Genomic DNA, 55,001 nt, shown 5'->3' with positions numbered 1-55,001 from the left:
TTTATGGTGGGCCCCGGGGGCTCGCCCGCGCAGAACAACCAGATCTTCTTCATGCCGGTCCGCTTGTGTTTGCTCGGTTACCCGCAGGGCGGGCGCCCCCCTTCGAAGGGGGGCGCCCGCCGTCGTCGTGTCAGGACTCGGACTTGGGCTGGGCGTCGACGCCCGCCTCCTTGCGCTGGTCGGCCGTGATCGGCGTCGGCGCGCCGGTCAGCGGGTCGAAGCCGGAGGCGGTCTTCGGGAACGCGATCACGTCGCGGATCGAGTCGCCGCCGGACAGCAGCATGCAGATCCGGTCCCAGCCGTAGGCGATGCCGCCGTGCGGGGGCGGGCCGTACTTGAACGCCTCCAGCAGGAAGCCGAACTTGCTCTCGGCCTCCTCCTTGGAGATGCCGAGCACGTCGAAGACCCGCTGCTGCATCTCGGCCCGGTGGATACGGATCGAGCCGCCGCCGATCTCCATGCCGTTGCAGACCATGTCGTAGGCGTAGGCCAGGGCCTCGCCCGGGTGGTCCTGGAAGTTGTCGGCCCACTCCGGCTTGGGGCCGGTGAACGGGTGGTGCACGGCCGTCCAGCCGCCCTCGCCGTCCTCCTCGAACATGGGGGCGTCGACCACCCACAGGAACGACCACTGCGACTCGTCGATCAGGCCGCAGCGACGGCCGATCTCCAGGCGGGCCGCGCCCAGCAGGTCGCGGGAGGCCGAGCGGGCGCCGGCGGCGAAGAAGATCGCGTCACCGGGGGCGGCGCCGACCTTGGCGGCCAGGCCGGACAGCTCCTGCTCCGACAGGTTCTTGGCGACCGGGCCGCCGAGCGTGCCGTCCTCCTGGACCAGCACGTAGGCCAGGCCCTTGGCGCCGCGGCTGCGCGCCCACTCCTGCCAGCCGTCGAGCTCCTTGCGGGTCTGCGAGGCGCCGCCCGGCATGACCACCGCGCCGACGTAGTCGGCCTGGAAGACGCGGAAGGAGGTGGCCGAGAAGTAGTCGGTCATCTCCACGAGCTCCTGGCCGAAGCGCAGGTCGGGCTTGTCGGAGCCGTAGCGGGCCATGGCGTCGGCGTAGGTCATGCGCGGCAGCGGCATGGGGATCTCGTAGCCGAGGATCTCCCGCCACAGGCGGCCGACCAGCTTCTCGCCGACCTCGATGACGTCCTCCTGGTCGACGAAGGACATCTCGACGTCGATCTGGGTGAACTCGGGCTGGCGGTCGGCCCGCAGGTCTTCGTCGCGGTAGCACTTGGCGAGCTGGTAGTAGCGCTCCAGGCCGGCGACCTGCAGCAGCTGCTTGAACAGCTGGGGCGACTGCGGCAGGGCGTACCAGTTGCCGGGCTGCAGGCGGACCGGCACCAGGAAGTCGCGCGCGCCCTCGGGGGTCGAGCGGGTCAGCGTCGGGGTCTCGACGTAGACGAAGCCGAGCTCGTGCATCACCTCGTTGGCCAGGTAGGTGGCCTTGGAGCGGGTGCGCATGGCGGCGGCGACCTGCTGGCGGCGGATGTCGAGGTAGCGGTACTTGAGCCGGGCCTCCTCCGACACGCCGACGTTGCCCTCGATGGGGAACGGCAGCGGCGCGGACTCGCTCAGCACCTCGACCCGCTCGGCCACGACCTCGATCGCGCCGGTGGGCAGCTCGGGGTTCTCGTTGCCCTCCGGGCGCACCCTGACCTGGCCGACCACCTGCACGCAGTACTCGGCGCGCAGGTCGTGGGCGTGGTCCTCCTCGCGGAAGACCACCTGCGCCGAGCCGGAGGCGTCGCGCAGGTCGATGAAGACCACGCCGCCGTGGTCACGGCGGCGGGCCACCCATCCTGCGAGCGTCACCTGCTGCCCGGCGTGCTCCTTCCGGAGCGACCCGGCCGTATGCGTGCGGATCACTGCACTTTCCCTTTCAAAACGTCGGCGACCTGGGCCAGCGGCACCTGGGTCTGTTCAGCGGTGGTCAGGTCCTTCAGTTGCACGGCCTCGGCCGCGAGGTCTCGCTCGCCCAGGATCAGCGCGAAGCGGGCGCCGGATCTGTCGGCGCCCTTCATCGCTCCCTTGAGCCCCTTGCCGCCGAAGGCCATGTCGGCGCTGACGCCCGCCTCGCGCAGCTCGGAGACGAGCAGGAACATGCGGCGGCGCGCGTCGTCGCCCAGCGGGACACCGTACACCTGGACGCGGCCCGGCGCGGCCTCGCCGAGCAGACCCTCGGACTCCATGGCCAGGTAGGTGCGGTCGGCGCCGAGCGCCCAGCCGACACTGGGCAACGGCGGGCCGCCCAGCATCTCGCTGAGCCCGTCGTAGCGGCCGCCGCCGCCGACGGCCGACTGGGAGCCGAGCCCGCCGTGCACGAACTCGAACGTGGTGCGCGTGTAGTAGTCGAGCCCGCGCACCAGGCGCGGGTCGTCCTCGAAGGCCACGCCCGAGGCGGTCAGCAGCGAGCGGACCTCCTCGTGGTAGGCCTTGCAGGCGGCGCACAGGTGGTCGACGACCAGCGGCGCGCCGGTGAGCTGGGCCTGCACCTCGGGCCGCTTGTCGTCGAGCACCCGCAGCGGGTTGATGTCGATGCGGGCCCTGGTCTCCTCGTCGAGGTCGAGCCCGCGCAGGAAGTCCTGGAGCGCGGCCCGGTAGGCGGGCCGGCAGTTCTTGTCGCCCAGCGAGTTGACCAGCAGCTTGACCTGCCGGAGCCCGAGCGAGGCGAAGCCGCGCGCGCCGAGCAGGATCAGCTCGGCGTCGAGCGCCGGGTCCTCGGAGCCCAGGGCCTCGGCCCCGACCTGCCAGAAGTGGCGGTAGCGGCCCTTCTGGGCACGCTCGTAGCGGAACTGGCTGCCGGAGTACCACAGCTTGACCGGGAGCTGCCCGTTGTGCAGGTTGTGCTGGAGCACGGCGCGCACGACCGACGCGGTGCCCTCGGGACGCAGCGTCAGCGACCTGCCCGCCTTGTCGGGAAAGGTGTACATCTCCTTCGACACCACGTCGGTGGACTCGCCCACGCCCCGCTTGAACAGCTCGGTGTCCTCGAAGACGGGGGTCTCGACGTAGCCGTAGCCCGCCTGCCTCAGCGGCGCGGCCAGCGCCTCGCGCACGGCCAGGATGGCCTCGGAGCTGGGCGGCAGCCAGTCGAAGGTGCCTTTGGGTGCTTGGAAGCTCATTAGATCCCTCGTGTGGGACCGGCCTGCGGCGCCGCTTCCTTCAGGTAAGGGTTGGTGGCGCGCTCGCGGCCGATCGTGGTCTGTGGTCCGTGGCCCGGCAGGACGACCGTATCGTCAGGCAGCGGCAGGCACTTGGTGGCCAGGCTGTTCAGGATGGTCGGGTAATCGCCGCCGGGAAGATCGGTGCGGCCGATGGAGCCGGCGAACAACAGGTCGCCCGAGAACATGATCTCGTCGCCGGGCAGCCGGAAGCTCACCGACCCCCTGGTATGGCCGGGGGTGTGGTCGACCACGAGATCGAGGCCCGCCAGGCTGAGCGCCGCGCCGTCGGACAGCTCGCGCACGTCGTCGGGCTCGCTCAGCCTGATGTCGCCGAACAGCGAGACGCCGCCGCCCCAGCCGGCCGAGGGGTCGCTCAGCAGGTGGCGGTCGTCGGGGTGGATCCACGCGGGGACGTCGCGCGCGCCGCAGACGGGGGCGACCGACCACACGTGGTCGAGGTGGCCGTGCGTGAGCAGCACCGCGACCGGCTTGAGCCGGTGCTCGCGCAGCAGCTCGTCGACGCCTTCGGCCGCGTCCTGGCCCGGATCGACGATCACGCACTCCTCGCCGGCCGCGGGCGCGACGACGTAACAATTGGTCTGGAGGGCCCCTGCGGGGAAGCCTGCGATGAGCATCTGCCTCAGGTGATCTCGTCGAAAAGCCAATGGGAATGTAACCGAAGGGTACCGGTGCGGGTCGCCGGGCTGCGAATCATTACCCATTGGCCGATACGATTCGCCCACCTCAGTTGATTGACTATGGGAGGCAAAGCGGTGGCCACGGGCAAGGACCGGCAGAAGCAGCTGGCACGTGAGCACTACGAGCGGCAGATGCAGCGCCGCATCGAGCGCGAGCAGAAGGCCAAGCGCACCGCGATCATCGGCTCCACGGTCGGCGTGGTGGTCGTGGTGGGCGGCATCGTGGCCGCGGTCGCGCTGCTCGGCGGCGGCGGCTCGACGACCGAGGCGTCCGCCTCGCCCTCGGCCTCGGCCCCGCAGGACACCGCGTCGGCCGCGGCCAGCACGGGGCCCAAGCCGTACAACGCGGCGACCGGCACCTGCGACTACGTCAAGGAGGCCGCCGGCGGCCAGGTCAAGGACGTCGGCATGCCGCCGGCCAAGGTCAAGACCGAGCCGGCCAAGAAGACGATGACGCTCGACACCAACCTGGGCGACATCGTGATCGAGCTCGACAACGCCAAGGCGCCGTGCACGACCAACTCGCTGGCCTTCCTGGCGAGCAAGAAGTTCTACGACGGCAGCAAGTGCCACCGGCTCGGCAGCGACAAGTTCCCCATGCTGCAGTGCGGCGACCCGACGGCCAAGGCCGACGGCAAGAGCCAGGACGGCGCGGGCGGCCCCGGCTACGTGATGGCCGAGGAGAACCTCCAGGGGGCCACGTACAAGCGCGGCACGGTGGCGATGGCGAAGACCTCGGCGCCGGGCAGCACGGGAAGCCAGTTCTTCCTCGTTTACGGCGATCTCGGACTCACCCCGGATTACACGCCGGTGGGTACGATCACCAAGGGGCTCGACATCCTGGACAAGGTGAACAAAGCGGGCGTCATCGCTGACATGGGAGATGGGACCGGAGCACCGAAGCAAACCCTCGAAATCAAAGACGTGACAATCGCCGGCAAGAGCTGACGTAATACAAACTAGGGACGAAGTAGTCCCGAAGGGTCTGATGGATAGTGCGGGAGGACACGGTGAGCACCGACCCGTGGGGCCGGGTAGACGACGACGGCACCGTCTACGTGCGTACGGCTGAGGGAGAGCGGGCCGTCGGCTCCTGGCAGGCCGGTGAACCCGAAGAGGCACTGGCCTACTTCCATCGCAAGTACGACGAGCTGTCCGGCCAGGTACAGCTCCTCGAACAGCGGGTCAAGGGCACCGACCTGGCGCCCGCGCAGGCCGAGGCGAGCATCGCCAAGCTGCGCGAGGCCGTCGCCGACGCCCACGCCGTGGGCGACCTGGCCGCGCTGACGGCCCGCCTCGACGGCCTGACCGAGCTGGTCGGGCATCGCCGCGAGGAGGTCAAGGCCGCCCGCGACCAGGCGCGCGCCGAGGCCAGGGTGGTCAAGGAGCGCATCGTCGACGAGGCCGAGCGCATCGCCGACGAGACCACCCACTGGAAGACAGGCGGCGAACGGCTGCGCCAGCTCGTCGAGGAGTGGAAGGCCGCCGACCGGATCGACCGGGTCACCGAGGCCGCGCTGTGGAAGCGCCTGTCGGCGGCCCGTACGGCCTTCGCCAAGCGCCGCAAGCAGTACTTCGCGGGCCTGGACGAGCAGCGCGAGGGCGTGCGCGCGGCCAAGGAGCGCATCGTCGCCGAGGCCGAGGCCCTGGCCGGCTCCACCGACTGGGGCACGACCGCGGCGATCTACCGCGAGCTGATGCAGCAGTGGAAGACCGCCGGGCGCGCCTCGCGCGAGGCCGAGGACGAGCTGTGGGGCCGCTTCAAGGCCGCCCAGGACCAGTTCTTCCAGGCCCGTTCGGCGGTCTTCGCCGAGCGCGACGCCTCGCTGGCGGCCAACGCCGAGGTCAAGGAGGAGCTGCTGGCCGAGGCCGAGAAGATCCTCCCCGTCACCGACGCGCGCACGGCCAGGGCCGCGCTGCGGCACGTCCTGGAGCGCTGGGAGGCCGCCGGACCGGTGCCGCGCGAGCAGCGCGACCGGCTCGAAGGCGGGCTTCGCAAGATCGACGAGGCCGTGCGCAAGGCCGAGGACGCCGAGTGGAAGCGGTCCAACCCCGAGGCGAGGGCCCGCGCCCAGAGCACGGTCGACCAGCTGCGCGCCTCCATCGAGCAGCTGGAGAAGCGGCTGGCCAAGGCGCAGGCCGCCGGCCGGGCCAAGGACGTCAAGGAGGCCGAGGAGGCGCTGGTCGCCCGCCGTTCGTGGCTGGAGGAGGCCGAGCGCACGCTGACCGAGTTCAGCTGAACCGATCTTCGGAAGGCGGCCGGGGTCCTACGCTGACGGCATGGACCCCGTCAGCGTCGCGCGCGCCCTCGTCGACGAGCTGTTCCCCGGCGCCCTGTACGCCTTCGTCGGCGGCAGCGTGCTCACCGAGCGCCGCACCAGCACCTCCGACCTCGACGTCGTGGTGGTGCTCGACGGGCTGGCCGTGCCCTACCGCGAGTCCCTGCGCTGGCACGGCTGGCCCGTCGAGCTGTACGTCCACAGCGAGACCAGCCTCGACGCCTACGTCGACCGCGACCTGGCCGAGCGCAAGCCGGGCGTGGCCCGCATGTGCGCCGACGGCGCGGTGCTGGTCGACCGCACCGGCGGCCGGGCCAGCGACCTTCAGGCGGCGCTCGGCGACCGGCTGGCCGCCGGTCCCGGCGGCCTGGCCGCCGCCCGCGCCGACCAGGCCCGGTACGCCCTGTCCGACCTGCTCGACGACCTGGCCGGCGCGACCGACCCCGGCGAGCAGCTGTTCATCCGCTGGCAGGTGGTCCAGGAGACCGCCAGGCTGGCCCTCGACGTGGGCGGCCGGTGGCGCGGCAACGGCAAGTGGCTGCTGCGCGAGCTGCGCGGGCACGACCCGGCGCTGGCCGACGAGCTGCTGGCGGCCCATTCCGACCCGGCACTGCTGACCTCGGTGGCCTCAGGCGTCCTGGAACGGGCCGGAGGGCGTCTGTGGGAGGGCTACCGGGCCGAAGGCGACCCGTTCCACCTTCCGCTGCGTCACATCGCCTCAGACGCGCTGTCGGGCGACACGGCCCAGAGCGCGGGGATGCGCAGGCTGGCCGCCGTCAGCGGGGCCACGGCCGGTTCCTCGGCCCTGTGGATGGGCCAGACGCACGTCGCGCCCGCCACCCGCTCCTCCGACCACCATCACGGCGCCTCCGAGACCGCCATCTACGTCGTCAGCGGCACGCCGCGCTTCGTCTTCCTCCAGGACGGCCGCGAGCGGCGCATCGAGGCGGCCCCCGGCGACTACGTCTACGTGCCGCCCTACACCCCGCACCGCGAGGAGAACCCCGACCCCGAACGGGAGGCCGTCGTGGTGATCGCGCGCAGCACGCAGGAGGCGATCGTGGTCAACCTGCCGGACCTGAAGGGCTGAACCGCCACCGGCCGGCCGCTCAGCTGCCGGCGCCGCTCACCCGGTAGACGTCGAAGACGCCCTGGATGCTGCGCACCGCCTTGAGCACGTGGCCCAGGTGTTTCGGGTCGCCCATCTCGAAGGTGAACTTGCTGATCGCCACCCGGTCGCGCGAGGTCGTCACGGACGCGCTGAGGATGTTGACGTGCTGGTCGGACAGGGTGCGCGTGACGTCGGACAGCAGGCGCGGCCGGTCGAGGGCCTCGACCTGGATGGCCACCAGGAACACGCTGTCGTCGCCGGGCGACCAGCTCACCTCGACCAGCCGGTCGGGCTGCTCCCTGAGCTGCTGGACGTTGGTGCAGTCGGCGCGGTGCACGGACACGCCGTGGCCGCGGGTGACGAAGCCGACGATCTCGTCGCCGGGCACCGGCGTGCAGCACTTGGACAGGCGCACCCACACGTCGGCGTCGCCCGCCACGACCACACCCGCGCCGCCGCCGCGCGGACGGCCGCGCAGCCGGGTCGGCAGGGACGTCTCGGCGATGTCCTCCTCGGCGCTCTCCACGCCGCCGATCGAGGCCACGAGCTTCTGCACGACCGCCTGCGCGGCGATGTGCCCCTCCCCCACGGCCGCATACAGCGCCGAGACGTCGGGATAGCGCAGGTCGCGGGCGAGCGCCAGCAGCGCCTCGCCGGACATCAGGCGCTGCAGCGGCAGGCCCTGCTTGCGCATGGCGCGGCCGATGGCCTCCTTGCCCGCCTCGATCGCGGTCTCGCGGCGCTCCTTGGAGAACCACTGCCGGATCTTGTTGCGGGCCCGGCCGGACTTGACGAACTTCAGCCAGTCGCGCGACGGCCCGGCGTCGGGCGACTTGGAGGTGAAGATCTCGACCGTGTCGCCGTTGCCGAGCCGCGACTCCAGCGGCACCAGCCGCCCGTTGACGCGCGCGCCGATGCAGCGATGGCCGACCTCGGTGTGGACGGCGTAGGCGAAGTCGACCGGCGTGCCGCCCTCGGGCAGGGCGATGACCTGGCCCTTCGGGGTGAACACGTAGACCTCGGAGACCGACAGGTCGAAGCGCAGCGACTCCAGGAACTCGCCCGGGTCGGAGGTCTCCTTCTGCCAGTCGAGGAGCTGGCGCAGCCAGGCCATGTCGCTGCCCGGCTTGACCTTGCCGGTGGGCCCCGGCGCGCCGACCTCCTCCTTGTACTTCCAGTGGGCGGCCACGCCGTACTCGGCCCTGTGGTGCATCGCGTGGGTGCGGATCTGCAGCTCGACCGGCTTGCCCTCGGGGCCGATCACCGTGGTGTGCAGCGACTGGTACATGTTGAACTTGGGCATCGCGATGTAGTCCTTGAACCGGCCGGGGACCGGGTTCCAGCGCGCGTGGATCGTGCCCAGCGCCGCGTAGCAGTCGCGCACGCTGTCGACCAGGACCCGGATGCCCACCAGGTCGTAGATGTCGTCGAAGGCGACGTCGCGGGCGATCATCTTCTGGTAGACGGAGTAGTAGTGCTTGGGCCGGCCCTTGACCACCGCGCGGATCTTGGCCTCGCGCAGGTCGCCGGAGACCTTCTCGATGACCTCCTGCAGGAACAGGTCGCGCCGCGGCGCGCGCTCGGAGACCATGCGCGCGATCTCGTCGTAGCGCTTGGGGTAGAGCATGGCGAACGCGAGGTCCTCCAGCTCCCACTTGATCGTGTTCATGCCGAGCCGGTGGGCCAGCGGCGCGAAGATCTCCAGCGTCTCGCGGGACTTCTGGTGGCGCTTGTGCTCGGGCAGGTAGCGCATGGTGCGCATGTTGTGGAGCCGGTCGGCGAGCTTGATGATCAGCACGCGGATGTCGCGCGACATCGCCACGACCATCTTGCGCACCGTCTCGGCCTGCGCCGCGTCGCCGAACTTGACCTTGTCGAGCTTGGTGACGCCGTCGACCAGCGAGCCGATCGTGTCGCCGAAGTCGGCGCGCAGTTCGTCGAGGCTGTAGGCGGTGTCCTCGACGGTGTCGTGCAGCAGCGCGGCGCACAACGTCTCGTCGTCGGTGCCCAGCTCGGCCAGGATCGTCGCCACGGCGAGCGGGTGGGTGATGTACGGGTCGCCCGACTTCCGCTTCTGGTCGCGGTGGTGGTAGGCGGCCATGTCGTAGGCGCGTTCGATCAGGCGCAGATCGGCCTTGGGATGGGTGGCCCGGACCGTGCGGAACAGCGGCTCCAGCACCGGATTCATGGCCCCACCCCCAAACCGCCGTCGACGCACCGCAGGAACGCCGGGCGCGTCGGCATTACCAGCGTCGGTTACGTCGGGCGCGACCACATCACGGGGCACTCAGACTCCTCACGTTCGAGTCCAGATCCCCCCAGTGTATCCAGGCTGTGAACCCGGACTCGCTCGGGCCGTCTCAGACGATCACCAGGGAGTGCAGGTCGACGGCCGGCAGACGCTCGCGTCCCTTGAGAAAAGCCAGCTCCATCAGCACCGCGAGGCCGACGACGTGCGCGCCCGCCCGCTCGACGAGCTCGATGGTCGCCCTGGCCGTGCCGCCGGTCGCCAGCACGTCGTCGACGATGAGCACCCGGTCGCCGGGCGCGAAGGCGTCGCGGTGCACCTCGATGGTGGCCGAGCCGTACTCCAGGTCGTAGGACTCCTCCAGCGTCGCGGCCGGCAGCTTGCCCTTCTTGCGCACCGGGACGAACCCGGCTGCCGCCCGGTAGGCCACCGGCGCCGCCAGGATGAATCCCCTGGCCTCGATGCCGACGATCTTGTCCACCTGGGTGAGGCCGGCCAGCTCGTCCACCACGGCCGCCATCGCGACGGGGTCGCCGAGCAGCGGGGTGATGTCCTTGAACAGCACGCCGGGCTGGGGATAGTCGGGGACGTCCCTGATCCGGTCCAGGATCAACTGGCTGAGCTCGCTCATCGTGCTTCCATCGCCTTCCTCGTGGGTGCCGCGCTCCATGATGGCCTACTCCGGGCCCTCCTCGGACCGCCGTACGTCCCGGACGGCCTCTGAGCGGCCTCACACGCCGGCCGGTGACAGGTCCTGCCCCGAGTGCCTCTCAGCCCCCTCCGGCGCCGTACGGCCCCCCTGAACGCGGCGGCGCCCCCGCCCTGACGGACGGGGGCGCCGGGACGAGCCACGGACGGGGCTCAGCCCTTCGCTACGGCTGCGCTTTTGGAACCCTTCGCCCCCTTGCCGGAGGTGGAGGCGAGCCGGCGCGCGATGGCCTGGTACTTCGGCTCCCGCTCCTTGAGCGTCACCAGCATCGGCGTGGCCACGCACAGGGACGAGTAGGTGCCGACGATCATGCCGACGAACAGGGCCAGCGACAGGTCCTTCAGCGTGCCCGCGCCGAGCAGCGTGGTGCCGATGAACAGGATGGCCGCCACCGGCAGGATCGCGACCAGCGAGGTGTTCAGCGATCGGATCAGCGTGTGGTTGAGCGCGTTGTTGGCCGCCATCGAGTACGTCATCTTGGAGGTCGTGCCCAGCTTGGCCGTGACCTCCTTGATCATGTCGAACACCACGACCGCGTCGTAGAGCGAGTAACCCAGGATGGTCAGGAAGCCCAGCAGCGTCGCCGGCGTGACCTCGAAGCCCGACCAGGCGTAGACGCCGGCGGTGATGACGAGGTCGTGGATGAGCGCGACGATCGCCGACAACGCCATCTTCGGCTCGAACGCCATCGACAGGTACAGGATGATCGCGAGCATGAAGACGCCCAGGCCGATCCAGGCCTTCTGGGAGACCTCACCGCCCCAGGAGGCGCCGATCGACTGGACGCTGACGTCCTTGACCGGGACCTTGTACTCCTTGGCGATCGTCGTCTGCATCTGGTTGAGCGTCGACTCCGTCAGGGTCTCGGTGGTGACCCGCCAGTTGTCGCGGGCCCGCTGCACGATCACCTGGTGGGCGCCCTGGGTGCGGAAGTCCTCGCGGACCTCCTCGACGGTGCCGCTGGTGGCCGGGAACGTGAAGACCGTTCCGCCCTTGAACTCGACGCCCAGGTTGAGCCCGTTGAACAGGATGCCGGCCAGGGAGACCGCCAGCAGCAGGCCGGACAGGCTGTACCAGAGCCTCCACTTGCCGACGAAGTCGACATCGATCTCGCCGCGGTAGAGGCGACGCCCCAGTCCCATCTCAGGCCTCCTGCGGAGTGGTCGTGGCGGCCGGCTCGGTGCTCATGCGCTCTGCGTCGAGGCCGGACAGCGGGTGCCCCTTGGCGAAGAACTTCAGCCTCGCCAGCAGGGCGATGAACGGCTTGGTGAACAGGAACACCACCACGATGTCGATCAGCGTGGTCAGGCCCATCGCGAAGGCGAACCCGGCCACACCGCCCACCGCCAGGAAGTACAGCACGATGGCGGCGATGAACATGACGGCGTCGGCGATCAGGATCGTGCGCCGGGCACGGACCCAGGCCACCTCGACGGCCGCGCGAAGCGTCCGCCGACCTTCCTTCATCTCATCACGTATGCGTTCGAAATACACGATGAAGGAGTCGGCGGTGATGCCGATGGAGACCACCAGGCCGATGATGTGCGGCAGCGAGAGCCGGAAGCCGGCGTTGTGGCCGAGCACAACCACCGCCGTGTACGTCAGGATCGAGGCCACGACGAGGCTCAGCACCGCGACGATGCCGAGGCCGCGGTAGTACAGCAGCGAGTAGACGACCACCAGGCCGAGGCCGATGATGCCCGCGATCAGGCCGCCTTCGAGCTGGTCGGCGCCGAGCGTCGAGGACACGGTGTCGATCGAGCTGCGCTGGAACTTCAGCGGGAGGGCGCCGTACTTGAGCTGGTCGGCCAGGTTGGTGGCGCTGACCTGGTCGAAGCCGCCGGTGATCTCGGCGCGGCCGCCGGGGATCGGGCTGATGATGTTCGGGGCCGTGATGACCACGCCGTCGAGGACGACCGCCACCTTGTTGCGCGGCTCCTGGGCGTTGTAGGCGGTGGTGGTGAGCTTGCTCCACTCGCCCGCGCCCTTGCTCTTGAAGTCGAGCTGGACGATCCACTCCACGGTGCCCTGGCGCACGCCGGCCGAGGCGGTGTCGATGTCGGTGCCGACGACCTTGGCGACGTCGAGGACGTACTTGTAGCTGCCGTCGGTCTCGCAGGCCGCGTACTGCTTGTTCGGGTCGTCCTGGACGCCCTGGCCGCGGTTCTTGGGGTCGGTGCAGTCGAGCTTGTGGAACTGCTGCAGCACCGCGGGGTCGATGCCCTGCGTGTTGATGCCGGCGTTGGGGTCCTGGCTCGGCTGCGTGGGCGGCGTGCTCGGCGACGGCGTCGGCGTGGCGTTCCTGCCCTTGGTGTTCTGCTTCTGGCCGTTCTGGGCCGTCTGGTCGCGGCCGCTCTGCGTGGCCTCGGGCGTGGCGCCCGGCGTCGGCGCGGTCAGCGCGGACGACAGCGCCTTGCCCGTCGGGGACGCGCTCGGCGTGGTCGCCGACTGCGTGCCGGACGGCTTGCCCGACGGCCTGGCGGTCGAGGACGGCTTGGCGGACGGCGAGGCGCCCGGCGTGGGCGCCTCGGTGGTCAGGTTCTGCGGGACCTGCGTGGCCTCCATGGCGAGCACCTGGCGGAAACGCAGCTCCGCCGTGGTGGCGACCAGCTTGATGGCCTCGCTCTGTCCGACGCCCGGGATGGAGATGATGATGTTGTCGCCGGACTTGGCGACCTCCGCGTCGGAGATGCCGGTGCCGTTGACCCGGTCGCGGATGATGTTGACCGCGCGGTCGAGGATCTCTTCAGGCGGAGACTGACCGGACTGGGTCACGGGTGACAACGTCACCGTCGTTCCGCCGGCGAGGTCGAGTCCCAGCTTGGGCGTGAACGCCTTCTGCAGGAACATCGTCCCGCCCAGGGCGAGGATGAGCGCCAGCAGCACCAAGAGCGTGCGCCCTGGTCGGCTGTGGCGGCTGGTCGGTCGGGCCACTGGTCGTCGATTCTCTCAGATAGGGGTTTGTCGCAGAGCTTAGTCAGGACTGCTTGCTGCTGGAGCCCTGATCGCCGTTGGGCTCGACGGTCGCGTCGGAGTCCTTGGCGTCACCGTCGGCGAGGTCGGTCGCGACCGGCTCGTCGGCCACCACCGGAGTGTCACCGGGCTGGACCACACGGCCGATGGCCGCCTTGACCCAGCGCGTCTCGATGCCGGGCGCGACCTCCAGCACGACGTCCTCGTTGTCCACCGCGACGACCGTGGCGAACAGGCCGGTCGTGGTCATGACGCGGGCGCCCGGGGTCAAGGAGTTCTGCATCTGCTGCGCTTCCTGCTGGCGCTTGCGCTGCGGACGGATCAGCAGGAAGTAGAACACCACCACCAGAAGGATCAGCGGCAGGATGCTTCCGAGTTGTCCCATGTCCATAGGGGCGACCTTCCATAGTCGTTCAAGAATTTGACACCGGCCTCGCGCCGGAAATTCCGTTGCGTAGCTCTCGGGCCGCGCCGCTCAGCCCGTCAGCCTACACAGCCAGCCAAGGCACGGAGTGTAGGCGGTTGTTATGAAACGCGGCAACGAGGCAGCGATTCGGCGCGCGGGGAAGTTCCCGATTTGAAATGGTTGCAACCGTTTCGTGATCACGGTGCAACGGCGGCCCCGAACGCGTCCGGCGGCGGTGTCATACCCAGGTGTGTCCAGGCGGAAGCGGTCGCGACCCGGCCGCGCGGGGTCCTGGCCAGCAGCCCCTGCCGGACCAGGAACGGCTCGGCCACCACCTCGACGGTCTCGGGCTCCTCCCCCACGGCCACGGCGAGCGTGGAGAGACCGACGGGGCCGCCGCCGAACTTGCGCAGCAGCACCCCGAGCACCGCCCGGTCGAGCCGGTCGAGCCCTTCGGCGTCGACTTCGTAAAGATTGAGCGCAGCCGAGGCAATGTCCCGGTCGATCACGCCGTCGGCGCGCACGTCGGCGAAGTCGCGGACGCGGCGCAGCAGCCGGTTGGCGATGCGGGGCGTGCCGCGCGACCGCCGGGCGATCTCGTGGGCGCCCTCCTCGGGCAGGACGACGCCGAGCAGCCGCGCCGACCGGTGGAGCACCTGCTCCAGCTCGCCGACCTCGTAGAAGTCCATGTGGGCGGTGAACCCGAACCGGTCGCGCAACGGCGCCGGCAGCAGCCCGGCCCGCGTGGTGGCGCCGACCAGCGTGAACGGCGCGATGTCGAGCGGGATCGCGGTCGCGCCCGGCCCCTTGCCCACGACGATGTCGACCCGGAAGTCCTCCATCGCCAGGTAGAGCATCTCCTCGGCGGGCCTGGCCATGCGGTGGATCTCGTCGATGAACAGCACCTCGCCCTCCGTCAGCGTGGACAGGATGGCGGCGAGGTCGCCGGCCCGCTCCAGGGCGGGGCCCGAGGTGATGCGGAGCGGCATGTTGAGCTCGGCCGCGATGATCATGGCCAGGGTGGTCTTGCCCAGGCCCGGCGACCCGCTCATCAGCACGTGGTCGGGCGGACGCTGCCGGCGCATGGCGCTCTCCAGCACCAGGGAGAGCTGCTCGCGCACCCGGCCCTGGCCGATGAACTCGGCCAGCCGCTTGGGCCGCAGCGCCGCCTCGATCTGCAGCTCGTCGCCGCCGGCGTCGGCGGAGACCAGCTCGCGCTCATAGTCCATGGCCACCGCTCCTTCCCGCGCGCCGGGGCGTCGTCTCGGACTTCATGATCATCGTACGCTGAGGGACCGGAGCGCGGCCTTCAGCAGCGCGGCCACCTGCGGCTGACGTCCGGCGGCGAGGTCGGCCTCGGCCTCGGGCGCGACCCCGGCCACGGCCTCGTCGGCGTCTTTGCTCGAATAGCCCAGGCCCACCAGGCCGGAATGCACCTGCTCGCGCCACAGGGCGGCGCGCCGCTCCCCGCCGATCGCCGCGTTGACGGCCTCCTCGGGGGTGCCGAGCCGGTCCTTCAGCTCCAGCACGATGCGCTGGGCGCCCTTCTGCCCGATGCCCGGCACCCGCGTGAGCGCCTTGAGGTCGGCGGCGGCCACGGCCACCCGCAGCGCGTTGGGCGTGTGGACGGCGAGCATCGCCAGCGCCAGCTTGGGGCCGACGCCGCTGGCTGTCTGGAGCATCTCGAAGACGGCCCGCTCGTCGTCGCCGGCGAAGCCGTAGAGGGTCAGCGACTCCTCGCGCACCACCAGCGAGGTGGCCAGCCTGGCCTGCTCGCCCACGCGCAGCGTGGCCAGCGTGCCTGGGGTGCAGTGGGCGAGGATCCCGACGCCCCCGACCTCGATCACGGCTCCGTCGGGCGCGATCGACGCCACCCTGCCCGCCACCGACGCGATCACGACTCGATCTCCTTCTCCACGAACCCCACGAACTCCATGAACTTCACGAAACGGTCAGGCCGCGCTCTTCGCACGGGTCAGCGCCCCTTGCCGGCGCGGGCCAGGGCCTCGGCCAGCCGGTGCTGGGCGCCGCCGCGCCAGATGTGGCAGATGGCCAGGGCCAGCGCGTCGGCGGCGTCGGCCGGCTTGGGCATCTCGGCCAGCCGCAGCAGTCGGGTGATCATCGTGCCGACCTGCTTCTTGTCGGCCGTGCCGCTGCCGGTGACGGCGGCCTTGACCTCCGAGGGCGTGTGCAGCGCGACGGGCAGCCCGCGCCGCGCCGCGCACAGCACGGCGATCCCGGCCGCCTGCGCGGTGCCCATGACCGTGCGGACGTTGTGCTGGGCGAAGACGCGCTCCACGGCCACGGCGTCGGGACGGACCTCGTCGAGCCACCGCTCGATGCCGGCCTCGATGCCGACCAGCCGGGTGCCGAGCTCCTCGCCGGCGCCCGTGCGCACCACCCCGACGGCCACCAGCGACAGCGGCGCGCCCGGCCGGCCCTCGACCGCGCCCAGGCCGCACCGGGTCAGCCCCGGATCGACGCCCATCACCCGCACCGGTTCGCCTCCCGCGCCGCCGAACATCTGTTCGGCACGAGACTCTACCCCGGCTGAGCTGGCCGCGCACCGTGAATCGCCCGCCGCGAACGGCGGGCGGGCCGGTCAGAAGTAGTCGAGCATGTACGGCTTGGCGGCGAAGGCCGTGTCGAGCAGCTCGTCGTGACGGTCGTCGCCGGACATCAGGCCGGTCCTGCGCAGCGTCGCGGTGGGCACGCCCGCGTACAGGGCGGAGAAGCCGCCCACGCTCAGCGCCGCGGCCCCGCCGTCGGCCGGGGCGGCCGGGACGGCCGTGCCTGAGCCGCCGGAGAACTCCAGCCGGAAGCAGCCGCCGCCGCGCAGCGGGTCGTCCACGGAGACCACGGCACCGCCCGTGACGGCGGCTGGGAAGCCCCTGCGCTCCACGGCCGCGGCCACGTCGAGCACCCGGAACATCCAGCGCACCTGCGTGACGTGGTCGGTGGAGCGCTCGCCGAGCAGCCACAGCACCGGGTCGTCGGGGGCGACCGGCGCGGTGACCTTCCTGGCGATGGACGACGAGCTGCCCACCATCGACCACAACGCCCTGGACGTCTCCCCCGAACCGGCGACCAGGTTCTCGACGTGCATGTCGTCGCCGTTCCAGCGGTAGACGAGGTAGCCGTCGGGGGCCAGGTAGAGGAAGTCGTCCTCGTTGGACAGCCAGACGCGCCAGGCGTTCTCGTCCCAGGCGACGGGGCCGCTGGAGCGGGCCGCCTCGTGCGCGCGGTGGAGCAGGGAGACGACCTCGGCGGCGTCGCCGGGGCCCATCCTGCGCAGCTTGACCTCGCCGGACGGCCTGATGCGGCGCAGCGACTCGGCGGGCAGCGTGATCATGTGCCGGGCTCCGGCGTGCTCGTAGCCGAGCGAGCGGTACAGGGGCGTGGTGGCCGGGTAGAGCGCCGAGACGGCGTCGCCGTGGGCGGCGGCGCGGTCGATGACGGCGCGCATGATGGCGGTGCCGACGCCGTGGCCGCGGTCCTCCGGGTTGACGGTGACCCCCGCGACGCCGGCCATGGCCTGCGGACGGCCGTACCACCACTGGGTGAAGCGGCGCAGCCGGGCCGAGGCGGCGAGCCTGCCGCCCTCGAACGCGCCCAGGTAGCGGCCCTCGCCGAGGGTGGGCGTCACGGTGTGGCGCCACCGCTCGGCCTCCGCGCCGGAGATCGGGCCGAAGGAGCGTTTACGCAGGTCGAGAACGTCGTCGAGGTCGTCGGGGGTGAGATCGCGAATTTCCACAACCACTCAACCTACGGGCTGGTACGGGCGGGTCGCGATCCGTTTACGCTGACGGCGAGCCGGTCGAGGTACCGCAGCTGGGCGGCCACGACGGCGGCCAGCGCGACCGCGACGACGAGCAGCGGGGTGCTCGCGCCGGCGTCGGGGACGCCGTGGAGGCCGCCGAGCCGGCCCATCTGCGCGACGGGCACGGTGAACAGCTCCGGGCTCTGGGCCACGAGCAGCGGCCAGAGCACGTCCTGGGCGTTGACCAGCGTGACGGCGCCGGCCAGCACGCCCGCCATGGGCAGGGACGGCAGCAGGACGCCGCCGAAGAAGTCCCTGTCGTTCCGCTCGGCCAGCCCCTTGCACAGCAGCGTCAGCACCAGCAGCGCCGGGACGCTGACCAGCAGCGGCGGGAACAGGGCGAAGAAGGTGTCCACGAGGCGCAGGTTGCGCATGTTCTGCCAGTCGGCCACGCCGAGGGGGCCGGTGCCGACGAACAGCCAGGGGGCGAACGGCAGCAGCAGCCACTCGCTGCGCGCGCCCAGGGGACGCAGGCCGCCGATGCCCAGGGCGGCCAGGTAGGCGACGCCGACCGACACCAGCGCGCCGGCCACGGCGGGGACCCAGGTGTTGACCTGTGCGCGCAACCCGCCGGAGGCCGCGCCGTCGCCGCCCGCGAGCACGCCGGCGATCCACGGCCAGGCGCAGACCACCCCGACGACCACCACCAACACCAGCGCCACGACACCGCCGACGACGCCGCCCCCGGCCCCCGCCCGCCCGGACGGCGAGTCGGGGAACGCTCCACCCCGAGCCCGCTTCGGGAGCACGGTGACGCGGAGGCGGGCGGCCACGGCGACGACCACGGCGACGATGCCGAGCACGCCGAGAAGTACGCCCGTCAGAGCCGCGACGGCCGCCCCAGGGCCGAACTGGGCCATCCTGAAGGCGTAGTCGTACTGAAGGCCCGCCAGGGTCTGTGTGGCGCGCTCAGGGCCGCCCCGGGTGAGCGCCATGCCGATCGTGAACGCCTGCGCCCCCACGGCGACGGTCGCCAGCGCCACCAGCGCCGCCACCACGGCGGTGGCGCGCCCGGCGGTGCCGCCGCGCAGCGCGGGCAGGAACGCCGTCAGCGCCAGCGCGCACACCACTCCAAAGGTGGCGGCCACGACGACGAGCCGCAGCGTCCCCGGGGCCGTGGCGGGGTCGCGCAGTCCCTCGGCCAGCGTGGCGATGCCCGGACCGTCGGGCGAGGTCCCCCGCAGCCAGGCCGCCGCCACGCCGATCGGCGAGAACGTGACGATCGCCAGCGACAGCACGGCCAGGCCCGCGCGCCGCAGCGGGGCGCCGCCCCGGTCGAGCGCCAGCGCGAGCAGCGGCCCGACGACCACGGCCACCAGCAGCGGCCCGACGGTCAGCGAGAGCGTGAAGCCCAGCGCCCGCCAGAACTCCTCGCCGCCCAGCACCTTGCCGTAGTTGTCCAGGCCCACGAACCTGCTCGGCTGCAGCACGCCGCCGCTGTGCAGGCTGAGCACGATCGTCTGGACCGTCGGCAGGACCAGCGTGATCAGGGTGCCGAGCAGGGCGGGCACGGCCAGCAGCCAGCCCAGCGCGCGGTAGGACGGGGCGGGCCGGGCGGCCGGGGGCGCGGGGACCGGGGTCGGTGGGATGGGGGAATTCACGTCGCCCGACCCTAGCCGCGTCCGGGCGCGATCGCACGCGTAACGGCCGGGCGGGCATTTGGTGTCGAACACTCCCGAGCCCGGCAAGTGCCAGGTCACAGGCGGAAACCGGCCCCGGGAAAGAGCAAGGGCCCGGGGGGCGCCCCCGGGCCCTCGGTGGCGCGGGATCAGTCGAGCGCGGCCAGGACGTCGTCGGAGACGTCGAAGTTGGCGTAGACGTTCTGGACGTCGTCGCTGTCCTCCAGCGCGTCGATCAGGCGGAACACCTTCTTGGCGCCCTCCTCGTCGAGCGGCACGCTCATCGTCGGCAGGAAGCTCGACTCGGCCGAGTCGTAGTCGATGCCGGCCTCCTGGAGCGCCTTGCGGACCGGCACGAGGTCGCCGGCCTCGGAGACGACCTCGAAGGAGTCGCCCATGTCGTTGACCTCTTCGGCGCCCGCGTCGAGCACGGCCATCAGGACGGTGTCCTCGTCGAGGCCGTTCTTGGGCACGATCACGACGCCCTTGCGGTTGAACATGTACGACACCGAGCCCGGGTCGGCCAGCGAGCCGCCGTTGCGGGTCAGCGCGACGCGGACCTCGGAGGCGGCGCGGTTGCGGTTGTCGGTGAGGCACTCGATGAGCACCGCGACGCCGCCGGGCGCGTAGCCCTCGTACATGATGGTCTGCCAGTCGGCGCCGCCGGCCTCCAGGCCGCCGCCGCGCTTGCGCGCCCGCTCGATGTTGTCGTTGGGCACGGAGTTCTTCTTGGCCTTGAAGATGGCGTCGAAGAGCGTGGGGTTGGCGTCCGGGTCAGGGCCACCGGTCCGTGCCGCCACCTCGATGTTCTTGATGAGCTTCGCGAACAGCTTGCCGCGCTTGGCGTCGAGCGCGGCCTTCTTGTGCTTCGTCGTCGCCCATTTGGAGTGGCCGGACATTACCTAGAGCTCCCTCACCATGTCTACGAAGTAACGGTGCACGCGAGTGTCCCCGGTCAGCTCGGGGTGGAACGAGGTCGCGAGCAACGGCCCTTGACGGACCGCGACGATCCTATCCCCAGGCTCGGCCGTGCCCAGCACCTGAACGTCAGCGCCGACCGATTCCACCCACGGAGCACGGATGAACACAGCGTGTACGCGTTCGCCCGCGAAGTCCAGGTCCGACTCGAACGAGTCCACCTGACGGCCGAAGGCGTTGCGCCTGACCACCATGTCGATGCCGCCGATGGTCTGCTGGCCCTCGATGCCGTCCTCGATGCGGTCGGCCAGCATGATCATGCCGGCGCACGAGCCGTAGGCGGGCAGGCCCTCCTTGATCCGCATCCGCAGCGGGTCCAGCATGTCGAAGGTGTCGGCGAGCTTCCACATGGTGGTCGACTCGCCGCCGGGGATCACCAGGCCGTCGACCGCGTCGAGCTCGGCCGGGCGGCGCACGGCGACGGCCGAGGCGCCGGCCTCCTGGAGCATGCGCGCATGCTCGCGCACGTCTCCCTGGAGAGCGAGTACACCGATCGTGGGCACAGCGATCCTTCCGTTAAGGTCCGGTTTCCGACAATTCAACACCATGATGGCCCGGCATCTTCCTACCAGAGCACTCTGGCGTAAAAGCAGGGTCAGGCGGCGGCCTGGACGGCGTCCACGCGGGCCAGGGCGCTCAGGTGGTGGCGGCGGGCGTACAGGAAGGCCATGCCGATCGCGCAGCAGACGGCGCCGACGACGTAGGGGACGGCGATGCCGATCTCCTCGCCGAGCTTGGTCGCGACGAACGGCGCCAGCGCGCCGCCCATCCAGCGCACGAAGTTGTACCCGGCCGAGGCGACGGGCCTCGGGGCGTCGGAGACCTCCATGGCCGACTCGGTGAAGACGGTGTTGTTCAGCCCGATCGGGATGCCGGACAGGACGGTGAACACGATGATCCCGGCGTGCGCCCCGGCCGTCCCTGACACGGCGATGCCGACCTGGAAGAGCGCGAGCAGGCCCAGGGCCAGGTGCAGCACGTTCACCGAGCCGATCCTGCGCTGCAGCGGCGGCGCGCCGAACACCGAGGCCAGCGCCACGCAGACGCCCCAGCCGAAGAACACCGCGCCGATGCCGTACGGCGACATGTGCAGGATGAACGGGGTGAAGGCGAGGATCGTGAAGAACGCGAAGTTGTAGAACAGGGCGGTGAAGGCGGTCGTGGACAGCCCGCCGTGGGCCAGGGCCCGGATGGGGGCGCTGAGCCTGGTCCTGACCGCGGGCTTCGGCCCCGTCCTGAGCAGGGTGGCGATCAGCACGAAACCGGCGGCCATCAGCGTGGCGGTGCCGAAGAACGGCGCCCGCCAGTTCCAGTCGCCGAGCAGCGCGCCGACCAGGGGGCCGGCCGAGATGCCGAGACCGAGCGCGGCCTCGTACAGGATGATGGCCGACTCCGCGCCGCCGCTGGCCGCGCCGACGATGACGGCCAGCGCGGTGGCCACGAACAGGGCGTTGCCGAGGCCCCAGCCGGCGCGGAAGCCGACGAGCTCGGCGACGCTGCCGGAGGTGCCGGCCAGCGCGGCGAACACCACGACCAGCGCCAGCCCGGCCAGCAGCGTGCGCTTGCCGCCGATGCGGCTGGAGACCCAGCCGGTGATCAGCATGGCCACGGCGGTGACCAGGAAGTAGCTGGTGAACAGCAGGGACACCTGGCTGGGCGTGGCGTGCAGTCCTTGGGCGATGGAGGGCAGGATGGGGTCGACGAGGCCGATGCCCATGAAGGCCACGACCGCGGCGAACGCGGTGGCCCAGACGGACATCGGCTGGCGCAGGATTCCGCCGCCGGTGTGCATGGTGTCCCCTTACTGGGTGGTTCTGTCGATGCCGAGCTTGGCCAGGACGGGCAGGGCCGCCGCGAGCACGTCGCGCTCGTCGTCGGTGAGCGCGGCCAGGTCCTGGGCGAGGCGGGCGATCCTGGCCCGGCGCACGGCGTGCAGCCGGTCGCGGCCCTCGCCGGTGAGCTCGACCGTCCTGACGCGGGCGTCGGCCGGGTCGGAGCCGCGCGCCACCAGGCCCGCATACTCCAGCCGGTTGATCTGCACGGTCATGGTCGGCAGCTGGACGGCGTGCTCCTCGGCCAGCTCGGTCATCCGGCGCGGGCCGTCCTCGAGCGAGCCGAGCACGGCGTACTGCTGGGTGGTGACGGGCTGGCCGGCGCTGGAGCGCCGCAGCAGCAGGACCAGGTGGCGCAGCACCTTGGAGACCTGCTCGGCCATCCGGGTGGGATCGTCCCTCATACTTAGCCCAACTAACTTAGCCTGGCTAATATTCCGGGCGAAGAAAAGGCGGCGTCCCAGCCCCCGGGGACGCCGCCTGCCTCAGGGCTACGGGCGTTCGGTCTCCAGCCGGACGGTGTCCTCCACCGTCACCTGCTTCCTGGCGCCGATCGCCGGGTCCAGCGGCCGCAGGTACGTCTGCCGCACCCCCGGCACCCGGTCCTCCACCACGAACGTCGCCCGCGTGTACGCCTGCGCCCCAGGCTCGCGCACCTGCGGCACGACCTTGAAGTCGGCCGTGAGCAGGTCGCGCTCGATCTTCGTCAGCACGTATCCGCGCTGGTTGTTGTAGAACTTCAGATGCGGGTTGATCGTCAGGTACGGATGCGTCGCCGGGTCGGAGTCCGCGCCGTCGCCGCCCGTGGTGATGGAGGTGGCCACGAGTTCCGAGCCCACGGTGGGCCCGGTCGGGTCGTCGTAGTCGAGCTTGAGGTCGCTGGCCCAGTGGGCGTGCACGTCGCCGGTCAGCACCACCGGGTTGCGGACCCCGGCGTCCACCCAGCCCTGGGTGATGCGCCGGCGGGAGGCGACGTAGCCGTCCCAGGCGTCCATCGAGGTGATCTTGGCGGGGCCGGCGTTGTTGTCGCGCTGGGCGAAGAACACCTGCTGGCCCAGGATGTCCCACTGGGCGCGCGAGCGGTGGAAGCCCTCGATCAGCCACTGCTCCTGCTCGGCGCCGGTGATCGAGCGCGCCGGGTCCAGCGCGGCCGGGCAGTCGCGGTAGCCGTCGCCGCAGCCCTGGTCGTCGCGGTACTGGCGGGTGTCCATCATGTGGAAGGTGGCCATCCTGCCCCACCGGATCCGCCGATAGAGCTGCATGTCGATGCCGCGCGGGATCGACGTGCGGCGCAGCGGCATGTTCTCGTAGTAGGCGCGGAAGGCCGCGGCGCGGCGGGCCGGGAAGTCCGGCTGGGGCACCTCCGGCTTCTCCGGCACCTCGTCGGCCCAGTTGTTGTCCAGCTCGTGGTCGTCCCAGACGACCAGCCAGGGCGCGGCGGCGTGCGCGGCCTGCAGGTCCGGGTCGGCCTTGTACTGGGCGTGCCGCTGGCGGTAGCCGGCCAGGGTCTCGGTCTCGGGGCCCTCGTGGTCACGGACGTTGCCGCCCGGGATGGTGTAGGTGTCCTTGGTGTACTCGTACTGGTAGTCGCCCAGGTGCAGGACCAGGTCCGGGTGCTCCTCGGCCAGCCTGCGGTAGGAGGTGAACCAGCCGTGCTCGTACTGGGCGCAGGAGACGAAGGCCATCGACAGCGCGCCGCCGTAGGACAGCGGGTGCGGGGCCGTGCGCGCCCGTCCCATGGGCGAGACGTACGGGCCGACGCGGAAGCGGTACCAGTAGTCCCGGTCCGAGCTCAGCCGGTCGACCTCGACGTGCACGCTGTGCCCCCACTCCGGCACGGCGACGGCCACCCCCGACCGGACGACGCGGCGCCCGCGCTCGTCGGCGTAGACCTGCCACTGCACCGGGAACGGGCGCTGCGGCATGCCGCCGAAGCCGTCCTCGGCCAGCGGCTGCTGGGCCAGCCTGGTCCACAGCACGAACCCCTCGTGGTCGGGGTCGCCGCAGGCCACGCCGAGCGTGAACGGGTCGGTGGACAGCCCGCGCGAGGCCAGTGCCTGCACGGTCTCTGCGGCGGGGTCCGGCTCGGCGCTCGCCGCCGTGGCGGGGATCGCCGCGGCGGCGCCCGCCGCCAGGCCGGTGACCAGGAAATGCCGTCGGTTCAGCTGGGACACGGTGCGCTCCTCGGGACGATCAAGGATGAGGGACGCCCGTAGCCTGACCGAGTCTCATGACAGGCCGGTGAACCGCGGACAACACGAAAGAGGCGACATCCTTCGCGAATGCCGCCTCTTACGAAGCTTTTCATCGTCACATGACGATCATGGACCTCCGGCGGGCCGCCGGCCTGCGGCGACGCGCCGGTTCACCAGCCGCGCTCGGCCAGCCGGTGCGGCTGCGGGATCTCGTCGACGTTGATGCCGACCATGGCCTCGCCGAGACCGCGCGAGACCTTGGCGACGACGTCGGCGTCGTCGTAGAACGTGGTGGCCTTGACGATGGCCGCGGCGCGCTTGGCCGGGTCGCCGGACTTGAAGATGCCCGAGCCGACGAACACGCCCTCGGCGCCGAGCTGCATCATCATGGCGGCGTCGGCCGGGGTGGCGATGCCGCCCGCGGTGAACAGCACGACCGGCAGCTTGCCGTTCCTGGCGACCTCGGCGACCAGCTCGTAGGGCGCCTGCAGCTCCTTGGCGGCCACGTAGAGCTCGTCCTCGGCCAGCGTGGTGAGGCGCCTGATCTCGGCGCGGATCGTGCGCATGTGGGTGACGGCGTTGGAGACGTCGCCGGTGCCGGCCTCGCCCTTGGAGCGGATCATGGCCGCGCCCTCGGTGATGCGGCGCAGGGCCTCGCCCAGGTTGGTGGCGCCACAGACGAAGGGCACGGTGAACTGCCACTTGTCGATGTGGTTGGCGTAGTCGGCGGGGGTGAGCACCTCGGACTCGTCGACGTAGTCGACGCCGAGCGACTGCAGGACCTTGGCCTCGACGAAGTGGCCGATGCGGGCCTTGGCCATGACGGGGATCGACACGGCGGCGATGATGCCGTCGATCATGTCGGGGTCGCTCATCCTGGACACGCCGCCCTGGGCGCGGATGTCGGCGGGCACACGCTCAAGGGCCATGACGGCGACGGCGCCGGCATCCTCAGCGATCTTGGCCTGCTCGGGGGTGACGACGTCCATGATGACGCCACCCTTGAGCATCTCGGCCATGCCGCGCTTGACACGGGCCGTTCCGGTGACGGGGGTGCTTTCAGGCGTGCTGGACACGGTCTTCCTCACGGGCTCTCAGGGCGGACGGTAAGTTATCAAACCCATCGTAGGTCCTGATGGACCCCTCCCCCGACATGCCACGATGTCAGGATTTGCCGCTCAACTTATACAGAACGGTCATCAAGGGGTGACGGGCTTGCGGCTGGCGAGCGCGATCCAGACCTGGCCGGGGGCGAAGTTCATCGGCTCGCCGCTCTCAGTGGTGAACGTCGTACCGGTCTCCTCCGATTCCCGTTCCCAGTTGGCCGCGTAGGCTTTGCCGTCGCGCAGCACGACGGCCTTGCCCTTGCCGGTGGTGTGCACGAGCGGGGTGTAGCTCTGGTGGAAGTCGTGGAACTGCGAGCGCTCGGTCTTGGTGTACTGCACGACGATCGTGGGCGCGCCGAGCTGGCCGCCCTCGGCCGCCATGTCCTTCTTGCCGTCCTGCCAGATCAGCCACTGCTTCTTGGCCTCCGACCAGGCGAAGGTGAAGCGCGCCGCGGGCCACCTGACGGTGTACGACTTCTTGTCCACGCCGCCCTCGGCGGGCGCGTCGCCGAAGGTGAAGCCGATGTCCTTGGCCTCGGTGGCCTTGGGGGCGCCCGACAGCAGCTTCCTGGTGTTGGCGAACAGGTTGTAGGGGGCGTAGCGGCCCGGCTGGCGGAAGTAGGCGCCGGGGTTGCGGGTGTCGCCGACGTCGTACAGCGGGGCCTTGGCGATGAACGGCAACATCTTGGTCTGCGCGCCGGAGTAGGCGAACGCCGGCTTGCCGAACTGCGGGACGATGTGCAGGTCGGAGATGCGGGCGCTGCGCACCGGGCCCACCTTGGCCGGGATCTTCGAGGAGAAGATCGCCATGAGCCGGGTCAGGCCGGCCTCGACCTGCTCGACGTAGACGACGTCCGCGCTCTTGAGCCCGAGCTGCGGCTTGCCCGCGGCGGTGTTCTCGATCTTCACCGCGAGCACCGGCTTGAGCTCCTCGTAGGGCTGCCCGGTGAACGGGTGGCCCTCGGCCTTCTCGGTGGGCTCCTCGGAGGGGGCGGCGGTGGCCGCCTGCGGCGCCTTGCCGGACGCGGGAGGCTCGTCGGACGAGCAGGCCGCGACGGGCCCGAGCACGGCCGTCCCTGCCAGAGTCACCGAGATCATCCGGGATAGCCGCACCTTGCAACAACTCCTCGCCTTTGCCCAGAAATCGGGAAGAGCTTACCGGCCTCCCCACATTTGGTCATTCAGGCGACATAGTTGCGGGCGGATTGTCATCGATCTCGAAGAATTCCGGGAACTCGGTGTGACCGGCCAATCGCAACGTCCTGGCCAGCCAGCGCCGCTGCGCCGTACGGGTGACCCCGACCGCGTTGTTGTAGAAACGGCGCGAATAGACGACCTTGGCCACCGCCGCGTCGAGCTCCTCCAGCAGGTCGCCGCCACCGGGCGCCTCGGCCAGCTTCTCCCTGAAGCGCTCCTGGTCGGCCGCGGCCCGCAGGGCCCGCGACAGGTCGCTCTCGGCGTGCTCGCGCTCCTCGGGGCCGGCGATCCTGGCCTCGTGGGCGGCGGCGGCCAGCACCAGCGAGGTCGCGGGGTCGAGCAGGCGCGAGCCGGCCAGTTCGAGCACCACGGCCCGGCGCCGCATGAGCGCGGCGTCCAGCGCCTCGCGGGCCAGTTCGAGCCGGATGTGCAGGCGGTCGAGCCGGCCCGCCCGCCAGGAGATGTAGACGGCCGTGAGCACGACGACGATGCCCACGATCAGCACGATCATGGTGGATGTCACAGCGGTTCCCTACAGGAGCTCTCGGCAGGCGGTCACAGGTCTTCCTCCACCCGGCCCGCGCCGCTGGTGGTCACCGTCTCGTAGACGCGCACCACGTCGCGGGCGACCGTGGACCAGTCGTACTTCCTGACCGCCACCAGCGCCTCGGCGGCCAGTTTGGCGCGCCGCTCGGGCGCGTCGAGCAGCGCGGCGGCCTCGCGGGCGAGCGAGGCGGCGTCGCCGTTGGCGAACAGCGCGCCGGCCTGCCCCTCGCCCAGCACCTTGCGGAAGGCCGGGATGTCGCTGGCCAGCACCGTCGCCCCCGAGGCCATGGCCTCGGCCAGCACGATGCCGAAGCTCTCGCCCCGGGTGTTGGGGGCGCAGAACACGTCGACCGAGTGGTAGGCGCGGATCTTGTCGGCCTCGCTCACCATGCCGAGCACGGTGACCCGCTCGTGGAAGGGCTTGGGCACCTTGTCGTAGACGTCCTTGGCGTCGCCGGGCCCGGCGATGAGCAGCTTCAGGTCAGGACGCTCGGCGGCCAGCGCGTTGAAGGCGTCGAGCAGGATCGGCAGGCCCTTGCGCTCTTCATCCATGCGGCCGAGGAAGCCGATCGTGGCGCCGTCGGGGCCCCGGCCGGGCAGCGGCTCGGCCTCGGTGTAGCGGGCCACGGTCACCCCGTTGGGGATCAGCACGGTGTCGCCGCCGAACTGCTCGACCAGGCTCTTGCGCGCCGCGTCGGAGACCGCGATGCGGCCGCTCAGCTTCTCCAGCGCGCTGCGCAGCAGCGGCTCGGCCACCGCGATGGCGCGCGAGCGGGTGAAGGAGGCGTGGAAGGTGGCCACGATCGGCCCCTTGGCCGCCCAGCAGGCCAGCACGCCGAGGCTCGGGATCAGCGGCTCGTGGATGTGCAGCACGTCGAAGTCGCCCGTACGCACCCAGCGCCGCACCCGCGCCGCCGACAGGAACCCGAACGACATCCGGGCCACCGACCCGTTGTAGGGCACCGGCACCGCCCGGCCGGCGCCCGTCACGTACGGGGGCAGCTCGTCGTCGTCGGCGGCGGGCGCGATGACCGAGACCTCGTGCCCCTGCGCCATCAGCGCCTGGGCCAGGTCGTCGATGTGCTGCTTGACCCCGCCGGGCATGTCCCAGGAGTAGGGGCAGACGATGCCGACCTTCATTTCGGCAGGTCCTCCAGCCAGAGCCGCTGCAACATGTGCCAGTCCTCCGGGTGCTCGGCGATGCCCTTCTCGAAGACGTCCGTCATGGCCTGGGCGACGGCCGCCACCTTCTCCTGCCGGGTGCCCTCGGCGGGCACCGGGATCTCCTCGTGGATGTGGATGCCCCAGTCGTCGCCCACGAAGTAGACGGTGGCCGGCAGCAGCGCGGCGCCGGTCTGGACGGCCAGCAGCGGCGGGCCGGCCGGCACCTTGGTGGTGGCGCCGAAGAAGCGCACCTCGATGCCGCTCTTGGTCAGGTCGCGCTCGGCGGGCAGGCACACCACGCCGCCCCTGCGCACGCGGCCGGCCAGGGTGCCGAAGTTGTGGCCGTCGCCGCCGGTGAGCGGCAGCACCTCCATGCCGAGCCCCTCGCGGAAGGCGACGTAGCGGCGGAACAGCGACTCGGGCCGCAGCCGCTCGGCGACCGTGGTGAACGGGTGGCCGACGCCGACCAGCCAGGCGCCCGCCGCGTCCCAGTTGCCCATGTGCGGCAGCGCCAGCACCACGCCCCGGCCCGTGGCCAGGGTGTCGTGGATGTGCTCGGCCCCGATGACGTGGGTGCGCCGGACGATCTCCGGCCGCGGGATCGAGGGCAGGCGGAAGACCTCGTGGAAGTAGCGGAAGTAGGAGCGCATGCCGGCCCTGCTCAGCTCGCGCAGCTCCGCGCTGCCGGCGTCCATGCCGGTGACCCTGGCCAGGTTGGACTCCAGGCGGCGCACGGACTTGCCGCGCTTGCGCCACACCCGGTCGGCCAGGAGGCGGAAGACCGCCGCCGTGGGCCGCTGGGGCAGCAGCGGGACCAGTTTCCAGCCCGCCGCGAAGCCCGCCGCCACGATGCGGTCGCCGATCGAGGTCTTCTCGCTCATCGCTCCCTCGTCTGCCGGTGGACGTGCACGACCCGCTGCACGACGGTGATGGTGGAGGCCGCCGCCAGCAGCCACATGCCGAGCGGCAGCACGTAGGGCACCCCGACCCCCGAGAAGAAGGTCGCGACCAGGGCCACGACCAGCCGCTCGGGACGCTCGGCCAGCCCCACGTCCGCCGTCAGCCCGAGGCCCTCGGCCCTGGCCTTGGCGTAGGAGACCAGGGACCCGGCGACGAGGCAGGCCAGCGTCACGCCGGCCATCAGCGTGTCGCCCGCGGCCACGAAGTACAGGATCAGGCCGGCGAAGATGGCGGCGTCGGCCACCCGGTCGAGCGTGGAGTCGAGGAAGGCGCCCCAGACGGTGCCCCCCTTGCCGCCCAGCCGGGCCACGACGCCGTCGAGCAGGTCGAACAGCACGAAGACGGTGATGAGCAGCGCCCCCCAGGCCAGCCGGCCCAGCGGGAACAGGGTCAGGGCGGAGATCACCGTGCCGAGGGTGCCGATCGCCGTGACGGCGTTCGGGCCGATCCCGCGGCCGACGAGAGCCCTGCCCAGCGGGGTGAGTATCCGGGTCATGGCCGGTCGCAGGAGTTTGAGCATCGCGGTCCGATCGTAGGCCATCACGTGAGCGGCCACTTTCTTTGCCCCGCACCCCTTGTGATATTCGCCACAGGGGTATTTGGTGAACACACCGCGTCCATGCGGTTCCTGACACCCTCCGCGCGGGCGCGGCGTTGGATGCACCGACGACGTGGGAGGCGAAGTGGCGGATAGGAACTCCGGCGGGGCCATGGGAGCCGCGGGCAGGGCACCCACGGCCGACAGGGCGGATGCGATACGCAATGTCGTGCTGGTCGGCCACTCGGGAGCGGGCAAGACCACCCTGGTCGAGCAGCTGCTCGCGGCGACGGGCACCGTCCAGCGGCCGGGCCGGGTGGAGGACGGCAACACGGTCAGCGACTTCGACGAGGTCGAGGTGCGCCAGCAGCGGTCGGTCAACCTGGCGCTGGCGCCGCTCGTGCACAACGGCATCAAGATCAACCTGCTCGACACCCCGGGTTACGCCGACTTCGTCGGCGACCTGCGCGCCGGGTTGCGCGCCGCCGACGCCGCCCTGTTCGTCGTGTCGGCCTCGGAGGGGATCGACGGGCTCACGCAGATGCTCTGGGAGGAGTGCGCCCAGGTCGCCATGCCCAGGGCGGTGGTGATCACCAAGATCGACCACCAGCGCGCCGACTTCGACGAGGTACTGGCCACCTGCCAGGACGTCTTCGGCGACGGCGTCGCGCCGCTCTACCTGCCGGTGATCACCAACGGGCACGTCAACGGCCTGATCGGGCTGCTGTCGCAGAAGTTCTACAACTACGCGACCGGCGCCCGCACCGAGAAGGAGCCGGGCGCCGAGTACGAGGCGCAGATCGAGGAGCGGCGCGGCGAGCTGATCGAGGGCATCATCCAGGAGAGCGAGGACGAGTCGCTCATGGACCGCTACCTGGAGGGCGAGCCCATCGACACCAAGGTCCTGGTGGACGACCTGGAGAAGGCGGTCGCGCGCGGCAGCTTCTTCCCGGTGTTGTGCAGCGGGCTCGGCGACGGCCACGCCGTGGGCATGACGGAGCTGCTGGAGCTGGTGACCCAGGGCTTCCCCTCGCCGCTGGAACACCCGATGCCCGAGATCACCGACCTGTCCGGCAAGCCGGTCGGCGGCATCGCGTGCGACCCCGACGGCCCGCTCGTGGCCGAGGTCGTCAAGACCACCAGCGACCCGTACGTGGGCCGCATCAGCCTCGTCCGCGTCTTCTCCGGCACGCTGCGCCCCGACATGACCGTGCACGTCTCCGGCCACGGCCTGGCCGACCGCGGGCACGAGGACCACGACGTCGACGAGCGCATCGGCACGCTGACCAGCCCGCTCGGCAAGACCCAGCGCCCGGCGGCCAAGGGCTCGGCCGGGGACATCGTGGCCGTGGCCAAGCTGTCACGGGCCGAGACCGGGGACACGTTGTCGGAGGTCGACCGTCCGCTGCTGATGACGTCCTGGCAGATGCCCGAACCGCTGCTGCCGGTGGCGATCAGGGCGAAGTCGAAGGCCGACGAGGACAAACTGGCCCAGGCGCTCGGCCGGCTGGTGGCCGAGGACCCGACGCTGCGCCTGGAGAACAACGCCGAGACCAGGCAGCTCGTGTTGTGGTGCATGGGCGAGGCGCACACCGACGTGCTGCTCGACCGCCTGGCCAACCGGCACGGCGTCGAGGTCGAGCGGATCGAGCTGCGGGTGCCGCTGCGCGAGACGTTCGGCGGCCGTTGCCAGGCGATGGGCCGCAACGTCAAGCAGACCGGCGGCCACGGCCAGTACGCGATCTGCCACCTGGAGGTCGAGCCCCTGCCCTCGGGCGGCGGGTTCGAGTTCGTGGACAAGATCGTCGGCGGGGTGGTGCCCCGGCAGTTCATCCCGTCGGTGGAGAAGGGCGTGCGGGCCCAGATGGAGCGCGGCGTGGTGGCCGGCTACCCCATGGTGGACGTGCGCGTCACGCTCTACGACGGCAAGGCCCACTCGGTCGACTCCTCCGACATGGCCTTCCAGATCGCGGGCCAGCTCGCGCTGAAGGAGGCGGCCTCGAAGGTCCCGACCCTGCTGCTGGAGCCGGTGGACGAGCTGTCGGTGCTGGTGGCCGACGACTACGTGGGCTCGGTGATGTCCGACCTGTCCTCGCGGCGCGGGCGCGTGCTCGGCACCGAGCCGGTGGGCACCGGGCGCACGCTGGTCAAGGCAGAGGTGCCCGAGCTGGAGATCACCCGCTACGCCATCGACCTGCGCTCGATGTCCCACGGCACCGGGACGTTCACGCGCACGTTCCTGCGCTACGAGCCGCTGCCGCCGAACCTGGCGAGCAAGGTGGCGGCCACCGAGTAGGGGTACGGAGCGGTCGGCGCTGAGCCGGGAGGGCGGCACGTCCCTCCCGGCCCGCACGTTTGATCACCACATCTACCATTTCGTAACAGAAGCATCACGACTGCATTTCTTTTTTCGGGTCCGATCACACGGGAGCAACTGCCAGACTGGGTTGCACTATGCGAACTGGACGCCCACTCCTAGCCGCTGCAGCCCTCGCGGTCGTGACCACCAGCGCCGCCTACGTGTTCGGCCCCGGCGCGACCGAGAGCCCCGCAGCGACCAAGAAGACGACGACCACCGCCCCCGCCACCGCCGAGGCGACGGCGGCCTGCAAGCCCGACCCCCGCTACCCCAAGCGCCAGCTGCGCGGGGTGTGGATCGCGACGGTCAAGAACATCGACTGGCCCTCGCGCGCCGGCCTCGGCCAGGCCCGCCAGAAGGCCGAGTACGTCAAGATCCTCGACAGCGCGGTCAAGCGCAATCTCAACGCCGTCTTCGTCCAGGTCCGTCCCGCCTCCGACGCGCTCTACCGCTCCTCGCTGGAGCCCTGGTCGCAGTACCTGACGGGCACCGCGGGCAAGGACCCGGGCTGGGACCCGCTCCCGTTCCTCATCGACGAGGCGCACAAGCGCAACCTGGAGTTCCACGCCTGGTTCAACCCCTACCGCGCGGCCGAGACCGCCGACCTGTCCAAGCTCCCGGCGAACCACCCGGCCAGGCAGCACCGCGACTGGACGGTCACCTACGGCGGCGGCCTCTACTACAACCCCGGTCTGCCGCAGGTGCGCGAGCACGTCACCAAGGTCATCACCGACGTCGTCAGCCGCTACGACGTCGACGGCGTGCACTTCGACGACTACTTCTACCCCTATCCGGGCGGCGGCGGCACGTTCGACGACAAGGCGGCCTTCGCCAAGTACGGCAAGGGCCGCAAGCTGGCCGACTGGCGCCGCCACAACGTGAACAAGCTGGTGGCCAAGGTCGACGCGGCCGTCCACGACACGAAGAACCACGTGAAGTTCGGCATCAGCCCGTTCGGCATCTGGCGCAACAAGTCCAACGCCCCCGAGGGTTCGGCCACGGCCGGCATGTCCGCCTACGACTCCATCTACGCCGACGCCCGTTCCTGGATCGAGGACGGCACGGTCGACTACGTCGCCCCGCAGCTCTACTGGCCGCGCGGCTTCAAGGCGGCCGACTACAAGACGCTGACGGCCTGGTGGGCGGGCGCGGTCAAGGGCACCGACGTCCAGCTCTACATCGGCCAGGCGCTCTACCAGGTGGGCACCAGGACCAACGCCGCCTGGGCCAACCCGGGCGAGCTGTCGGCGCACCTGACGGTGAACCGGCGCTACGAGCAGGTCGACGGCGACATCTACTTCAGCGCCAAGCAGCTCCTGACCAACCCGCTCGGCGCGATCGACCGGGTGGCCAAGGAGCACTACAGCCGTCCGGCGCTGCTGCCGATCATGGAGGACCGCGGCGGCGAGGCCCCCGGCAAGCCGGCCGGCGTCAAGGCGAGCGGCTCCACCGTGTCCTGGACGCCGTCCGAGGGGGCGCGGGCCTACGCGGTGTACCGGGTGCCGGAGTCGGGCAAGGACTGCCACACCACCGACGCCCGCAACCTGGCGGCCGTGGTGACGGCGGCGTCGTACTCGGCCAAGCCGGGCACGTACCTGATCACCTCGCTCGACCGGCAGCACCACGAGAGCAAGCCGGTGAAGGTCAAGGTGGGCTGAGCCGAGGCCCGTCCCGTCACCGCTCGTCCGGGTGGGAGCTCAGTGGCCGGTCTGCTCCCAGGCGCGGGCCAGGGCGGCGACCGCCTGGTCGAGCAGGGCGGGCGGCAGGGCGAAGCTGAGGCGCAGGCGGTCGCGGTGGCGGCCGTCCGGGGAGAACAGCGAGCCGGGCGCGACGGCCACGCCCTGCTCGCGGGCGACGGCGGCGAACCTGTCGGTGTCGGCGCCCGGCAGCCGGGCCCATACCGACAGTCCGCCCTGCGGGCGTGACCAGGTCCACGACGGCAGGCGCGCGGACAGCGCGGCGGTGAAGTGGTCGCGGCGGCGGGCCAGCTCGGCCAGCCAGGCCGGCACTGGGTCGCCGTCGAGCAGGTCGGAGGCCAGCCGCTGGGAGACGGCGCTGGTGGCCAGGTCGGCGTCGAGCTTGGCCTCCAGCAGCCGGGCCAGCAGCGGCTCGGGGGCGGTGAGCCAGCCCACCCGCAGGCCGCCCCACAACACCTTCGACAACGAGCCCACCGTCACCGTGCCGTGCGGATGGGCCAGGGCCAGCGGCGCGGGAGGCGTCCGGCCGTCGAACACCACGGGCGCGAGCGTCCGGTCCTCCACCAGCGGGACGTCCGCCGCCGCGGCCAGCTCGGCCACGTGCCGCAGGTCGGCCACGCGGCCGGTCGGGTTGTCCACCGGCAGCGCGTACACGGCGGCCGGGCGGTGGCGGGCCAGCGCGTCGCGCACGGCGTCCGGGTCGGCGAGGTCCACGGGCACGGCGTGGGCCCCGGCGCGCCGGAACACGCTGAGCGCCCCTCCGTAGGCCGGGTCGCCGGCCAGCACGCGGTCGCCGGGCCGCAGCAGCACCCGGGCCGCCAGGTCGATGCCCTGCTGGGCGCCCGAGGTCACCATGATCTCGCGGTGCGGCCCGGCGTCCAGGGCGGCCAGCACCGCGCGCAACCGCGAGTCGCCCATGGCGTCGTAGCCGTGGCCGCTCGGCGCGCGCATCAGGGCGGCGGCGTCCAGCGGGGGCACCGCCAGGTGGGAGGGGTCGGGGACGACCGAGGTCGACAGGTCGGCCAGCACCGCGCCGCCCTGGAGCAGGCCGCCGAACGTCGGGACGCCCAGCACGTACGTGCCGCTGCCGTGCCGGCGTTCGCACAGGCCCTCCTCGCACAGGGCGTTGAAGGCGGCGGCGACCGTCCCGCGGCTGAGGCCGACCGCCTGGGCCAGGTCGCGCTCGGAGGGCAGACGGGTGCCCGGGGCGATGGCGCCGGTCTGGGCCAGGTCGGTCAGCGCGCCCGCGAGCCGCCGGCTGGCCGTGCCCTGGTGGAGCCGGAGCCGGTCGCGGACCAGGGTGACAAGGTTTTCTTCTCTTCCCACGCCACTATTATCCGGTTACTGTGCCACTTATCAATGAATTGGCCTACATCTCGTGATTGTTGACGGCCATTTACGGAGAGGAGCGGCACGATGCGCGAAGCCGAGCACATCTGGATGGACGGCGAGCTGGTGCCCTGGGCCGAGGCCCGGGTGCACGTCCTGACGCACGCCCTGCACTACGGCACCGCCGTGCTGGAGGGCACCAGGGCCTTCGACACGCCCGACGGCCCGGCGGTGTTCCGGCTCGACGAGCATCTGCGGCGGCTGGCGCGCAGCGCGCGGATCATCGGGATGCCGCTGCCGTACACCTTGGAGGAGCTGCGCGCGGCCACGCTGGCCACGGTCGCGGCCAACGGCCAGTCCTCGTGCTACATCCGCCACCTGGCCCACCGCGGCTACGGCGAGATGGGCGTGGCGGCGCGCGGCTGCCCGACGGTGGTCTCGATCGCGTCCTGGGAGTGGGGCGCGCTGCTGGAGGCGGGCGTGCGGCTGATGACCAGCTCGTGGCAGCGCAACGACCACCGGGTGACGCCGACCGCGGCCAAGGCCACCGGCCCCTACCTGAACTCGGTGATGGCCAAGTCCGAGGCCATGCAGGCGGGCTTCGACGAGGCGGTGCTGCTGAACGCGGCCGGCAACGTCAGCGAGTGCACCGGCGCGAACGTCTTCGTCGTGCGCGACGGCGTGCTGACCACGCCTCCGCCGCACGCCGGCGCGCTGGAGGGCATCACGCAGGACACCGTCGCCCGGCTGGCGGCCGACCTGGGGCTGACGGTCACCAGGGAGGACCTGCTGCGCACCGACCTGTACACGGCCGACGAGATCTTCGTCTGCGGCACGGCGGCCGGGATCGTGCCCGTCAGCGCGGTCGACCACTGCGAGTTCGGCGGCCCCGGGCCGGTCACCGGCAAGCTGTCCGACGCCTACGAGGCCGCCGTGCACGGGCGCGACGACCGCTACCGCCACTGGCTCACCCCCGTGCACGGCTGACGGACCGGGCCCGCCGCCGCCCGTGAGAAGGTAGGGGAATCGGTGGCGCCGGATCGCGACGTGCTCTAGCGTGCCACGGACGTCATCGATCGCGGGAGGTCGTCGGGGTGAGGCGCGCGCTCGTGGTGCTGGCCGTTCTGGCCGGTTCCGTACTGCTCGGCCTGCAGGGCACGGCCACGGCCGGCGGCTCGGCTCCCGGCGCGGGCAGGGTGGCGCTCATCGGCGTCTCCGGTCTCAGCTGGGACGACGTCAACCAGGCCGACGCCCCCAACCTGTGGGAGCTGACGCGCGGCAGCGCGATCGGCTCGCTGTCGGTGCGCACGGTCAGCAACATCACCTGCCCCTACGACGGCTGGCTCACGGTGTCGGCCGGCACCAGGTCGGCCGCCGGATACGCCTGCGGCGCGCCTCCCGCCCCCGAGACCCGGGGCGCGGGCGCGGTCATCCCCGACTACCGCTACCTCATCGACGTGGCCGGGCAGCGCAACGCCGGCACGCTGGGCGAGGCGCTGAAGGCCGCGGGCCGGTGCTCGATCGCGATCGGCCCCGGCGCCGCGCTCGCGCTGGCCGACCGGCAGGGCGCGGTGCAGCGCTACCACGCCTCCCCGCTCCAGGTCCGCACCGCCGACCTGGAGCAGTGCCCGCTGACCGCCATGGACGTCGACGACCTCGTCCACCCCTACCTGGCAAGCGGCAAACTGCCCAAGGTGCCCGAGCAGCTCGGCCCGAAGGAGCGCCGCGACGCGCTGCGTCTGGCCGACGCCAAGGCCGGCGCGCTGCTGTCGATCCTGCCGCCCGGCACCACCGTGCTGCTGGCCGGCCTGTCCGACCACGGCTCCGTGCCGCACCTTCGGGTGGCCGCGCTGCGTGAGCCCGGGGCGCAGGGGCGGTTGCTGGGCGCGGCCTCCACCCGCCGCGCCGACATCTCGATCCTGCCCGACCTGACCGCGACCGTGCTGGCCCGGCTCGGCGTGCCGGCGCCGGCCACGGTCGTCGGGGTGCCGATGCAGCTCGGCGACGCCGGCGCGACGATCGACCGGCTGCGCCGGGCCGACGCGACCGCGCAGGCCATCCGGTCGGTCAAGGGCGTCTACTTCACCGTCGTGGCGGTGTTGCAGGTGCTGTTCTACGTGGTCGCGTTCCTGCTGCTGCGGCGGCGCAAGGGCCTGTCGCCGGTGCGTCTGGCCGCCGTCGCGCTGGCCGCCCTGCCGGTCTCCAGCTATCTGGTCAACCTGCTGCCCTGGTCGTCCCTGACGCAACTGGTCACCGGGGTGCTGGGCTGGGTCGTCGTGGTCACCGCGCTGGCCTTCGGCGGGCCCTGGCGGCGGCGTCCGCTCGGCCCGCTCGCCGTGGTGGCCGGCGTCACCGCGCTCACACTCGCCGGCGACCTGCTGACGGGCACGACGTTGCAGCTCAACAGCGTCATGGGCTACAGCGCCGAGGTCGGGGCCCGCTACTACGGCCTGGGCAACATCCCGTTCGCGCTGCTGGCCACCGGCACGCTGCTGGCCACCACCGTGATCGCCCACCGCTGGCCGGGGCGGCCCGGGGTGGCCGCGATCGTGGTGCTCGGGGCGTTCGCGATGGTGCTGGGCGGCTCGGGCATGGGCAGCGACTTCGGCGGCGTGATCGCGTTCGTGCCGGGCATCGCGGTGACCGCGCTGCTGGTGGCCGGCAAGCGGGTCTCGATCGTGAAGCTGGGGGCGTTCTGCGTGGCCGGGGCGGTGATCGTGATGACGTTCGCCGTGCTCAACTACCTGCGTCCGCCCGACGAGCAGACGCACCTGGGCAGGTTCGTGGGCCAGGTGCTCAGCGGCGAGGCGTTCGAGGTGATCTTCCGCAAGCTCCAGGCCATGCTGGCCACGCTGCTCAGCCCCAACCTCATGCCCATCGTGATCGCGGCCGTGGCCTTCCTCGTCTACGCGATCCTGCGGCCCGAGCAGGCCAGCGCGGGCGTGGTGCCCGCGGCGTTCCGCCACTCCCCCGCCCTGCGCGCCGGCCTGATCGGCACGCTGGTCAGCGGAGTGATCGGGATGCTGGTCAACGACTCGGGCGCCGCGGTGTTGTCGATGGCCCTGGCGCTGGCCGTGCCGCTGCTGCTCGCGGCGGGCATCGGCGCGCTGGGCCGCGAACAGCCGGCCGACGCCCCCGCCACCGCCCGCCTGGCCCACGCCGGCGACTAGTCCGCCCAGGCGTCGGCCAGCAGTTGCCGGGTGTCGTGCAGGAGCTGGGGCAGCACCTTCGTCTGCGCCACGACCGGCATGAAGTTCGTGTCGCCGCCCCACCTCGGCACGACGTGCTGGTGCAGGTGGGCGGCGATGCCGGCGCCCGCGACCTGGCCCAGGTTCATGCCCACGTTGAAGCCCTGCGCGCCGCTGGCCTTGCGCAGCGCGCGCAGCGACCGCTGGGTGAACTCGCCCAGCTCGGCGACCTCGGCCGGGGTCAGCTCGTCGTAGCCGGACACGTGCCGGAAGGGCACGACCATCAGGTGGCCGGAGTTGTACGGGTAGAGGTTGAGGACGGCGTAGACGACCTCTCCCCTGGCCACGATCAGGCCGTCCTCGTCGCTCATCCGGGGGATCTCGTCGAACGGGCAGCCGTCGCCCGGCCCGGTGCCCGTCGGCTTGTTCTCGCCCTTGATGTAGGCCATGCGATGCGGGGTCCACAGCCGCTGGAAGTTGTCGGGCGCCCCGGCTCCTGCCTGATCGTGCATACCAAGCAGCATAGGACCCCGCGGCGAGGGCCGTTCTTCCGGCGTGATCCCCGCCCTTCGCGACGGGCCTAGGGTGAGGGCATGGCACAGCGACTCGAACCCATGCCCGCCGACTGGCAGCGCGCCCTGGCCGTCGTGGCCCACCCCGACGACCTGGAGTACGGCTGCGCGTCCGCCGTCGCCACCTGGACCGACGCCGGGCGCGAGGTCTCCTACCTGATCGCCACCCGCGGCGAGGCGGGCATCGACACGCTCGACCCCGCCGCCTGCGGGCCGGTGCGCGAGCGCGAGGAGCGGGCCAGCGCCGCCGTGGTCGGGGTGAGCACCGTGGAGTTCCTCGACCACGCCGACGGGGTCGTCGAGTACGGGACGGCGCTCAGGAGGGACATCGCCGCCGCCATCCGCAGGCACCGCCCGGAGCTGGTGATCACTCTCAATCCCGACGACACGTGGGGCGGCACGTACTGGAACACGCCCGACCACCGGGCCGTGGGCCGGGCCGTGCTGGATGCCGCCGGCGACGCCGGAAATCGCTGGATATTTCCTGACACCGACGCCGCGCCCTGGAACGGCGTGCGCTGGGTCGCCGTCGCTGGCTCCAACTCCCCCACCCACGCCGTGGACGTCACCGACGGGCTGGAGCGCGGCGTGCGGTCGCTGCTGGAGCACCGCGCCTACATCGAGGCCCTCACCGACCAGGCCCCGGAGGTCTACGCCCGCGAGCTGATCGAGGGCTCCGCGCGGCAGGCCGCCGAACGCTTCGACGGCCGCCCGGCGGTCGCCTTCCGCCTGTTCCCCCGCTGATTTCCGCGCTGAGTCCCCTCGCTGATTCCAGCGCTGACATCCGGCCCGGGGCCTGAGCTGCTCGGAGAACGGCTCAGGCCCGGGCGGCCGGGAGCGGCGGGTCAGACCTGGACGCGGCGTTCCACAGCGTTGACGATCTCGGCGATGGCCTCTTCGACGGGCACGCCGTTCTTCTGCTCGCCGTTGCGGTAACGGAAGGACACCGCGCCGTTGGCGATGTCGTCGTCACCGGCCAGCAGCATGTACGGGACCTTCGCCTTCTGCGCGTTGCGGATCTTCTTCTGCATGCGGTCGTCGGCCGCGTCGACCTCGACCCTGATGCCCCGCTCGCGCAGCCGCTTGGCGACGTCCTGGAGGTAGGGCACGTGGGCGTCGGCGATCGGGATGCCGACCACCTGCACCGGCGCCAGCCAGGCGGGGAACGCCCCGGCGTAGTGCTCGACCAGGACGCCGAAGAACCGCTCGACCGAGCCGAACAGCGCCCGGTGGATCATGACCGGCTGCTGCCGGGAGCCGTCGGCCGCCTGGTACTGCAGGTCGAACAGCTCGGGCAGGTTGAAGTCGAGCTGGATGGTGGACATCTGCCAGGTGCGGCCGATCGCGTCGCGCACCTGGACGGAGATCTTCGGCCCGTAGAAGGCCGCGCCGCCCGGGTCCATCACCAGGTGGAGGTTCTCGGCCTCGGCCACCTCGCGCAGCGTGGTGGTGGCCTCCTCCCACACCTCGTCGGAGCCGACGAACTTCTCCGGGTCCTTGGTGGACAGCTCGAGGTAGAAGTCCTCCAGGCCGTAGTCGCGCAGCAGGTCGAGGACGAAGCGCAGCAGCGAGGTCAGCTCGTCGCGCATCTGCTCGCGGCTGCAGTAGATGTGGGCGTCGTCCTGGGTCAGGCCGCGCACCCGGGTCAGGCCGTGGACCACGCCGGACTTCTCGTAGCGGTAGACCGTGCCGAACTCGAACAGCCGCAGCGGCAGCTCGCGGTAGGACCGCCCGCGCGCCCTGAAGATCAGGTTGTGCATCGGGCAGTTCATCGGCTTGAGGTAGTAGCGGGCGCCCTCCAGCTCCATGGGCGGGAACATCCCGTCCTTGTACCAGTCGAGGTGGCCCGAGACCTGGTAGAGGTTCTCCTTGGTGATGTGCGGGGTGTTGACGAACTCGTAGCCGGCCTCCTCGTGCCTGCGCCGCGAGTAGTCCTCCATCACCTTGCGGATCACGCCGCCCTTGGGGTGGAAGACCGCCAGGCCCGAGCCCAGCTCGTCGGGGAAGGAGAACAGGTCGAGCTCGGCGCCGAGCCTGCGGTGGTCGCGCCGCTCGGCCTCCTCCAGCATCTTCAGGTATTCGTCCTGCTTGTCGCGGGACTCCCAGGCGGTGCCGTAGATGCGCTGGAGCTGCGGGTTCTTCTCGCTGCCGCGCCAGTAGGCGCCGCCGGAGCGCATGAGCTTGAACGCCGGGATCGACCGGGTGGAGGGCACGTGCGGCCCCCGGCACAGGTCCTTCCAGCACAGCTCGCCGCTCTTGGCGTCGAGGTTGTCGTAGATCGTCAGCTGGCCGGCCCCGACCTCGACGCTCTCCTCGTCGGCCGCGCCGCCCTTGAGCCCGATGAGCTCCAGCTTGTACGGCTCGCCGGCCAGCTCCTCGCGCGCCTCCTCGTCGGTGACGGCCCGGCGGGAGAACAGCTGCCCCTGCTTGACGATCTCCCGCATGCGCTTCTCGACGCGCTTGAGGTCGTCGGGGTTGAACGCCTGCTTGACGTCGAAGTCGTAGTAGAAGCCGTTCTCCACGGGCGGGCCGATGCCCAGCTTGGCCTCGGGGAACAGCTCCTGCACCGCCTGCGCCATGACGTGCGCGGTGGAGTGGCGGACGATGGCCCGGCCGTCTTCGCTGGAGACCTCGATCGGCTCGACCACGTCGTCCTGGGCCAGCGGGTGGGCAAGGTCGCGCGGCTCGCCGTTGACCCGGGCCGCGATGACCGTGCGGCCGTCGGCCTCCAGCGCCTCACCCGCCGTCGTGCCGGCCGCGACCACACGCTCGGCTCCGGCGAGGGTGATGCGTAGCTCGGCTGACACGGTGTCTCCCTTGGATCGCGCTCGATGCCCGGCACCGAGGCTGGTTCGATGGTGAACACCGATGCTATCGCGGGTGAAACCCCAGCCTTGTCAGGTCCTGGCGGGTGCCGTGGAAGACGTTCCGGTCGAGCGGGCTGCTGGCATATTGGTGGATTGTCCAGTCGCGCCACGGCGGCGGCACGAGGGGTTCGCCGCGCGGCCGCTCCGGGGAGGCGATCCACAGCGGGTAGTCGGCCAGGCCGGCGCAGTTCCCCGAACGGGCGAACCAGTGGAAGGTGTAGATGAAGGGCCGCAGACCGGCGTGCCGCTCGACGTGGTGACACCAGCGGCGCGCGTACCTGGCGACCTGCTCCGGGCGCTGCCCGTCGCCGGTCTCCAGGTCGAGCGCCACCAGGTCGCCCCTGCGCAGGCCGCCCGCCGACCTGAGCACCGCCAGGAAGTGCCGGGCGTGCTCGATCGGGTCGCCCTTGGGCCGGGCGAAGTGGTACGCGCCGCACACCAGCCAGCTCTCGCGCATTCCTGACCAGTTGCGGGCGAACCACCGGTCGGTCCAGTCGCCGCCCTCGGTGGCCTTGGCGAAGGCGAAGGAGACCCCGGCCTCGGCGTGACCGGCCCAGTCGACGGAGCCCTGCCAGTTCGACACGTCTATGCCATGCAGCAAGCGCTTCACCTTGCCGGAGTTTATTGAGATGTCCCCCTATGAACCCTTCGACGCGCCGATGAGCAGCTCACGGGTGCGTTCCCGCTCGGCGAACGTCGCGCCGACGAAGTCGGTCACCCCGGCCTGGCGCAGCCGTTCGAGCTGGGCGAGCACGGACTCCTCGTCGCCGACCACCGCGACGTTCCCCGGCCCGGCGGCGCCCTCGCGGTCGAGCATGGCCCGGTAGGAGGGCAGCGTGCCGTAGACGGCGAAGATCTCGTTGGCCCGCTCGACGGCGGCGGCGGGGTCGTCGGTGACGCAGACGGGCAGCGCGCAGACGATCCGCGGCGCCGGGCGGCCCGCCTCCGCGGCGGCGGCCGTGATGGTCGGGGCGACGTGCTCGGCCACCGTCTTCGGGCCGGTCATCCACAACACCGTGCCGTCGGCGACCGTGCCGGCCAGCTTCAGCATGCGCGGGCCGAGGGCGGCGATGAGCACCGGGAAGCCCGCGCCCGGCGTGGTGAGCCGCACGTCGGCCCTGATCGTCTCGCCCGCCGCCTTGACCTGCTCGCCCCGGCTGGCCGGGAGCAGCACGTCGAGGTACTCCTTCATGTGGCGGTAGGGGCGCTCGAAGCTGAGGCCGAACATGTGCTCGATGACGACCTGGTGCGACAGGCCGATGCCGAGCGCCAGCCGGCCGCCGAGCGCGGCGTTGGCCGTCATCGCCTGCTGGGCCAGGGCCGCCGGGTGGCGCGGGTAGGTGGGCACGACGGAGGTGCCGAGCTCGATGCCGGGCACCTGGGAGCCGGCCACGGCCAGCGCGGTGAGGGCGTCGAGGCCGAAGATGTGGGACAGCCAGGCGGAGGCGAAGCCGTCCTCGGCCGCCTGGGCGATCTCGTCGCGGAGCGAGCCGAGCGGGTCGGGCCCTTGCCGTTCATTCAGGAAATATCCGAAACGCATGGAAACAGAACTCCGTTCTGGAGGCAGACGCGCCTGTATCTTCCCACGCCGCCGGGCGCGCTCACCCGTCCGAAGGGGGCGGATTTGTAAAGTGGCCTCATGACGCACGATCGCGCAGGACAGCCCGCCCAGCCCGCCGACCTGGTCGACGTCGCCCGGCTGGTGACCTCCTACTACGCCCTGCACCCCGACCCCGCCGAGGTGGCGCAGCGGGTGGCGTTCGGCACGTCGGGCCATCGCGGGTCCTCGCTGCGGACGGCCTTCAACGAGGACCACATCCTGGCCACCAGCCAGGCCATCTGCGAATACCGCGCCTCCCAGGGCACCGACGGGCCGCTGTTCCTGGGCATCGACACGCACGCGCTGTCCGAGCCCGCCCGCGTGTCGGCGCTGGAGGTGTTCGCGGCCAACGGGGTCGAGGTGCTGATCGACTCCCGCGACGGCTACACGCCGACCCCCGCCGTCTCGCACGCCGTCCTGCGGCACAACCGGGGCCGCACGTCCGGGCTGGCCGACGGCGTGGTGGTGACGCCGTCGCACAACCCGCCCTCCGACGGCGGCTTCAAGTACAACCCGCCGCACGGCGGCCCCGCCGACACCGACGCCACCTCCTGGATCCAGGACCGCGCCAACCAGCTGCTGGCCGACGGCATGAAGGGCGTGTCCAGGATCTCCTACGCCAAGGCCCTCGACGCGGCCGGCCGCTACGACTTCCTCGGCGCGTACGTCGACGACCTGCCGTCCGTGGTCGACCTCGACGCGATCAGGTCGGCCGGGGTGCGCATCGGGGCCGACCCGCTGGGCGGGGCGAGCGTGGCCTACTGGGGTGAGATCGCCGAGCGCCACCGCCTCGACCTGACGGTGGTCAACCCGCTGGTCGACCCCACCTGGCGGTTCATGACGCTCGACTGGGACGGCAAGATCCGCATGGACTGCTCGTCGCCGTACGCGATGGCGTCGCTGATCGCCCAGCGCGACAGGTACGACATCGCCACCGGCAACGACGCCGACGCCGACCGCCACGGCATCGTCACCCCCGACGGCCTGATGAACCCCAACCACTACCTGGCCGTCGCCATCTCCTACCTGTACGCCCACCGCGAAGGCTGGCCCGCCGCGGCCGGGGTCGGCAAGACGATGGTGAGCAGCGGCGTCATCGACCGGGTCGCCGCCTCGCTCGGGCGTCGCCTCTACGAGGTGCCGGTCGGTTTCAAGTGGTTCGTCCCCGGGCTGCTCGACGGCTCGCTCGGGTTCGGCGGCGAGGAGAGCGCCGGGGCCTCGTTCCTGCGGCGCGACGGCTCGCCCTGGTCCACCGACAAGGACGGTCTCATCCTCGCCCTGCTGGCCTCGGAGATCCTGGCGGTGACCGGCGAGTCGCCGAGCGCGCACTACCGCCGCCTGACCGAGCGGTTCGGCGAGCCCGCCTACGCCCGGGTCGACGCGCCCGCCACCCGCGAGGAGAAGGCGGTGCTGGCCAAGCTGTCGGCCGACCAGGTGACGGCGTCGTCGCTGGCCGGCGAGCCGATCACGGCGGTGCAGACCGCGGCCCCCGGCAACGGCGCGGCGCTCGGCGGCGTGAAGGTCTCGACGGAGAACGCCTGGTTCGCCGCCCGCCCGTCGGGCACCGAGGACGTCTACAAGATCTACGCCGAGTCCTTCAAGGGCCCCGACCACCTGGCCAAGGTGCAGGAGGAGGCCCGTTCGCTGGTCTCGGCCGCGCTGGGCTGAGCGACCGGCCGCCAGAGCCGGGCGCCACAGCGGGCCGCCTCAGTGAGGCGCCTCAGTGGGGCGGCTCAGCGGGCCGCCTCAGTGGGGCGGCTCAGCGGGGCGGCTCAGCGGGGCAGCTCGCGGGCGGTGGCGGCGGGCATGCCGGTGCGTCCGAGGTCGGCGTGCCGGCCCGCCAGCACGCCCGCGCGGTAGCCCGTGCCGCTGGTCGTCGGGACCGACATGCGGATGCGCGGATAGTGGGCGGCCACCGCCAGGTCGACCTCGGCCCGGCGGTCGGCCAGCACCAGCGCGGTGCCGGCCCCGGCGGCCTCGGCCTCCGTCGCGGCGCGCGTCTCGGCCTCGCGCAGCAGCCGGTACACCTCGTCGGTGAACCCCAGCAGCCACGAGCGCCGGTAGGCCCGCGCCGCGGCGAGCTCGCCCGGCGGCCGTACGCGGGCCAGGCCCGAGGCCATCTGCAGCAGCAGCGACGTGGCCAGCACGTCGGCGCGTTCGAGGTCGGCGGCGAAGCCGAACACGTGCACCCGCTGGCCGCCGTCGCCGCGGCCGATCAGCAGCGGACGGCAGCGGACGGCCTGGGCCACCAGGCTGACCAGGCGGGCCTTCTCCCTGGCCCACGGGGCGGGCAGGGTGACGATGCGGTCGCCGGGGGTCTGGCGGGTGCCGGGCGGCGGGAGGGTGTCGATGCCGTACTTGGCCATCAGGGCGGAGGCGGCCGCCAGGAAGGTGGCCCGCTCGTGCTCGTTGTCCGTGCGTTCGGCCTTGGCCAGGAGTTTCCTGACGCGTTCGAGCGTGCGCTCCCGCAACCGAGCTCCCCCTACTTGGCCAGCACCCGCCCGTCGTCGGCGATGGCCGGGAAGGCGCCGGTGTCGACGATGCCGTGCTGCTGGTACAGAGCCTCGATCAGGGCGTGCGCCTGCGGCTCCAGCTTCCACAGGGCACGATACTCGCGCGCGGTGGCCAGCGGGACGCCGATCTCCTGGGCGATGTCCACCGACCTCGGCACGATGCGCTTGGCGATCTGCCGGTCCCAGAACTCGCGGGCGGCCCTGATCTGGGCGGCGCGCTGGGCGGTGTCGACGACCTGGGGGGTGGCGTCGAACACCTCGGCGTCCTCGTCCTCGTCCTCGACGAGCTCGGCCAGCGCGGGCGGCAGCGCCGGGCGGGCGGGCACGGGACGGTGGTCGGCCTCGGGCTCCCACGGCACGCGCGGGTCGGCGTCTATGAGCGCGGTGGTGTTGTACAGGGCGGCGATCTGGGCCAGCAGCGCCTCCTGACGCTGCTGGTCGACGGCCAGCCCGGTGTGCTCGACGGCCTGGTCCATGGCCTTGTCGAGCCTGGCCAGCGCGCCGCGCATCTTGCGCTCGGAGGCGCCGCTGTCGCGCAGCGCCTTGGCGCGCTTGGCGGCCAGGGCGACGCGGGTGAGCCGGCGGTGGGCGTCGACCTCGGAGGCGGTGCGGTCGCTGACCTCGGCCAGGCCCATGCGGACGAGCAGGCGTTCGGGGGTCAGGCGCCAGTTGATGCGGCCGGTGCCGCGGATGCGGTGGCGTTCGATGGCCATGCCGCGTTCCCAGAGCCAGGCGGCGACCAGCGGGGCGGCCAGGCGGAAGACGGCCTCGGGGAGGCTGCGGGCGTCCATGCTGGACAGGACGGCGGTCAGGCAGGTCAGCGCCCAGACCGCGATGCCGTCGATGCCGGCGGAGAAGTTCTCCCGCATGTTGCGGCGGGCGCGGACGGCCGAGGTGATGATGGCGACCTCGATGAAGGCGAACAGCAGCAGGCGGAGCGGTCCGTCCAGGCCGAGCACGTCTCCGGAGAAGCGCCACATGCCCTGGGCGGACACGCCGGTGGCGATGGAGGCGGCGACGACGGTGAGCACGTCCTCGACGGGACGGGGGGCGACGTAGCGGGCGAACAACCAGCTTCCCGCGCGCCAGGCCATCCGGAGCACCAGGAACGCCAGCACGAGCCCGGCCAGGCCCAGCAGGGCGATGACGGCGGTGGCGAACGGCTTCTCGGCGACGAAGGCTGCTATTTCCTCAAATGTCGGCATCAGTCACTATCCGCGAGGCTCAACTCCAGCTTGTCTTGCGACGAGATCATCGCAGACTGTCGCCCCCTTGTACGCCAAACGCCACCGATTTCCCCTGTCTCCCACCGGTTCCTGTGACACACGCCGTACCAGAAGGGGGTTGTGGCTAGTCGGCGGCCCGCGACGCGGCGCACAATGAGGCGCACCCCGGCCTCCCGCGCGGGATCACGCGACGGGCGGCGCGGGCGGCGCGAGACGGGCGGCCAGATGGACGATCGGGCGGGTGGCCAGGGGGGACGTGAGGGTGAGCGGCAATTTCGTCCTTTCGGAGGGCAACAGCCGCCTGTCCGGATGGGACCATCTACCGAGGGATTTATCCCAACATAGTGCGATGTATCCCAGCAGGACGGATATCCATGTCTGACTCAGAGTTCCCCTTCGTCCAGTTCATGCGCGAGGACTTCGACCCGGTCGCCGAGCTCGGCCGCATCCGGGCCGAGCACGCCGTCTTCCCCATGAAGATCCCCGGCGACCAGACCGTGCACCTGGTCACGCGCTGGGAGGACGTACGCGGTGTCCTCGGCGACCACGAACGGTTCAGCAACGACTTCGCCGGCATCTCCGGCCTGGGCTCCAACCAGGAGGACCCCGGCGGCCTCGGCTTCCGCGACCCGCCCGAGCACACGCGGCTGCGCAAGTACCTGACCCCCGAGTTCACCATGCGCCGCCTGCGCCGCCTGGAGCCGCGCATCGAGGCGATGGTCGAGGAGCACCTGGACCGCATCGAGGCCAAGGGCCCGCCCGCGGACCTGGTCGAGGACTTCGCGCTGCCGATCCCGTCGCTGGTGGTGTGCGAGCTGCTCGGCGTCCCGTACGAGGAGCGCGCCGACTTCGTCAGGATCAGCAAGGACCGGTTCGACCTGTCGGCCGGCCCCGAGGCGTCCCTGCAGGCGATCAACGACGCGATGGCGTACCTGGTGGACCTGGTGGCCCGCGAGCGGCGCGACCCCGGCGAGGGCCTGCTCGGCCAGCTCCTGCGCGAGCACGGCGACGACCTCGACGACCGCACGCTGGCCAGCATGTCCGACGGCCTGCTCACCGGCGGGCACGACACCAGCACCAGCATGCTCGCGCTCGGCGCGCTCTGGCTCATGCGCCACCCCGAGCAGGCCGCCAAGGTGCGCGAGGTGGACGGCTACGTCAACGACGTCGTCGAGGAGCTGCTGCGCTACATGACGGTCGTGCAGGTGGCCTTCCCGCGCTTCGCCCGCGAGGACCTGGAGCTGCACGGCGTGCCGATCAAGAAGGGTGAGATGGTGCTGTGCTCGCTGACCGGCGCCAACCGCGACCCCTCGCTGGGCCCGGACATGGACGAGGTGCGCCCCGGCCGCGAGACCGCCCGCTCGCACCTGGCCTTCGGCCACGGCATCCACCGCTGCATCGGCGCGCCGCTCGCCCAGATGGAGATGCGCATCGCCTTCCCCGCCCTGCTGCGCCGCTTTCCGGACCTGCACGTCTCGGGCGAGGTGCCGTTCAGGGAGCTGGCCATCGTGTACGGGGTCAAGGAGCTACCCGTCGCCTGGTAGAGCGGTTACGTTCACAGTGTGGACGAGCCCGTCATCGATCTGGCCTCGATCAGCGCCGTGGTGTTCGACATCGACGGCGTGGTCACCGACACCGCCCGGGTGCACGCGGCCGCCTGGAAACACGTCTTCGACGCCTTCCTGCGCGGCCGCTGCGATCCGTTCGACATCCGTGACGACTACCTCCGGCACGTCGACGGCCGGCCGCGGCTCGACGGCGTGCGCACCTTCCTCGCCGCGCGCGGCCTCACCGTGCCCGACGGCGGTCCCGACGACGAGCCGGGCGCGCCCACCGTGCACGGGCTCGGCCTGGCCAAGGACCAGATCTTCGTCGCGCAGGTGGACAAGTACGGCGTGGCCGCCTTCCCCGCCACCGTGGCCCTGCTGCACGAGCTGCGCCACCGGGGCGCCCGCACGGCGGCCGTCTCGGCCAGCCTGCACGGCCGCCGGCTGGTCACCGCCGCGGGCGTGGCGCACCTGTTCGACGTGGTCGTGGACGGCGGCGACGCGGCCCTGATGAACCTGCCGGGCAAGCCGGACCCCGCCCTGTTCCTGGAGGCCGTGCGCCGCCTGGCGCTGCCCGCCGGACGGGCCGCCGTGGTGGACGCGGCGCTGCCGGGCGTCCAGGCGGGCGGCAGGGGCGGCTTCGGGCTGGTCGTGGCGGTCACCCGGGACGGTCCGGGCGACGCCGCCGCGCCGGCCGGGCACGGCGCGCACGTCGTGGCGCCCGACCTGGCCGGGCACGGCGCGCACGTCGTGGTGTCCGATCTGGGCGAGCTCGGCGTGCGCGGCAGGGTCCTACCCTTGAGGGCGTGACGGTGCTGATCGATCCCCCCGACTGGCCGGGGCCGCGCGGCCTGATGTGGTCGCACCTGGTGAGCGACAGCTCGCTGGAGGAGCTCCACGCGTTCGCGGCCCGGCTCGGGGTGCCGGGCCGGGCCTTCGACCGGGACCACTACGACGTCCCCGAGACCGTGCACGCGCGGGCGGTGTCGCTGGGCGCCGAGCCGGTCAGCTCGCGCGAGCTGCTGCGCCGCCTGATCGCCGCCGGTCTGCGCCGCCGCAAACGCCACGACCCCGGCGCGCCCTAGCCTCCCGCCAGGCGGGCCAGCTCGGCGGTCATGTTGGCGCGCGCGGCTTCCTCCCACAACTCGCGGGCCCGGTCCGTACGGTAGAGCCGCGGCGCGGCCAGCAGCCTGCGCAGCACCTGCGCGCGGCCCTGCCGGAACAGGTCGTCGGGCACGTGCGCGTACTCGCGGCGGATGTCGGCGGCGTAGGCGTCGTAGCCGGGGCGGCCCAGCACGGCCAGGTCGGCGTCGCACAGCACGGCCCCGTCGCGGTCGCCGGCGGCCACCGTGTCGTGGGCGGCGGTCAGGCGGACCAGCCGGGCGGTCGCGGCGACCCGGCCGGGCGGCACCCCGCAGCGCGGCAGGCGCGCCTGGGCGAGCTGGGCGCTGCGCTCCTCGTCCCAGCCGGGCCTGCCGTCGTAGACGGCGTCGTGGAACCAGGCGGCCAGGCGCACGGCGGCGGGGTCGGCGGCCTCCCCGGCCAGGTCGTCGACGGCGGCCAGCACGGCGGCGAGGTGGGCGAGGGTGTGGTAGCGGCGGTGGGGCTCGGCCCAGCGGGCGATCAGCTCGGCGCCTGTGGCCAGCGCGGCCGGGGAGCCGCCCGCCAGAGCCAGCCACCCGGCGGCGAGCCGGGCCCTCGGCGCGGGGTCCGGGCGGTCGTCGATCACGCCTCCACCGTAGTGGCCGGGCGGTACGTCCCGGCGTTGTGTCCTTGAATACACCCGGTATTTACCCGGCTGTCCCTCCGCTCTGCCTGTCCGTACGGGGACCTGGTTCCCCCCGGAAAGGAGACAGCGACATGGCGACCGGTGAGTTCCAGGTGATGAAGGTTCCGGCCGAGCAGCTGACCGGCGTGCTGCACGGTCAGGTTGTCGACCCGGGCGCCCAGCCCACGAACGTCGTGAGATGCGGCGAGGGCTGGACCGTCGACGTGAGCTGGGAGGTCGCCGGCGAGCTGGTCGACTGGCTGGCGGGACGGTGGCATGTGGAGATCATCGCCGACCTGCTGGGAGGTGGTGAGACCCGTCATCCCTCGCCGCCTGTGGAGTTGACGTTCACCCCTGGCTCGGGACGGTACACCGCGTCGGTCCCGATGCGCGGTCAGCTCGGCCCCGGCACCTATGACCTGGTGGTCAACCTCACCACGACGACGGCCGCCGGCTCCGCGGGGGCGCTCGGCGGCTTCGTCGTGATCAGCAAGATATCGGTGAAGGAGTAGCCGCCCGCCGCCCCGGGCCCCTCCCGGGGCGGCGGGCGCCCCGGGCCGGGCTCGGATCGCCCTGCAACCGCACCGCAAGTCACCCGCCCTACGCTCCGGGCGGCGGTCACGGGGAAAGCGGGACCGCCGCCCTGTATCTGCCGCCCTGTATCTCACGTCACCGGACGCGCTCTGACCCGGTGAGGATCGACGGTCCCAGGGGGGACCACTGACGGGAGACCTCATGTCCGAAGTGGAACAAGCGCTTGCGCCAGGCGCTGCGATGACGGCGGACGACGTGCTGCGCATCGCCGCCTGCAAGGACAGGAACCCTGCGCTCGAGGCCATGGTCATCGCCCATGGCTACCACCGCGTCGCCGGGGACCTCGCCCAGCACCTGGGCCAGGACGCGACCAACTGGTACTGCTACGCCAAATGGACCTCCAAGGCGGTCGCCGAGAGCCTGGACCTGACGGCCGGCTCGCCCTTCCTGACCGGTTTCGGCGACCGGCTGCACGTGCCCGCGCGCCTGCGCCGCCTGTTCCGCGCCCTGTTGCTGACCCTGCTCGGCCCCAGCTACCAGCTCGGGCTGGCGCTGGCCAACCGGGCGATCTTCCTGGAGACCGCGAGCCTGGCGGCCAACCTGTGGAACGGCACGCCCGACTGCTACGTCAAGGTGAGCCCGGAGTCGGAGAACACGCCGATGCCGCCGGAGTTCCTGTCCGGGCTGCTGGAGGAGGCCGACGAGCGCTACCTGCGGGACGCCGCCCTGCTGCTACGACAGGCGCGCGCGGCCACCGACCCCGACGAGCGGGCCGAGCTGATGTTCGGGGCGAGCGTGGCGCTGTCGGCCTACGAGCAGAAGCGCGCGCAGAAGGCTCTGGAGCTGGTGCTGTACCGGCCGGTGCGGTGGCTGACCCGGATGTCGTGGCGGTCGCTGCGCTCGCTGGTGACCCGGCGGCCCTACCCCCGCTTCCCGCTGTTCAGCGCCCGGCACGAGGACCAGCCTTGGCTGACGCGCGTGCTGGAGGCCAAATGGTCCTCGCTCTACACCCGTCACCTGTTCGCCGTGCGCACGCCGCTCAGCGACGTCAGGGTCGGCCGGCCGCTCGTCCCGCCGCCGGGCGTGGACATGGCGCTCGCCTGGCGGCCGATCAGGAACGAGAAGGTGCGCAAGCTCGTCGAGGAGTTCATCCCGGACGACGTCGAGCAGGCCACGGCCGGGGTGGCCGACTGGGTGTCCTACCCCGACCGCATGCGCTTCATCGTCGGCTACTTCCGCACCTACCAGCGGGTGGGCGCGCTCTACGACCCGCCGTTCGGGCCGGAGCTGACCGCGGCCCTGGAGGCGGAGACGGCCCGCGGCACGCTGCCGGAGCCGGTCCCCGAGGCTCCGCGGGCCGACCGGCTGCTCCCCGGGATGCGGCGCAAGGTCTACGCCTTCCCCGAGGAGACCGATCCCGACGCCTACGAGATGGCGCGCTTCGACTTCGAGCCCTTCCTGGAGGCGATCCCTCTTGACCGGTCAGGAAACTAGGACTCAGTCCAGGAAGTCCCTGGTGATCTCGCGGTCCTGCAGGAGCCCGCGCAGCCTGGCGAAGCAGCGGGCGCGGGTGGGGCCGATGCTGCCGACCGGCCGGCCCAGCCGGCGGGCGACGTCCACGTAGTGCGGCTCGGAGGTTTCCGTGAGTGCTCGAAACAGCACGCGCTGGGCCGCGGGCAGCTCCTCGACCAGCTCCTCCAGCGTGCCGGCCAGCCAGATCCTGGCCAGTTCCCTGTCCACGTCGTCCGTGCTGCCGAGCGTGTCGAGGTCGGGCGTGCAGATCTCCCGGGTGCGCCTGGTCAGCTTCAGGCACTCGCGGAAGGCGATCGTGGCCAGCCAGCCGGGCATGCGCTGGGGGTCCTCGACGCTCTTGAGGTTCTGCCAGGCCAGCAACCAGGTGGTCTGGAGCACGTCCTGGGCGTCCTCGTGGCCGAGCCGGAAGCGCCGGATCCTCGACCGCAGCATCGGCGTGAACTCCTCGACCAGCCGCTCCCACGCCTGGGCGTCGCCCTCCTGGGCGTCCGACACGAGGGTGGCGGTGTCGCGGCGCTCCAACGTATCCAACTGCATCATCGTCTCCCCGCCGGCCGGGGTCCTCGGGGGTCAACCTCCTGCGACCGGCCCCCCAACGGTGCTCCCGGCGGCCTTCGCGCACTGTCGCGGACGACACAGTGCGAGTGTGGCGCTCGTCACATTCGGGAGATCGCTTACCACTTACTGCCCGATCGGCGTTCGCGTCCTAAAGTTCTTCCATGAGCGCCAGCAGCGGGGCGGTTCCACACGACGTCCAGGCGGTCGCCGCCGTGCTGGCGGAGGTTCCGCTGTTCCGTGTGCTCGGACCGGCCGGGATCACGGGCACCGTGCGCGCCGGGGTGGCGCGCAGATACCGCAACGGGCAGATCATCCTGCACCAGGGCGATCCGGGCGAGTCCCTGTACGTGCTGCTCGACGGCCTGGTGAAGGTCGTCTTCACCACCGAGCACGGCGACGAGATCGTGCTCAACATGCTGGGCCGGGCGGAGACCTTCGGCGAGATGGCGCTGCTGGACGACTCGCCGCGGTCGGCGTCGATCATCGCCGTGCGCCCCTGCTGGGTGTTCGCGCTGCCCAGGGCGCGGCTGCTGGAGCTGATGCGGGAGCATCCCGGCCTCGCCGACGAGTTCCTGCGCATGCTCGGGCAGATGGTCCGCAGGCTCACCGGGCAGGCCGCCGACCTGGCCTTCCTCGACCTGGGCGGACGCCTGGCCAAGCTGCTGCTGCAACTGTCGGTCAAGCGCGGCCAGACCCAGGGCCCGGTCGTGGACATGCCGGGGCTGACCCAGTCGGACCTCGCCGCGCTGATCGGCGCGTCCCGTCCGGCGGTCAACCGGGCCCTGCAGTCGCTCGCCGCCCGCGGCCTCATCGCCATGAAGGGGCGGACCATCACGTTGCTGGACGTCGAGGCGCTGCGCAAACGCGGAGGCCTCTGACCGGACCTGGAGTACGCGGAACATGAACGAGCACGACAACGCCCCCGCCGAGCGCTGGCCGGCGGAACGGTTCCGGCAGTTACGGCAGCAGGCCGACCCGGACATCGACAAGATCGTGGCCGGCTACCTGGAGACCAGGCCCGAGGGGGAGAACGCGCTGTCCCTGCTGCGCGCGGTCGTGGTGGAGCTCGGCCGCGCCAAGCAGGAGGCGCGGGCGCCCTCGGGCGAGACCGGCCCCTCGGCCATCTTCGACGCCATCGACTTCGCCAGGGACCTGCCCGAGTGGGGCGAGGACGCCGAGCTGCTGGCCCGCGGCCAGGCCGTCTTCTCCGACTACGGGCTGTACCAGTCGGTCGCGCTGTTCTGCAAGTGCCTGCCCATGGCCTACGTCGAGATCTCCAGCGCCAAGGTGCTGGCCGGCGTGTCCGACCTGGCCACCCACAGCCTCACCCGCCGGGTCGCCGAGACCGGCCAGATGCTGGTGGACGTCATGGGCCTGAAGGCCACCGACAGCCTGACGCCGGGCCGTCCGGGGCACACGACGGCGATCGGGCTGCGCATCCTGCACTCGTTCGTGCGCGCGCTGGCCACCGAGCACTTCGGCGACGACTGGGACACCGCCAGGTTCGGCCCGCCGGTCAACCAGGAACTGCTGCTGGCCACCATCTTCGACTTCTCGGTCGTCACGTGGGAGGCTCTGGAGAGCATGGGGGTGCGCCTCAGCGACGCCGACAAGGCCGCCCATCTGTACACGTGGAGCGTCTTCGGCCACCTCATGGGCGTCGAGGCGTGCCGCGACCGGCCGCTCACCCTCGACGACGTGCCGCCGGTCAGCGAACGGCTCGGCCGCCTGTACGAGTCGAGCGAGGAGGGCCGCAGGCTGATGGCCGTGCTGCTGGCGGAGATGGAGGCGTTCATGCACCTGGGCTGGCGCAAGCTGCCGCGCAGCCTGGTGCACTGGGTCTTCCGCGACGCCCGCTACAACGCCGCCCAGGTTCCGGCGCTGCTCGACGTGCCGCCGCCGGCGTGGTGGTTCAACGCGCTGTTCGCCGCGGCCAGGGCCGGCAACCGGTACGGCCGCCTGATGGGCCCGGTCGACGCGGTGGTGCGCTGGCTGGTGCGCCGGGCGGGCAAGCACATCGTCATCGCCATGATCGACCGCTACTCGGGCGGCCACGCCGCCTTCCAGATCCCCGAGGAGCTGGCCGCCCAGTGGCGCGTCCGGCAGTCGAAGGCCGCGCGCCGCACGCGCCGGCTGCGCCACAGCGTGCGCAAGGGCGTACGGAAG

At 71.7% G+C, this 55,001-nt stretch carries 49 protein-coding genes (1 of these 49 running past the window's edge); 16 read left to right on the top strand and 33 right to left on the bottom strand.

Annotation, left to right across the window (positions count from 1 at the left end):
• Window positions 1-130: 130 nt before the first annotated feature.
• The 3 genes from aspS to AB0J76_RS20795 are packed head-to-tail and all read right to left on the bottom strand — an operon-like array spanning window position 131 to window position 3,800.
• Window positions 131-1,867: an aspartate--tRNA ligase gene (aspS, locus tag AB0J76_RS20805; RefSeq protein ID WP_364390134.1), complete on the bottom strand. Its 1,737-nt coding sequence runs from the start codon at window positions 1,865-1,867 to the stop codon at window positions 131-133.
• A complete protein-coding gene (gene hisS / locus AB0J76_RS20800; RefSeq protein ID WP_352330195.1) occupies window positions 1,864-3,123 on the bottom strand; it encodes a histidine--tRNA ligase in 1,260 nt (419 codons plus the stop codon). Before hisS ends, aspS begins: the two co-directional genes overlap by 4 nt.
• The gene (locus tag AB0J76_RS20795; RefSeq protein WP_352330193.1) at window positions 3,123-3,800 is read right to left on the bottom strand and encodes an MBL fold metallo-hydrolase; all 678 of its coding nucleotides are present in this window, start codon (window positions 3,798-3,800) and stop codon (window positions 3,123-3,125) included. Before AB0J76_RS20795 ends, hisS begins: the two co-directional genes overlap by 1 nt.
• Window positions 3,801-3,923: 123 nt before the next feature.
• On the opposite strand from AB0J76_RS20795, the gene AB0J76_RS20790 reads away from it, so the two are divergent.
• From AB0J76_RS20790 to AB0J76_RS20780, 3 genes are all read left to right on the top strand, one after another.
• A complete protein-coding gene (locus AB0J76_RS20790) occupies window positions 3,924-4,811 on the top strand; it encodes a peptidylprolyl isomerase (protein ID WP_352330191.1) in 888 nt (295 codons plus the stop codon).
• A gap of 62 nt (window positions 4,812-4,873) precedes the next feature.
• Window positions 4,874-6,103, top strand: a complete 1,230-nt coding sequence (locus tag AB0J76_RS20785) for a DUF349 domain-containing protein (RefSeq protein WP_352330189.1) — start codon at window positions 4,874-4,876, stop codon at window positions 6,101-6,103.
• Between the two features lie 40 nt (window positions 6,104-6,143).
• Window positions 6,144-7,232 carry a cupin domain-containing protein gene (locus tag AB0J76_RS20780; protein WP_364390131.1) on the top strand — a complete coding sequence of 363 codons (1,089 nt, stop codon included), beginning with the start codon at window positions 6,144-6,146 and terminating at the stop codon, window positions 7,230-7,232.
• A 19-nt stretch (window positions 7,233-7,251) separates the two neighbouring features.
• On the opposite strand, the gene AB0J76_RS20775 is transcribed toward AB0J76_RS20780, so the two are convergent.
• The 21 genes from AB0J76_RS20775 to pgsA form a co-directional block, all read right to left on the bottom strand.
• A complete protein-coding gene (locus tag AB0J76_RS20775; RefSeq protein WP_352330550.1) occupies window positions 7,252-9,441 on the bottom strand; it encodes a bifunctional (p)ppGpp synthetase/guanosine-3',5'-bis(diphosphate) 3'-pyrophosphohydrolase in 2,190 nt (729 codons plus the stop codon).
• Window positions 9,442-9,613: 172 nt separating this feature from the next.
• Window positions 9,614-10,132 carry an adenine phosphoribosyltransferase gene (locus AB0J76_RS20770; protein ID WP_352330551.1) on the bottom strand — a complete coding sequence of 173 codons (519 nt, stop codon included), beginning with the start codon at window positions 10,130-10,132 and terminating at the stop codon, window positions 9,614-9,616.
• A gap of 230 nt (window positions 10,133-10,362) precedes the next feature.
• Complete coding sequence (gene secF, locus AB0J76_RS20765) at window positions 10,363-11,352, bottom strand: protein translocase subunit SecF (RefSeq protein ID WP_364390129.1); 990 nt, start codon at window positions 11,350-11,352, stop codon at window positions 10,363-10,365.
• 1 nt (window position 11,353) lies between these two features.
• Window positions 11,354-13,096, bottom strand: a complete 1,743-nt coding sequence (secD, locus tag AB0J76_RS20760) for a protein translocase subunit SecD (RefSeq protein WP_352322579.1) — start codon at window positions 13,094-13,096, stop codon at window positions 11,354-11,356.
• Window positions 13,097-13,187: 91 nt separating this feature from the next.
• Window positions 13,188-13,568: a preprotein translocase subunit YajC gene (gene yajC, locus AB0J76_RS20755; RefSeq protein ID WP_352322544.1), complete on the bottom strand. Its 381-nt coding sequence runs from the start codon at window positions 13,566-13,568 to the stop codon at window positions 13,188-13,190.
• 218 nt (window positions 13,569-13,786) lie between these two features.
• Entirely contained in the window at window positions 13,787-14,818 is a 1,032-nt protein-coding gene (ruvB, locus tag AB0J76_RS20750; protein ID WP_352322545.1) for a Holliday junction branch migration DNA helicase RuvB, read from the bottom strand.
• Window positions 14,819-14,866: 48 nt separating this feature from the next.
• Window positions 14,867-15,487 carry a Holliday junction branch migration protein RuvA gene (gene ruvA, locus AB0J76_RS20745; RefSeq protein ID WP_352322546.1) on the bottom strand — a complete coding sequence of 207 codons (621 nt, stop codon included), beginning with the start codon at window positions 15,485-15,487 and terminating at the stop codon, window positions 14,867-14,869.
• Window positions 15,488-15,564: 77 nt separating this feature from the next.
• A complete protein-coding gene (ruvC, locus tag AB0J76_RS20740) occupies window positions 15,565-16,086 on the bottom strand; it encodes a crossover junction endodeoxyribonuclease RuvC (protein ID WP_352322547.1) in 522 nt (173 codons plus the stop codon).
• A 105-nt stretch (window positions 16,087-16,191) separates the two neighbouring features.
• A complete protein-coding gene (locus AB0J76_RS20735) occupies window positions 16,192-17,343 on the bottom strand; it encodes a GNAT family N-acetyltransferase (RefSeq protein ID WP_352322548.1) in 1,152 nt (383 codons plus the stop codon).
• An 11-nt stretch (window positions 17,344-17,354) separates the two neighbouring features.
• Window positions 17,355-19,010, bottom strand: coding sequence for a sugar ABC transporter permease (locus tag AB0J76_RS20730; RefSeq protein ID WP_352322549.1), 1,656 nt, complete (start codon window positions 19,008-19,010; stop codon window positions 17,355-17,357).
• 167 nt (window positions 19,011-19,177) lie between these two features.
• Entirely contained in the window at window positions 19,178-19,927 is a 750-nt protein-coding gene (locus tag AB0J76_RS20725) for a YebC/PmpR family DNA-binding transcriptional regulator (protein ID WP_352322550.1), read from the bottom strand.
• A 3-nt stretch (window positions 19,928-19,930) separates the two neighbouring features.
• Complete coding sequence (pdxT, locus tag AB0J76_RS20720; protein ID WP_352322551.1) at window positions 19,931-20,554, bottom strand: pyridoxal 5'-phosphate synthase glutaminase subunit PdxT; 624 nt, start codon at window positions 20,552-20,554, stop codon at window positions 19,931-19,933.
• Window positions 20,555-20,601: 47 nt separating this feature from the next.
• Window positions 20,602-21,798 carry an MFS transporter gene (locus tag AB0J76_RS20715; protein ID WP_352322552.1) on the bottom strand — a complete coding sequence of 399 codons (1,197 nt, stop codon included), beginning with the start codon at window positions 21,796-21,798 and terminating at the stop codon, window positions 20,602-20,604.
• A 9-nt stretch (window positions 21,799-21,807) separates the two neighbouring features.
• Window positions 21,808-22,242, bottom strand: coding sequence for a MarR family transcriptional regulator (locus AB0J76_RS20710; protein WP_352322553.1), 435 nt, complete (start codon window positions 22,240-22,242; stop codon window positions 21,808-21,810).
• Window positions 22,243-22,329: 87 nt separating this feature from the next.
• Window positions 22,330-24,012, bottom strand: coding sequence for an alkaline phosphatase D family protein (locus tag AB0J76_RS20705; protein ID WP_352322554.1), 1,683 nt, complete (start codon window positions 24,010-24,012; stop codon window positions 22,330-22,332).
• 191 nt (window positions 24,013-24,203) lie between these two features.
• Window positions 24,204-25,109 (bottom strand): pyridoxal 5'-phosphate synthase lyase subunit PdxS, encoded by a 906-nt coding sequence (gene pdxS / locus AB0J76_RS20700; protein WP_364340906.1) that lies wholly within the window; start codon window positions 25,107-25,109, stop codon window positions 24,204-24,206.
• A gap of 123 nt (window positions 25,110-25,232) precedes the next feature.
• Entirely contained in the window at window positions 25,233-26,237 is a 1,005-nt protein-coding gene (locus AB0J76_RS20695; RefSeq protein WP_352322556.1) for a DUF3048 domain-containing protein, read from the bottom strand.
• 79 nt (window positions 26,238-26,316) lie between these two features.
• Window positions 26,317-26,859 carry a hypothetical protein gene (locus AB0J76_RS20690; RefSeq protein WP_352322557.1) on the bottom strand — a complete coding sequence of 181 codons (543 nt, stop codon included), beginning with the start codon at window positions 26,857-26,859 and terminating at the stop codon, window positions 26,317-26,319.
• A 32-nt stretch (window positions 26,860-26,891) separates the two neighbouring features.
• Window positions 26,892-28,022 carry a glycosyltransferase family 4 protein gene (locus AB0J76_RS20685; RefSeq protein WP_352322558.1) on the bottom strand — a complete coding sequence of 377 codons (1,131 nt, stop codon included), beginning with the start codon at window positions 28,020-28,022 and terminating at the stop codon, window positions 26,892-26,894.
• Window positions 28,019-28,927 (bottom strand): phosphatidylinositol mannoside acyltransferase, encoded by a 909-nt coding sequence (locus AB0J76_RS20680; protein WP_352322559.1) that lies wholly within the window; start codon window positions 28,925-28,927, stop codon window positions 28,019-28,021. The genes AB0J76_RS20685 and AB0J76_RS20680 overlap by 4 nt, the downstream gene beginning before the upstream one ends.
• Window positions 28,924-29,526, bottom strand: coding sequence for a phosphatidylinositol phosphate synthase (pgsA, locus tag AB0J76_RS20675; RefSeq protein ID WP_352322560.1), 603 nt, complete (start codon window positions 29,524-29,526; stop codon window positions 28,924-28,926). The genes AB0J76_RS20680 and pgsA overlap by 4 nt, the downstream gene beginning before the upstream one ends.
• 163 nt (window positions 29,527-29,689) lie before the next feature.
• Between pgsA and AB0J76_RS20670 the strand changes: the two genes are divergently transcribed.
• Both AB0J76_RS20670 and AB0J76_RS20665 read left to right on the top strand, forming a co-directional pair.
• Window positions 29,690-31,840, top strand: coding sequence for an elongation factor G-like protein EF-G2 (locus AB0J76_RS20670; RefSeq protein WP_352322561.1), 2,151 nt, complete (start codon window positions 29,690-29,692; stop codon window positions 31,838-31,840).
• Window positions 31,841-32,043: 203 nt separating this feature from the next.
• Window positions 32,044-33,561 carry a family 10 glycosylhydrolase gene (locus AB0J76_RS20665; protein ID WP_352322562.1) on the top strand — a complete coding sequence of 506 codons (1,518 nt, stop codon included), beginning with the start codon at window positions 32,044-32,046 and terminating at the stop codon, window positions 33,559-33,561.
• Between the two features lie 39 nt (window positions 33,562-33,600).
• Here the strand turns inward: AB0J76_RS20665 and AB0J76_RS20660 are convergent, their stop codons facing one another.
• Window positions 33,601-34,926 carry a PLP-dependent aminotransferase family protein gene (locus tag AB0J76_RS20660; protein ID WP_352322563.1) on the bottom strand — a complete coding sequence of 442 codons (1,326 nt, stop codon included), beginning with the start codon at window positions 34,924-34,926 and terminating at the stop codon, window positions 33,601-33,603.
• Between the two features lie 90 nt (window positions 34,927-35,016).
• Here AB0J76_RS20660 and AB0J76_RS20655 point away from each other — a divergent pair, with 90 nt between their 5' ends.
• The gene (locus AB0J76_RS20655) at window positions 35,017-35,916 is read left to right on the top strand and encodes a branched-chain amino acid transaminase (RefSeq protein ID WP_352322564.1); all 900 of its coding nucleotides are present in this window, start codon (window positions 35,017-35,019) and stop codon (window positions 35,914-35,916) included.
• 107 nt (window positions 35,917-36,023) lie between these two features.
• Window positions 36,024-38,099, top strand: a complete 2,076-nt coding sequence (locus tag AB0J76_RS20650; protein ID WP_352322565.1) for a hypothetical protein — start codon at window positions 36,024-36,026, stop codon at window positions 38,097-38,099.
• On the opposite strand, the gene AB0J76_RS20645 is transcribed toward AB0J76_RS20650, so the two are convergent.
• Window positions 38,096-38,629 carry an HIT domain-containing protein gene (locus AB0J76_RS20645; RefSeq protein ID WP_352322566.1) on the bottom strand — a complete coding sequence of 178 codons (534 nt, stop codon included), beginning with the start codon at window positions 38,627-38,629 and terminating at the stop codon, window positions 38,096-38,098. The two genes, AB0J76_RS20650 and AB0J76_RS20645, sit on opposite strands and share 4 nt — an antisense overlap.
• A gap of 81 nt (window positions 38,630-38,710) precedes the next feature.
• On the opposite strand from AB0J76_RS20645, the gene AB0J76_RS20640 reads away from it, so the two are divergent.
• The gene (locus AB0J76_RS20640; protein WP_352322567.1) at window positions 38,711-39,433 is read left to right on the top strand and encodes a PIG-L deacetylase family protein; all 723 of its coding nucleotides are present in this window, start codon (window positions 38,711-38,713) and stop codon (window positions 39,431-39,433) included.
• A 101-nt stretch (window positions 39,434-39,534) separates the two neighbouring features.
• Here AB0J76_RS20640 and thrS read toward each other — a convergent pair whose 3' ends face one another.
• From thrS to AB0J76_RS20625, 3 genes are all read right to left on the bottom strand, one after another.
• Window positions 39,535-41,496 carry a threonine--tRNA ligase gene (gene thrS, locus AB0J76_RS20635; RefSeq protein ID WP_352322568.1) on the bottom strand — a complete coding sequence of 654 codons (1,962 nt, stop codon included), beginning with the start codon at window positions 41,494-41,496 and terminating at the stop codon, window positions 39,535-39,537.
• 64 nt (window positions 41,497-41,560) lie between these two features.
• Window positions 41,561-42,157: a glycoside hydrolase family 25 protein gene (locus tag AB0J76_RS20630; RefSeq protein WP_352322569.1), complete on the bottom strand. Its 597-nt coding sequence runs from the start codon at window positions 42,155-42,157 to the stop codon at window positions 41,561-41,563.
• Window positions 42,158-42,193: 36 nt separating this feature from the next.
• Window positions 42,194-43,096, bottom strand: coding sequence for an LLM class F420-dependent oxidoreductase (locus tag AB0J76_RS20625; protein WP_352322570.1), 903 nt, complete (start codon window positions 43,094-43,096; stop codon window positions 42,194-42,196).
• 99 nt (window positions 43,097-43,195) lie between these two features.
• On the opposite strand from AB0J76_RS20625, the gene pgm reads away from it, so the two are divergent.
• Window positions 43,196-44,824, top strand: a complete 1,629-nt coding sequence (pgm, locus tag AB0J76_RS20620) for a phosphoglucomutase (alpha-D-glucose-1,6-bisphosphate-dependent) (RefSeq protein WP_352322571.1) — start codon at window positions 43,196-43,198, stop codon at window positions 44,822-44,824.
• Window positions 44,825-44,928: 104 nt separating this feature from the next.
• On the opposite strand, the gene AB0J76_RS20615 is transcribed toward pgm, so the two are convergent.
• On the bottom strand, window positions 44,929-45,627 hold the full coding sequence (locus AB0J76_RS20615; RefSeq protein ID WP_352322572.1) for a DUF2786 domain-containing protein: 699 nt from the start codon (window positions 45,625-45,627) through the stop codon (window positions 44,929-44,931).
• A gap of 11 nt (window positions 45,628-45,638) precedes the next feature.
• Window positions 45,639-46,874, bottom strand: a complete 1,236-nt coding sequence (locus tag AB0J76_RS20610; RefSeq protein WP_352322573.1) for a hypothetical protein — start codon at window positions 46,872-46,874, stop codon at window positions 45,639-45,641.
• A 395-nt stretch (window positions 46,875-47,269) separates the two neighbouring features.
• Between AB0J76_RS20610 and AB0J76_RS20605 the strand changes: the two genes are divergently transcribed.
• The 3 genes from AB0J76_RS20605 to AB0J76_RS20595 are packed head-to-tail and all read left to right on the top strand — an operon-like array spanning window position 47,270 to window position 49,527.
• Entirely contained in the window at window positions 47,270-48,439 is a 1,170-nt protein-coding gene (locus AB0J76_RS20605; protein WP_352322574.1) for a cytochrome P450, read from the top strand.
• 18 nt (window positions 48,440-48,457) lie between these two features.
• Entirely contained in the window at window positions 48,458-49,252 is a 795-nt protein-coding gene (locus tag AB0J76_RS20600; RefSeq protein WP_352322575.1) for an HAD family hydrolase, read from the top strand.
• Window positions 49,249-49,527, top strand: coding sequence for a DUF4031 domain-containing protein (locus AB0J76_RS20595; RefSeq protein ID WP_352322576.1), 279 nt, complete (start codon window positions 49,249-49,251; stop codon window positions 49,525-49,527). Before AB0J76_RS20600 ends, AB0J76_RS20595 begins: the two co-directional genes overlap by 4 nt.
• Here AB0J76_RS20595 and AB0J76_RS20590 read toward each other — a convergent pair.
• Window positions 49,524-50,171 carry a metal-dependent phosphohydrolase gene (locus AB0J76_RS20590; RefSeq protein WP_352322577.1) on the bottom strand — a complete coding sequence of 216 codons (648 nt, stop codon included), beginning with the start codon at window positions 50,169-50,171 and terminating at the stop codon, window positions 49,524-49,526. The genes AB0J76_RS20595 and AB0J76_RS20590 overlap by 4 nt on opposite strands.
• Window positions 50,172-50,302: 131 nt before the next feature.
• On the opposite strand from AB0J76_RS20590, the gene AB0J76_RS20585 reads away from it, so the two are divergent.
• A complete protein-coding gene (locus AB0J76_RS20585; RefSeq protein WP_352322578.1) occupies window positions 50,303-50,722 on the top strand; it encodes a hypothetical protein in 420 nt (139 codons plus the stop codon).
• A 262-nt stretch (window positions 50,723-50,984) separates the two neighbouring features.
• On the top strand, window positions 50,985-52,238 hold the full coding sequence (locus AB0J76_RS20580; RefSeq protein WP_352327785.1) for a hypothetical protein: 1,254 nt from the start codon (window positions 50,985-50,987) through the stop codon (window positions 52,236-52,238).
• A gap of 3 nt (window positions 52,239-52,241) precedes the next feature.
• On the opposite strand, the gene AB0J76_RS20575 is transcribed toward AB0J76_RS20580, so the two are convergent.
• Window positions 52,242-52,808, bottom strand: coding sequence for a sigma-70 family RNA polymerase sigma factor (locus AB0J76_RS20575; RefSeq protein ID WP_352327786.1), 567 nt, complete (start codon window positions 52,806-52,808; stop codon window positions 52,242-52,244).
• A 188-nt stretch (window positions 52,809-52,996) separates the two neighbouring features.
• Here AB0J76_RS20575 and AB0J76_RS20570 point away from each other — a divergent pair, with 188 nt between their 5' ends.
• On the top strand, window positions 52,997-53,713 hold the full coding sequence (locus AB0J76_RS20570) for a Crp/Fnr family transcriptional regulator (protein ID WP_352327787.1): 717 nt from the start codon (window positions 52,997-52,999) through the stop codon (window positions 53,711-53,713).
• 22 nt (window positions 53,714-53,735) lie between these two features.
• On the top strand, window positions 53,736-55,001 hold the 5' portion of the coding sequence (locus AB0J76_RS20565) for an oxygenase MpaB family protein (protein ID WP_352327788.1). It continues 54 nt past the right edge of the window; 1,266 of the gene's 1,320 nt are visible here — the first part of the coding sequence; it begins with the start codon at window positions 53,736-53,738; its stop codon lies beyond the right edge, outside the window.

The sequence above is a fragment of the Nonomuraea sp. NPDC049624 genome, assembly GCF_040675255.1.
Lineage (GTDB): Bacteria > Actinomycetota > Actinomycetes > Streptosporangiales > Streptosporangiaceae > Nonomuraea.
The sequence above is the reverse complement of the archived record's forward strand: the minus strand, read 5'-3'. Positions and strand labels throughout refer to the sequence as shown.

Bases quoted from the DNA above. Each gene is read 5' to 3' on its own strand.
- AB0J76_RS20795 (WP_352330193.1), bottom strand. From the start codon at position 3,800: ATGCTCATCGCAGGCTTCCCCGCAGGGGCCCTCCAGACCAATTGTTAC.
- ruvB (WP_352322545.1), bottom strand. From the start codon at position 14,818: ATGGACTATGAGCGCGAGCTGGTCTCCGCCGACGCCGGCGGCGACGAG.
- AB0J76_RS20775 (WP_352330550.1), bottom strand. From the start codon at position 9,441: ATGAATCCGGTGCTGGAGCCGCTGTTCCGCACGGTCCGGGCCACCCAT.
- AB0J76_RS20605 (WP_352322574.1), top strand. From the start codon at position 47,270: ATGTCTGACTCAGAGTTCCCCTTCGTCCAGTTCATGCGCGAGGACTTC.
- AB0J76_RS20710 (WP_352322553.1), bottom strand. From the start codon at position 22,242: ATGAGGGACGATCCCACCCGGATGGCCGAGCAGGTCTCCAAGGTGCTG.
- hisS (WP_352330195.1), bottom strand. From the start codon at position 3,123: ATGAGCTTCCAAGCACCCAAAGGCACCTTCGACTGGCTGCCGCCCAGC.
- AB0J76_RS20640 (WP_352322567.1), top strand. From the start codon at position 38,711: ATGGCACAGCGACTCGAACCCATGCCCGCCGACTGGCAGCGCGCCCTG.
- yajC (WP_352322544.1), bottom strand. From the start codon at position 13,568: ATGGGACAACTCGGAAGCATCCTGCCGCTGATCCTTCTGGTGGTGGTG.
- AB0J76_RS20715 (WP_352322552.1), bottom strand. From the start codon at position 21,798: ATGCACACCGGCGGCGGAATCCTGCGCCAGCCGATGTCCGTCTGGGCC.
- AB0J76_RS20570 (WP_352327787.1), top strand. From the start codon at position 52,997: ATGAGCGCCAGCAGCGGGGCGGTTCCACACGACGTCCAGGCGGTCGCC.
- AB0J76_RS20780 (WP_364390131.1), top strand. From the start codon at position 6,144: ATGGACCCCGTCAGCGTCGCGCGCGCCCTCGTCGACGAGCTGTTCCCC.
- AB0J76_RS20625 (WP_352322570.1), bottom strand. From the start codon at position 43,096: ATGCGTTTCGGATATTTCCTGAATGAACGGCAAGGGCCCGACCCGCTC.
- AB0J76_RS20680 (WP_352322559.1), bottom strand. From the start codon at position 28,927: ATGAGCGAGAAGACCTCGATCGGCGACCGCATCGTGGCGGCGGGCTTC.
- AB0J76_RS20655 (WP_352322564.1), top strand. From the start codon at position 35,017: ATGCGCGAAGCCGAGCACATCTGGATGGACGGCGAGCTGGTGCCCTGG.
- pgm (WP_352322571.1), top strand. From the start codon at position 43,196: ATGACGCACGATCGCGCAGGACAGCCCGCCCAGCCCGCCGACCTGGTC.
- secF (WP_364390129.1), bottom strand. From the start codon at position 11,352: ATGGGACTGGGGCGTCGCCTCTACCGCGGCGAGATCGATGTCGACTTC.
- AB0J76_RS20580 (WP_352327785.1), top strand. From the start codon at position 50,985: ATGACGGCGGACGACGTGCTGCGCATCGCCGCCTGCAAGGACAGGAAC.
- AB0J76_RS20585 (WP_352322578.1), top strand. From the start codon at position 50,303: ATGGCGACCGGTGAGTTCCAGGTGATGAAGGTTCCGGCCGAGCAGCTG.
- pdxT (WP_352322551.1), bottom strand. From the start codon at position 20,554: ATGGTGTTGAATTGTCGGAAACCGGACCTTAACGGAAGGATCGCTGTG.
- pgsA (WP_352322560.1), bottom strand. From the start codon at position 29,526: ATGCTCAAACTCCTGCGACCGGCCATGACCCGGATACTCACCCCGCTG.
- AB0J76_RS20770 (WP_352330551.1), bottom strand. From the start codon at position 10,132: ATGAGCGAGCTCAGCCAGTTGATCCTGGACCGGATCAGGGACGTCCCC.
- AB0J76_RS20685 (WP_352322558.1), bottom strand. From the start codon at position 28,022: ATGAAGGTCGGCATCGTCTGCCCCTACTCCTGGGACATGCCCGGCGGG.
- AB0J76_RS20645 (WP_352322566.1), bottom strand. From the start codon at position 38,629: ATGCACGATCAGGCAGGAGCCGGGGCGCCCGACAACTTCCAGCGGCTG.
- AB0J76_RS20610 (WP_352322573.1), bottom strand. From the start codon at position 46,874: ATGCCGACATTTGAGGAAATAGCAGCCTTCGTCGCCGAGAAGCCGTTC.
- AB0J76_RS20695 (WP_352322556.1), bottom strand. From the start codon at position 26,237: ATGATCTCGGTGACTCTGGCAGGGACGGCCGTGCTCGGGCCCGTCGCG.
- AB0J76_RS20790 (WP_352330191.1), top strand. From the start codon at position 3,924: ATGGGAGGCAAAGCGGTGGCCACGGGCAAGGACCGGCAGAAGCAGCTG.
- AB0J76_RS20725 (WP_352322550.1), bottom strand. From the start codon at position 19,927: ATGTCCGGCCACTCCAAATGGGCGACGACGAAGCACAAGAAGGCCGCG.